Source organism: Micromonospora phaseoli (assembly GCF_900109115.1).
GTDB classification, from domain to species: domain Bacteria; phylum Actinomycetota; class Actinomycetes; order Mycobacteriales; family Micromonosporaceae; genus Micromonospora; species Micromonospora phaseoli.
Map to the genome: position 1 here is coordinate 1 of NZ_FNYV01000008.1, position 57,167 is coordinate 57,167.

At 71.1% G+C, this 57,167-nt stretch carries 57 protein-coding genes (1 of these 57 running past the window's edge); 19 read left to right on the forward strand and 38 right to left on the reverse strand.

The annotated features are described in order from the left end of the window. From BMY89_RS19985 to BMY89_RS20005, 5 genes are all read right to left on the reverse strand, one after another. Positions 1-315, reverse strand: a 315-nt coding sequence (locus BMY89_RS19985) for a helix-turn-helix domain-containing protein (RefSeq protein WP_232521469.1), incomplete at its 3' end; no start/stop codon positions are given. 254 nt (positions 316-569) lie between these two features. After that, positions 570-875 carry a 30S ribosomal protein S14 gene (gene rpsN, locus BMY89_RS19990; protein WP_092381562.1) on the reverse strand — a complete coding sequence of 102 codons (306 nt, stop codon included), beginning with the start codon at positions 873-875 and terminating at the stop codon, positions 570-572. Position 876: 1 nt separating this feature from the next. Further along, positions 877-1,044 (reverse strand): 50S ribosomal protein L33, encoded by a 168-nt coding sequence (gene rpmG / locus BMY89_RS19995; protein ID WP_013287204.1) that lies wholly within the window; start codon positions 1,042-1,044, stop codon positions 877-879. Then, on the reverse strand, positions 1,044-1,280 hold the full coding sequence (gene rpmB, locus BMY89_RS20000) for a 50S ribosomal protein L28 (protein WP_092381563.1): 237 nt from the start codon (positions 1,278-1,280) through the stop codon (positions 1,044-1,046). Before rpmB ends, rpmG begins: the two co-directional genes overlap by 1 nt. A 54-nt stretch (positions 1,281-1,334) precedes the next feature. After that, on the reverse strand, positions 1,335-1,844 hold the full coding sequence (locus BMY89_RS20005) for a winged helix-turn-helix domain-containing protein (RefSeq protein ID WP_092381564.1): 510 nt from the start codon (positions 1,842-1,844) through the stop codon (positions 1,335-1,337). A 45-nt stretch (positions 1,845-1,889) separates the two neighbouring features. Between BMY89_RS20005 and BMY89_RS20010 the strand changes: the two genes are divergently transcribed. Continuing rightward, complete coding sequence (locus BMY89_RS20010) at positions 1,890-3,182, forward strand: CobW family GTP-binding protein (RefSeq protein ID WP_092381565.1); 1,293 nt, start codon at positions 1,890-1,892, stop codon at positions 3,180-3,182. On the opposite strand, the gene BMY89_RS20015 is transcribed toward BMY89_RS20010, so the two are convergent. From BMY89_RS20015 to BMY89_RS20060, 10 genes are all read right to left on the reverse strand, one after another. Further along, the gene (locus BMY89_RS20015) at positions 3,101-4,825 is read right to left on the reverse strand and encodes a TIGR03773 family transporter-associated surface protein (RefSeq protein ID WP_092381566.1); all 1,725 of its coding nucleotides are present in this window, start codon (positions 4,823-4,825) and stop codon (positions 3,101-3,103) included. The genes BMY89_RS20010 and BMY89_RS20015 overlap by 82 nt on opposite strands. A 22-nt stretch (positions 4,826-4,847) precedes the next feature. Continuing rightward, a complete protein-coding gene (locus BMY89_RS20020; protein WP_092381567.1) occupies positions 4,848-5,990 on the reverse strand; it encodes a WxL protein peptidoglycan domain-containing protein in 1,143 nt (380 codons plus the stop codon). Positions 5,991-6,070: 80 nt separating this feature from the next. Continuing rightward, the gene (locus BMY89_RS20025; protein WP_092381568.1) at positions 6,071-7,540 is read right to left on the reverse strand and encodes a choice-of-anchor M domain-containing protein; all 1,470 of its coding nucleotides are present in this window, start codon (positions 7,538-7,540) and stop codon (positions 6,071-6,073) included. Between the two features lie 91 nt (positions 7,541-7,631). Further along, complete coding sequence (locus tag BMY89_RS20030; protein WP_092381569.1) at positions 7,632-8,558, reverse strand: anchored repeat-type ABC transporter permease subunit; 927 nt, start codon at positions 8,556-8,558, stop codon at positions 7,632-7,634. Next, positions 8,558-9,301, reverse strand: coding sequence for an anchored repeat-type ABC transporter ATP-binding subunit (locus BMY89_RS20035; RefSeq protein ID WP_092381570.1), 744 nt, complete (start codon positions 9,299-9,301; stop codon positions 8,558-8,560). The genes BMY89_RS20030 and BMY89_RS20035 overlap by 1 nt, the downstream gene beginning before the upstream one ends. Beyond that, positions 9,298-10,245, reverse strand: a complete 948-nt coding sequence (locus BMY89_RS20040) for a choice-of-anchor M domain-containing protein (protein ID WP_092381799.1) — start codon at positions 10,243-10,245, stop codon at positions 9,298-9,300. The genes BMY89_RS20035 and BMY89_RS20040 overlap by 4 nt, the downstream gene beginning before the upstream one ends. 29 nt (positions 10,246-10,274) lie before the next feature. After that, the gene (locus BMY89_RS20045) at positions 10,275-11,852 is read right to left on the reverse strand and encodes an anchored repeat ABC transporter, substrate-binding protein (RefSeq protein ID WP_372433268.1); all 1,578 of its coding nucleotides are present in this window, start codon (positions 11,850-11,852) and stop codon (positions 10,275-10,277) included. 155 nt (positions 11,853-12,007) lie between these two features. Beyond that, complete coding sequence (locus tag BMY89_RS20050; RefSeq protein ID WP_092381572.1) at positions 12,008-12,664, reverse strand: choice-of-anchor M domain-containing protein; 657 nt, start codon at positions 12,662-12,664, stop codon at positions 12,008-12,010. 29 nt (positions 12,665-12,693) lie between these two features. After that, positions 12,694-13,326 carry a choice-of-anchor M domain-containing protein gene (locus tag BMY89_RS20055; RefSeq protein WP_092381573.1) on the reverse strand — a complete coding sequence of 211 codons (633 nt, stop codon included), beginning with the start codon at positions 13,324-13,326 and terminating at the stop codon, positions 12,694-12,696. A 238-nt stretch (positions 13,327-13,564) separates the two neighbouring features. After that, entirely contained in the window at positions 13,565-14,533 is a 969-nt protein-coding gene (locus tag BMY89_RS20060) for an ATP-binding protein (RefSeq protein WP_092381800.1), read from the reverse strand. A gap of 263 nt (positions 14,534-14,796) precedes the next feature. Between BMY89_RS20060 and BMY89_RS20065 the strand changes: the two genes are divergently transcribed. Further along, entirely contained in the window at positions 14,797-15,156 is a 360-nt protein-coding gene (locus BMY89_RS20065) for a YciI family protein (protein WP_092381574.1), read from the forward strand. A gap of 22 nt (positions 15,157-15,178) precedes the next feature. Here the strand turns inward: BMY89_RS20065 and BMY89_RS20070 are convergent, their stop codons facing one another. Both BMY89_RS20070 and BMY89_RS20075 read right to left on the reverse strand, forming a co-directional pair. Next, positions 15,179-16,387, reverse strand: coding sequence for an RNA polymerase sigma factor (locus BMY89_RS20070; protein WP_269766876.1), 1,209 nt, complete (start codon positions 16,385-16,387; stop codon positions 15,179-15,181). 165 nt (positions 16,388-16,552) lie between these two features. Continuing rightward, positions 16,553-17,116 (reverse strand): AMP-binding enzyme, encoded by a 564-nt coding sequence (locus BMY89_RS20075; protein WP_232521435.1) that lies wholly within the window; start codon positions 17,114-17,116, stop codon positions 16,553-16,555. On the opposite strand from BMY89_RS20075, the gene BMY89_RS20080 reads away from it, so the two are divergent. Then, a complete protein-coding gene (locus tag BMY89_RS20080) occupies positions 17,103-17,378 on the forward strand; it encodes a sensor histidine kinase (RefSeq protein WP_092381577.1) in 276 nt (91 codons plus the stop codon). The two genes, BMY89_RS20075 and BMY89_RS20080, sit on opposite strands and share 14 nt — an antisense overlap. 475 nt (positions 17,379-17,853) lie before the next feature. After that, positions 17,854-18,891, forward strand: coding sequence for a LysR family transcriptional regulator (locus tag BMY89_RS20085; RefSeq protein WP_198414050.1), 1,038 nt, complete (start codon positions 17,854-17,856; stop codon positions 18,889-18,891). On the opposite strand, the gene BMY89_RS20090 is transcribed toward BMY89_RS20085, so the two are convergent. Further along, entirely contained in the window at positions 18,858-20,435 is a 1,578-nt protein-coding gene (locus BMY89_RS20090) for a hypothetical protein (protein WP_092381579.1), read from the reverse strand. The two genes, BMY89_RS20085 and BMY89_RS20090, sit on opposite strands and share 34 nt — an antisense overlap. Positions 20,436-20,448: 13 nt before the next feature. On the opposite strand from BMY89_RS20090, the gene BMY89_RS20095 reads away from it, so the two are divergent. The 3 genes from BMY89_RS20095 (at position 20,449) to BMY89_RS20105 (ending at position 21,921) form a co-directional block, all read left to right on the forward strand. Then, positions 20,449-20,691: an ArsR/SmtB family transcription factor gene (locus BMY89_RS20095; RefSeq protein WP_092381580.1), complete on the forward strand. Its 243-nt coding sequence runs from the start codon at positions 20,449-20,451 to the stop codon at positions 20,689-20,691. After that, positions 20,688-21,170, forward strand: coding sequence for an SRPBCC family protein (locus BMY89_RS20100; protein WP_092381581.1), 483 nt, complete (start codon positions 20,688-20,690; stop codon positions 21,168-21,170). Before BMY89_RS20095 ends, BMY89_RS20100 begins: the two co-directional genes overlap by 4 nt. 148 nt (positions 21,171-21,318) lie before the next feature. Beyond that, entirely contained in the window at positions 21,319-21,921 is a 603-nt protein-coding gene (locus tag BMY89_RS20105) for a DUF998 domain-containing protein (protein WP_092381582.1), read from the forward strand. 28 nt (positions 21,922-21,949) lie between these two features. Here the strand turns inward: BMY89_RS20105 and BMY89_RS20110 are convergent, their stop codons facing one another. Further along, the gene (locus tag BMY89_RS20110; RefSeq protein ID WP_092381583.1) at positions 21,950-22,858 is read right to left on the reverse strand and encodes a hypothetical protein; all 909 of its coding nucleotides are present in this window, start codon (positions 22,856-22,858) and stop codon (positions 21,950-21,952) included. A 167-nt stretch (positions 22,859-23,025) separates the two neighbouring features. Between BMY89_RS20110 and BMY89_RS20115 the strand changes: the two genes are divergently transcribed. The 4 genes from BMY89_RS20115 to BMY89_RS20130 are packed head-to-tail and all read left to right on the forward strand — an operon-like array spanning position 23,026 to position 27,109. After that, complete coding sequence (locus BMY89_RS20115; protein ID WP_232521436.1) at positions 23,026-24,600, forward strand: phenylacetate--CoA ligase family protein; 1,575 nt, start codon at positions 23,026-23,028, stop codon at positions 24,598-24,600. 2 nt (positions 24,601-24,602) lie between these two features. Continuing rightward, positions 24,603-25,043, forward strand: coding sequence for a DUF4188 domain-containing protein (locus BMY89_RS20120; protein ID WP_092381802.1), 441 nt, complete (start codon positions 24,603-24,605; stop codon positions 25,041-25,043). After that, positions 25,040-26,128, forward strand: a complete 1,089-nt coding sequence (locus BMY89_RS20125) for an N-acetyltransferase (protein WP_092381584.1) — start codon at positions 25,040-25,042, stop codon at positions 26,126-26,128. The genes BMY89_RS20120 and BMY89_RS20125 overlap by 4 nt, the downstream gene beginning before the upstream one ends. Then, positions 26,129-27,109 carry a nitroreductase family protein gene (locus BMY89_RS20130; protein ID WP_092381585.1) on the forward strand — a complete coding sequence of 327 codons (981 nt, stop codon included), beginning with the start codon at positions 26,129-26,131 and terminating at the stop codon, positions 27,107-27,109. A gap of 87 nt (positions 27,110-27,196) precedes the next feature. Here BMY89_RS20130 and BMY89_RS20135 read toward each other — a convergent pair whose 3' ends face one another. From BMY89_RS20135 to BMY89_RS20180, 10 genes are all read right to left on the reverse strand, one after another. Then, positions 27,197-27,733: an ATP-binding protein gene (locus tag BMY89_RS20135; RefSeq protein ID WP_198414052.1), complete on the reverse strand. Its 537-nt coding sequence runs from the start codon at positions 27,731-27,733 to the stop codon at positions 27,197-27,199. A gap of 186 nt (positions 27,734-27,919) precedes the next feature. Next, a complete protein-coding gene (locus tag BMY89_RS20140; RefSeq protein WP_232521437.1) occupies positions 27,920-29,254 on the reverse strand; it encodes a cation:proton antiporter in 1,335 nt (444 codons plus the stop codon). Positions 29,255-29,324: 70 nt separating this feature from the next. Beyond that, a complete protein-coding gene (locus BMY89_RS20145; RefSeq protein WP_092381805.1) occupies positions 29,325-30,713 on the reverse strand; it encodes an FAD-dependent oxidoreductase in 1,389 nt (462 codons plus the stop codon). A gap of 168 nt (positions 30,714-30,881) precedes the next feature. Then, positions 30,882-31,424 (reverse strand): copper resistance protein CopC, encoded by a 543-nt coding sequence (locus tag BMY89_RS20150; protein ID WP_092381586.1) that lies wholly within the window; start codon positions 31,422-31,424, stop codon positions 30,882-30,884. 10 nt (positions 31,425-31,434) lie between these two features. Beyond that, a complete protein-coding gene (locus tag BMY89_RS20155) occupies positions 31,435-32,031 on the reverse strand; it encodes a hypothetical protein (RefSeq protein WP_092381587.1) in 597 nt (198 codons plus the stop codon). 100 nt (positions 32,032-32,131) lie between these two features. Further along, positions 32,132-32,923: a YaaA family protein gene (locus BMY89_RS20160; RefSeq protein WP_092381806.1), complete on the reverse strand. Its 792-nt coding sequence runs from the start codon at positions 32,921-32,923 to the stop codon at positions 32,132-32,134. Then, positions 32,923-33,348, reverse strand: a complete 426-nt coding sequence (locus tag BMY89_RS20165; protein WP_232521438.1) for a DUF1801 domain-containing protein — start codon at positions 33,346-33,348, stop codon at positions 32,923-32,925. Before BMY89_RS20165 ends, BMY89_RS20160 begins: the two co-directional genes overlap by 1 nt. 97 nt (positions 33,349-33,445) lie before the next feature. Further along, positions 33,446-34,459 (reverse strand): hypothetical protein, encoded by a 1,014-nt coding sequence (locus BMY89_RS20170; RefSeq protein ID WP_111313859.1) that lies wholly within the window; start codon positions 34,457-34,459, stop codon positions 33,446-33,448. Positions 34,460-34,605: 146 nt separating this feature from the next. Continuing rightward, positions 34,606-36,171, reverse strand: coding sequence for an MFS transporter (locus BMY89_RS20175; protein ID WP_092381590.1), 1,566 nt, complete (start codon positions 36,169-36,171; stop codon positions 34,606-34,608). A 118-nt stretch (positions 36,172-36,289) separates the two neighbouring features. Next, positions 36,290-37,474: an epoxide hydrolase family protein gene (locus tag BMY89_RS20180; protein ID WP_092381591.1), complete on the reverse strand. Its 1,185-nt coding sequence runs from the start codon at positions 37,472-37,474 to the stop codon at positions 36,290-36,292. A gap of 405 nt (positions 37,475-37,879) precedes the next feature. Here BMY89_RS20180 and BMY89_RS20185 point away from each other — a divergent pair, with 405 nt between their 5' ends. The 8 genes from BMY89_RS20185 (at position 37,880) to BMY89_RS20220 (ending at position 47,764) form a co-directional block, all read left to right on the forward strand. After that, positions 37,880-38,995: a pyridoxal phosphate-dependent aminotransferase gene (locus BMY89_RS20185; protein WP_092381592.1), complete on the forward strand. Its 1,116-nt coding sequence runs from the start codon at positions 37,880-37,882 to the stop codon at positions 38,993-38,995. A gap of 3 nt (positions 38,996-38,998) precedes the next feature. Continuing rightward, positions 38,999-40,594, forward strand: coding sequence for a class I adenylate-forming enzyme family protein (locus tag BMY89_RS20190; protein WP_092381593.1), 1,596 nt, complete (start codon positions 38,999-39,001; stop codon positions 40,592-40,594). Beyond that, complete coding sequence (locus BMY89_RS20195) at positions 40,591-41,394, forward strand: SDR family NAD(P)-dependent oxidoreductase (protein WP_092381594.1); 804 nt, start codon at positions 40,591-40,593, stop codon at positions 41,392-41,394. Before BMY89_RS20190 ends, BMY89_RS20195 begins: the two co-directional genes overlap by 4 nt. A 67-nt stretch (positions 41,395-41,461) precedes the next feature. Beyond that, positions 41,462-42,883, forward strand: a complete 1,422-nt coding sequence (locus BMY89_RS20200) for an aldehyde dehydrogenase family protein (RefSeq protein ID WP_092381595.1) — start codon at positions 41,462-41,464, stop codon at positions 42,881-42,883. After that, complete coding sequence (locus tag BMY89_RS20205) at positions 42,880-44,283, forward strand: UbiD family decarboxylase (protein ID WP_092381596.1); 1,404 nt, start codon at positions 42,880-42,882, stop codon at positions 44,281-44,283. The genes BMY89_RS20200 and BMY89_RS20205 overlap by 4 nt, the downstream gene beginning before the upstream one ends. 95 nt (positions 44,284-44,378) lie before the next feature. Continuing rightward, positions 44,379-44,723, forward strand: a complete 345-nt coding sequence (locus tag BMY89_RS20210) for an ArsR/SmtB family transcription factor (RefSeq protein WP_372433269.1) — start codon at positions 44,379-44,381, stop codon at positions 44,721-44,723. A 340-nt stretch (positions 44,724-45,063) separates the two neighbouring features. Further along, positions 45,064-46,395 (forward strand): FAD-dependent oxidoreductase, encoded by a 1,332-nt coding sequence (locus BMY89_RS20215; RefSeq protein ID WP_092381597.1) that lies wholly within the window; start codon positions 45,064-45,066, stop codon positions 46,393-46,395. A 139-nt stretch (positions 46,396-46,534) separates the two neighbouring features. Beyond that, positions 46,535-47,764, forward strand: a complete 1,230-nt coding sequence (locus BMY89_RS20220) for an acyltransferase family protein (protein ID WP_111313858.1) — start codon at positions 46,535-46,537, stop codon at positions 47,762-47,764. A gap of 67 nt (positions 47,765-47,831) precedes the next feature. On the opposite strand, the gene BMY89_RS20225 is transcribed toward BMY89_RS20220, so the two are convergent. The 9 genes from BMY89_RS20225 to BMY89_RS20265 form a co-directional block, all read right to left on the reverse strand. Next, positions 47,832-48,896 (reverse strand): glucose-1-phosphate thymidylyltransferase, encoded by a 1,065-nt coding sequence (locus BMY89_RS20225; RefSeq protein WP_092381599.1) that lies wholly within the window; start codon positions 48,894-48,896, stop codon positions 47,832-47,834. Positions 48,897-49,021: 125 nt separating this feature from the next. Then, positions 49,022-50,032, reverse strand: coding sequence for a quinone oxidoreductase family protein (locus tag BMY89_RS20230; protein ID WP_092381600.1), 1,011 nt, complete (start codon positions 50,030-50,032; stop codon positions 49,022-49,024). Further along, positions 50,032-50,298, reverse strand: coding sequence for a ubiquitin family protein (locus BMY89_RS20235; RefSeq protein WP_092381601.1), 267 nt, complete (start codon positions 50,296-50,298; stop codon positions 50,032-50,034). The genes BMY89_RS20230 and BMY89_RS20235 overlap by 1 nt, the downstream gene beginning before the upstream one ends. A 14-nt stretch (positions 50,299-50,312) precedes the next feature. Continuing rightward, positions 50,313-51,179: a formylglycine-generating enzyme family protein gene (locus BMY89_RS20240; protein ID WP_092381602.1), complete on the reverse strand. Its 867-nt coding sequence runs from the start codon at positions 51,177-51,179 to the stop codon at positions 50,313-50,315. Positions 51,180-51,620: 441 nt separating this feature from the next. After that, positions 51,621-52,040 (reverse strand): SgcJ/EcaC family oxidoreductase, encoded by a 420-nt coding sequence (locus BMY89_RS20245; protein WP_092381603.1) that lies wholly within the window; start codon positions 52,038-52,040, stop codon positions 51,621-51,623. Between the two features lie 34 nt (positions 52,041-52,074). Then, complete coding sequence (locus BMY89_RS20250; RefSeq protein WP_092381604.1) at positions 52,075-53,253, reverse strand: acyl-CoA dehydrogenase family protein; 1,179 nt, start codon at positions 53,251-53,253, stop codon at positions 52,075-52,077. Between the two features lie 141 nt (positions 53,254-53,394). Then, complete coding sequence (locus BMY89_RS20255; RefSeq protein WP_092381605.1) at positions 53,395-54,180, reverse strand: helix-turn-helix domain-containing protein; 786 nt, start codon at positions 54,178-54,180, stop codon at positions 53,395-53,397. A gap of 848 nt (positions 54,181-55,028) precedes the next feature. Continuing rightward, positions 55,029-56,072, reverse strand: coding sequence for an enediyne biosynthesis protein (locus tag BMY89_RS20260; protein WP_092381606.1), 1,044 nt, complete (start codon positions 56,070-56,072; stop codon positions 55,029-55,031). Next, a protein-coding gene (locus tag BMY89_RS20265; RefSeq protein ID WP_232521440.1) for a CRTAC1 family protein crosses the window boundary here: on the reverse strand, positions 56,021-57,167 show its 3' portion. The gene runs 764 nt beyond the window's last position; 1,147 of the gene's 1,911 nt are visible here — the last part of the coding sequence; the start codon falls outside the window, past its right edge — the gene reads right to left on this strand; it ends in the stop codon at positions 56,021-56,023. Before BMY89_RS20265 ends, BMY89_RS20260 begins: the two co-directional genes overlap by 52 nt.

Genomic DNA, 57,167 nt, shown 5'->3' on the forward strand with positions numbered 1-57,167 from the left:
CCGCCGTACCGGAGCCAAGGCGAGGAGCGGCCCGAGGGTGTCGATGACCCGATGCGCGGCGGAGTGCGACACCCCGAACAGGGGACCGATCTGCCTCATCGTCAGGTTCGTCCGCCAGTACGCCGCGACCAGCAGCACCCGATCGGCAAGGTCGAGTGACCACTGCCGGCCCGGTCGACCATCGGCGATCGCGTCACCGCCGCGTTCGGCGACCAGCCTGACCAGCCGGCGGAACTGGACGGGCTGCAGCCCGGTGAACGGGAAGATCCATTCCGGGCGGGCTGCCGAGATCACCTGCACCCCGAAATGATCCATCATGGACGTCCGACGGAGTTACGAGACGTCCCTTAGGCCGCATGACACGCCGACCGGACCGACCCGCGCCGATCGCTCAGGCGGCTTTCCTCAGTCTCCGAAGACCCTCGGTGATGGCCGTCCGGAACTGCTCGCCGTACGCGTCCGCCGGCAGTGCGACGGGTGGAACCATCATCACTCCCGCTGATCGCGAACTGGCTGGCCCGACGATCCTGAGGGCTCGACCAGGGCGAGGGTCAAGCACCCGATTCCGGCTACCGGGACGCCTTGCGGACGCCGGGCAACTCGCCGCGTAGCGCCATCGCCCGGAAGCGCACCCGGGACAGTCCGAACCGGGTGAGCATGCCACGGGGCCTCCCGTCGACCATGTCGCGGTTGCGTAGTCGTACCGGGCTGGAGTCGCGGGGAAGTGCGGACAGCTGCCGCACCGCGTCGTCCCGGTCGACGGGATCGGTGGCCGGGTGCGCGATGGTCCGCTTCAACTCGGCGCGGCGCTGCCCGTGCCGAGCCACCAGTTGCGCCCGGCGGGCCTGCCGATTGCCCAGGCTCTTACGCGCCATCTCAGCGCGCCTCGCGGAACTCGACGTGCCGACGCACGACCGGGTCGTACTTGCGTAGCACCAACCGATCCGGATCGTTGCGGCGGTTCTTCCGGGTCACGTACGTGTAGCCGGTGCCAGCGGTGCTGCGCAGCCGGACGATCGGACGAACGTCGGTCTGCCGGGCCATCAGAATCTCACTCCCTTGGTACGCAGGTCGGCGACGACCTTCTCGATGCCCTTGCGGTCCACGGTCTTCAACGCCTTGGCCGTCAAGGTCAGGCGGATCCACCGGCGCTCCGCGGGCAGCCAGTAACGGTGACTCTGCAGGTTCGGGTTCCACCGGCGGCGGGTGCGCCGGTGGGAGTGCGACACGGCGTTGCCGAAACTCGGCTTCGCGCCGGTCACGTCACAACGTCGGGACATGGCTGCTCCTTGGAGGACGAACTGAATGCTAATGACAATCGTTTCCTTTATACCTCAGTGATTCCGTCGGCCGCCGGGCGGGTCATCCACGATCCGCACCGGCACGTCGGCCCCGAGCGAGTACCCGACTCCATGCACGGTCCGGATCAGCGGCAGGTCGGTGCCGATCTTGACCCGCACCCTCCGCACCTGCACGTCGACGTTCCGAGCGCTGGTGAAGGTGTGGCCCCAGACGCATTCGAGCAACTGCGTTCGGCTGAACACCTGGCGTGGATGCGCCACCAGATGCCACAGCAGGTCGAACTCACGCCGGGTCAGCACGACCTCCCGGCCACCCCGGTAGACCACCCGCGCCCGCGGCGACACCCGCAGGGCGTCCGGGCCACCGGCACCGTCCACGTCACCCGCCGCCAGGCGATCGACCAGACGTAGCAGGCGCTCCAGATCGCCATGGCCGCCGTCCGGACCCAGCCGCACCCGAACACTCACCACGAGCCCGTCGTCGTCGACGGTCACCACGTCGGCGGATGCCCGGGGCCCTCGCTCCACCTCGTCAAGGATCACCTGCCTATAATGACAATCGTTTTCAGTAGAGTCGAGAGGACTGTGATGTCGACGTCATCTGTCGCTTCGGCCGGCCAGGCCGCCGCGGATCAGGTCGCTCGCCCGTCGTTGACCGTGCTCAGCGGCTTCTGGCCCGCGGCGACGTACGCCGTCGCCCGCGCCCTGCTCGCCGCGGACCCGGCGCTGTTGCTGGTCCGGCATGATCTCGCCGAGCTGCGCAACGGCGCCGTGCACCGGGTGGTCCGCGACGGTGCGGGCGTGCTGGAGGACGAACGGGTCTGCCTCGCCCACGGCTGCGTCTCCTGCACCCTGCGCGAGGACGTCCTGCCCACCCTCGCCCGACTGGTCCGCACCCAACCCGGCCGCGACATCGTGCTGATGTTGCCCGAGGTGGTCGAACCGGAGGCGGTCGCCGCGGCCTGCGCCCACTGCCTCGTCGACGGCGCGCCGATCACCGAGCTGCTGCACATCGACTCGTACGCCACCGTGGTCGACGCCGAGCATCTCCTCGACGGCCTGGCCAGCACCGACGACCTGAGGGCCCTCGGCATCCACGCCGCCGACGACGACGACCGGTCACTCGCCGACGTCATCGTCCGACAGATCGAGTACGCCGACACCCTCGTCCTGTGGGGACACTCCCCCGACGGCAGCTACGACACCGACCGGCTGGCGGTGCTCCTCGCCCGCATGACGCCATGGGCGACCCAGATCCACATCGCTGACGATGTCGTCGACGCGTACGCACTGGCCCAGCAACTCCGCGACACACGGCGGTACCGCCCGGAGACCCCGGGCGTACTCGTCCGAGGTCTCGAAGGGCATCTGCTCGGCGTGCACGAGCCGCAGCCGGACTGCGGGATCGTCTCGGCGGTCTTCCGGGCCCGCCGCCCCTTACACCCGCAACGGCTACATGCCGCGCTCGAGGAGGTGAACGCCGAGGTGATCCGCTCCCGCGGCCACCTCTGGCTGGCCAGCCAGCCGGAGACCGTCATCGCCTGGGACTTCGCCGGCGGCGGTCTGGCCATGGGATCACTCGGGCGCTGGCTCGCCGCGTTGCCCGACCGCTACTGGGACGAGGTCTCCGACCACCGCCGGCTGGCCGCCGCGATGGACTGGGACCCCTACTACGGCGACCGCCACCAGCACCTGGTCTTCATCGGCCTGGACCTCGATCCGGTCGACCTGCACCGCGCCCTCGCCGCCTGCCTGCTCACCGACGCCGAACTCGCCGACGGCGAGGACGTCTGGCGCACCTACGACGACCCGTTCGGCGGCTGCTTCCCGCTCGCCGCGACCCACCAAGACCCTGAGGCAACTGAAGGAGACCCCGCATGAAGCCCGACATCCACCCCGCCTACCTGCCGGCGGGCCCGCAGCAGCACCAGCACCAGGGCCCCGACGAGGACGAACCCGACGCCCAGGGCAGGTACCCGCCAGGACGAGCCGGTACGCGGCAGATTTCCGTTACCCGAGCCGTTGCCACCACTGCCCGATCCGTTGCCACCGCTGCCCGACCCGGGGCCGAAGCCGGTGCTCGGATCGGTGGCCTCGCCGACCGCGAACGTCACGGTTCTGGTGTCCGTCACCTCGGCGCCCGCCGTGGTGGTGGCGCTCATCTCGAACGACAGCCGGTAGAGGCCGGGCGCGCTGAACGCCCAGTTGCCGTGGGCATGCGTGTTCGCCGGGATGTCCAGCCGCTGCGGCGTGTCCTTGGTGGAGTCGAAGAGGACCTCGGCGGCACCGAACGATCCGGTGAGGAAAAGGGTGAAGCGGCCCGGCCCCTCGGCGCCGGCGAACGTCCATCTCACCGAACCACGGATACCTGAGACGACGGACGGATGCTGGGTGTTCCAACCCGGCCACACGATGCCGGACTGCTGCGCCTGTGCCAGCAGCCACACCGGATCACCGGGCGATCCCAGGAAGTCGGCTCCGTCTGGCACGGTGGTCTTGGCGTTGTCCATGACGTGCAGCACCACGTCAGCGAGATTCCGCCAGACCGCTGGCGTCACCGTGTCGTCCTTGAGGCGGATCGTCCAGTCGGAGCCGTCCAGCTGCGGGCCCATGTCGACATGCCCGTCATCGATCACCACGCGTCCCGAGCTGGCCGCGGTGTTCAGCTTCTCGGCCGGCGCGGCGAGCAGTGGTTGCGCCGCCGACGGTGTCAGCGACGCGCCAGCGGATTGCCGCGCGGCCGTGGCGGGTCGCTCCACCTCCCGCATCGGTGCCGGCTGCGGCGCCGGAGCAGGGACATCCGCGTCCACCGGCGTGCCGAACTCCGGCACCCGTACGCGATAGACGGCATCGCTGCTCGCCCGCGTACCGTCGGCAAGCGTCGCCGTGGCGGTCAGTGGCACCGAGTAGTCGCCCGCCGCGCCGAACAACCAGACCAGGGCACCGGTGCGGGTCGACGCCGGCAGCTCGGCGCGGCGCGGTGATCCGTCCACGGTGCCGAACAGCGGGGTGGGCGCACCCAGGCCGGCGAGCGTGTACGCGACGAAGTCACCCGGCCCGTCCACCGTACCGAGGGACAACTCGACCACCCCGGCGCGCACCTCGGCCCGACGTACCCCCGTCGTGTCCAGCGAGGTGAATTCCGTGTCGCCGGCGGTGAGCGCCCACATCGGGCGTCCTGGCGTGCCGAGGAACTCGAACGCGGGGTGGTCGGGCACCCGGACGGCCGCCCCGCCGTCCGGCCCCAACAGCCTCCCGGCGGGTTCCACCCGGTCGACCGGCTGGCCGTCGGCCGCCGCCTCGCGGGCCCGCAGGTAAAGCTTCCCGTCCCGAAGCGTGATGGACACGAGGTCGGCACCGGCCGCGTCGAACCGGGCCCCCGCACCGCCGTCTGGCGGCGGTGCGGCCACCGCGGGCACCGCGGCGGCCACCAGCCCGGCCAGCGCCGACGCGGCGACGGTCACGGCGATCCGACGCCCGGCCACCGTGGCTCTTGCGGTTACTGCCTGACGCAGCGTGATCATTCGCTCCTCTTCCTTGGCGGGTTCAGTCGGTGGCGTGGATGGTGTTGCCGCCGGCGTCGGCGGGGTCCCGAGGGGCGGGCGGGGGCAGTGGCTTTCCGTCCTCGGCGGCCTCGGCGCGGCCCTGCTCTCGCGCGGCGGCCACGGCGCGTTCGAGTTGCTGTGCCGCGCGTCGCCGTCGGCGACGGCGACGGGCGACGGTCAACCAGCTGGCGGCCGCGACGAGCAGCAGGATGGCCAGTTGAGACCAGGGCAGCGCCCAGAGCCCGACCCGCTGGGTCACCGTCTGCGGGGGCGGGTCGAGCACCTCGTCCGTCACCGGTCCCGGCTCGACGACGAGCGTGGCCTGCAGCCGGAACAGCGGCGGTACGCCGTCGATGCGAACGCTGGTCCGGTAGCTGCTGCCGGGCAGGATCTCCGGCAGGGGCTCGCCGACTCCGAGCCGTCGGGCCACCCCGAAGGGACCGGTGACGGTGAGTTCCGGTCGACCGGTCAGCCGGAGGTTGCCGGTGTTGCGCACGGTGAGCTCGGCGGTGACGGTGCCACCGCGCAGCGGATGCCAGGTGCCGTCGTGCGTCACGGTCAGGTTCTCGACGTCGAGGGCCGGTTGCAGCTCACCGGTGACCCGCAGGTACACCCGCGCGCCCACCCGATGGTCGACAGCGACCTGGTTTCCCTCGTCATCCGTGCCGGTCGCGGCCAGCGACGCCACGATGCCGCCCGGATGGTCGCCGGGGGTGGCGTTGCGCGGTACCGCCAGGGTGAACGGCACGTCCAGTCGGGACGTCGACGGCACGGTGAAGGTCCGCGTCTTGAAGGTGACCCAGGCGCCGACGTCGACCGGCTTCTTGGCGGCGGCCAGCAGGTCGAATCCGCCCTGCGCGGTGGTGAACGCGTCGCTGGCGTACAGGTCGAGGGTGATCGGACGGTCGGAGTGGTTGGTGACCGCCACGTAGTCGGTCAGGGTGGCACCCGGGCCGAGCTTGTACTCGAAGGCGGGCCGTCCGTCCGGGCCTTTGCGGCTCGACGGAGCGACTCCCCAGGTGAGCGGGGCCGCGTCGGCGGGAGCCGTGGGGGCCGGCGCCGGGGCTGCCAGGGCGGGAGCCGCGGGAGGGACTGATCCGGCCGCGAGGGCGAGCACGACGGCGAGAGCGGCGGGCGTACGCATTCGAGTGTTCCGTTCGAAGGTGGTGGGACAGGCTGGGCGATCGAGGCGGAGCCTGCGCCCAGCCTGTCCGTGTCTCATCGTCAGATTGCGGTCAGGGTGAGCGTCGCGGTGTAGGTGCCAGGTGCGGTCTCGGTCGGCAGGTGCAGCTTCAGGCCGGCCGAGAGGGTCGCGGTGCCTCGGCCGACACCATCCGGTGCGGACCCCAGCACCACACTGTTGACCAGGCCACCGCCGGCGCCAGCGGCGGACGGTTCGACCGGCGAACCGGCGACCACGCCCTGGCCGGCGGACTGGTTCACGACCTGCGGCGTCCAGCCCAGGTACCCGGCGCTGAAGGTCGCGCCGGCGGCGCTGGTGAAGTCCTCCGGCACCTGGCCGGAGGCGCTCCAGCCGGGAGATCCGGCGCGGGTGTCGGTGACGGTGACCGGGCGCAGGGAGCCGCTGCTCTCCCACCGGTCACCCGCGCCGGCCAGCTGAGCCGCCGGCAGGACGACGGCACGATCGTCCGGGTCGACACTGATCACCAAGGAGCCCTGGGTCGGGTCGATGGAGGCGGTGATGGTCTGCGAGGTCCCCGGGTCCGTCGGCGGGAAGGCGACCCAGAGCCACGCTCCCTCGCTGGTAGCGACCGTGTTGTGGTCCTCGTCGTAGAGCCGCACCTGGTACTCGCAGGCGTTGAGCTCGCGGGTGGCGGTGAAGGTGTAGGTGGCTCCGGCCTCCCCCGGGATGATCGCGAACGTGTCGGAGCCGGCGCACCGGCTGAACCAGTGGTAGTGGTCCAGTTCGGTCTGCGGTGTCTGCACCGCGTGCAGCGTGACGGTGTCGCCCGCCTGGTACTCCTCGGCCATGCCGCCGATCGTCAGGGTGGTCTGCGGCCCGGTGCCGGCGAGTTCGCCGACGACGAAGGAGTACGCCACCGGTCCGGTGCTGACCGTGGTGCCGTCGGTACGCGTGGCGTCGACCTGGAAGGTCAGCGTGTAGGCGCCTTCGGCACTGAACGCCCAGTTGGCGTGGGCGTGGGTACGCACCGGTACGTCGATGGCATCCGGCAGGCCGTCGTCGCTGCGGAACTTGATCAGCGGACTGCCGAAGGTGTCCTGGGTGAACACCGACACCGCACCCGGGCCGGTGGCGTCGACGAGGCTGAGCTTGACGCGATCACCGGTGAACACGCCGGAGCCGAGGGTGGTGGTGTTCCATCCCGGCCAGAGCAGGTTCTGGTTCTGGGTGAGCGGCAGCAGCCAGACCTGGGATCCGGCTGGCCCGAGGAAGGCGAAGCGCGGATCATCGGGAACCGGCATGGCCGCCTCGGGCAGCACCTGGAAGATCACGTCCGCCGGGTCCCGGGTCACGGACGGGCTGACCGTGTCGTCGTGCACCTTCAGGGACAACTGCCCGTCCGCGTAGTGAACGTCGACGGCGTCGGTGTGTCCCTTGCTCAACACCACCTTCTCGGCAGCGGCGGCGGCGGGCGGCGCCCCGAGCACTCCGGCGGCGATCACCGCCCCGCCGATCAGGGCCGCAAGGCCGCGGACACCTGGTGTTCTCATCGTTCCTCCCCTACCGCGCCGAACTGGTGCCCGGCGCGGAGTCGGTAGACGTGGCATTGATTCCGCCACACGGTAACGGAAGTCGTTTTCATTAACCCATCACCCGTTCGGGCACCTCTACCGGTGCCGGTGTGACCTGCGACGCTTCGGCGCCGACCCGCGCCCGCGATTCGCGCCAGCGGCGCAGCACCTGGCCGTGTCGGGGCGCGAAGAGCCAGGCCAGCAGGAACACCGCGGTGGCCACCAGCACGATGGTGCCGCCGACCGGCAGGTCGTAGCTCCACGACAGGTAGAGGCCCACCAACGCGGATCCGCCACCGATCACCGGCGCGAGCAGCATCATCACCGCCAGCCGGTCGGTCAGCAGCCGCGCGGCGGCGGCAGGGGTGATCAGCAACGCGAGCACCAGGATGTTCCCGATCGTCTGCAGCGAGATCACCACGGCGAGCGTGACCAGCACGTAGAGCGCAATGTCCAGCCAGAACACCCGCAGCCCGATCGAGCGGGCCATCTCCCGGTCCAGGCAGACCGCCACCAACTCCTTGTGCAGCAGGAACACCACCGCCAGGATCGTCAGTCCGGTGAATCCGACGGTGTAGAGATCCCGATCCGGGATGCCGGTGATCGAGCCGAAGAGGAACTGTTGCAACGATCCGGCATAGCCGGGCGCCCGCGAGATGATCACGATGCCGAGTGCGAACGCGGCCACGAAGAACACCCCGATGAGCGAGTCCTCCTTGACCCGGCGGTGCTGGGCGAACACGGCGATCAACAACGCCGTCGCGATGCCGGCGACCGCGCCGCCCAGCACCAGACTGCCCTGTAGAACGAAGGCGACCGCCAGGCCCGGGAAGACCGCGTGGGCGACCGCGTCGCCGATGAACGCCATCCCGCGCAGCACCACGTAGCAGCCGACCACCCCGCAGACCACACTGGACATCACGGCGATCGCCAGCGCCTTGGGCAGGAAGGCCAGATCGGGGTTGAGCAGGTCGGCGAGGAAATCGGTGATCGACATCAGCCGGCCTGGACGATCCGTAGCAACGGAGAACGCTCGCTGACCCCGAAGGTGCGGATCCACACCTGGGGGTCACGCAGCTCCGCGGGCGTACCCTCGGCGACCACCCGCTGGTTGAGCAGGATCAGTCGGGTGCAGGAGGACATCGCACCGATCAGGTCATGGGTGGTCATCAGCAGCGCCTTTCCCTCTGCCGCGAGCCCGGTGAACAGGTCACCGAGCAACTCCTGGGTGGGCAGGTCCAGCCCGGTGAACGGCTCGTCGAGCAACAGCAACTCCGGCTCCAGCGCGAGCGCCCGGGCTACCAGCACCCGTTGCCGCTGCCCGCCGGAGAGTTCACCGACCGGCCGGCCGCGCAGGTCACCGAGGCGCACGCGATCGATCGCCTCGGCTGCCGCACGCCAGTCGGCCACCCCCGGACGGCGCAGCAACCCGATCCGCCCGGTACGGCCGCTGAGCACGGCCTGCTCCACCGAGACGGGGAACTCCCAGGCGAACTCGTGCCGCTGCGGCACGTACCCGACCGCCGACCGGCCGGGTCGGCTCGGCACTCCGGCGACCAGCACCCGTCCGGAGCGCGACCGGATCAGGGCAAGTACCGAGCGCAGCAGGGTCGTCTTCCCGGCACCGTTCGGCCCGACCAGCCCCACCAGCTCGCCATGATCGACCCGAAGCCGCACGTCGCGGAGCACCGGGCGGCCACCGAGATCGACGTCGAGGCCCTCCACCACCAGTGCGCTCATCTCGCCGCTCCCGTGCTGCGCTCCTGCTCGGCACGGCGACGGGCGGCACGCCCGCGCAGCAGCACCACGACCAGCGCGACAGCCAGACCGGTCGCGGCCACCGCCAGCCCCGCCACCAGCCACCCGCTGGGGCCGCCTGCGGACCCAGCGTCGTCGCCAGTCTCCGCCGCCGCCGACGTCGCCTCCACCGGCCGTGGCTGCGCGGCCAACGCCGCGTCGGTGGTGGCCGCGCCGCCGACCGCGAACCGCAGGTGCCGGACCGCCGACACCTGCTCGCCGCTGATCAGGTCGGCGCTCGCCCGGACCGCGACCAGGTAGACACCCGGCTCGGTGAACACCCAGTTGGCGTGCGTGTGGGTGTTGACCTCCACCCACATCGACTGGCCCGGTGGCTCCGTGGAACGCCACAACACCTGCGGGGCGCTGAAGGTGCCGGCCTGGACGTACATGGTCACCGTGCCCGGCCCTTCGACCCCGGCCAGTTCGAGGGTCACCCCACGATCGATGGTCTGCATCACCTGCGGGTCCTGCGTGTTCCAGCCCACCCACACCACGTCGGCCTGTTGGACCTGCGGCACCACGTACACCGGTGCGCCGGCGGAGACACCGAGGAATCCGTACGCCGGGTCGTCGGGAACCGTCTGGACCGCCGCCTCGGTGACCCGCAGCACGGTCCGGTCGGGATCACGCCACACCGGCTCGGCCGCGTCGTCGTGGATGAGCAGCGTCCACTGCCCGTCCACGTACCGTGGCCCGATGTCGACGTGACCTGCGGAGAGCTCCGCAGGGCCGGCCGCGACCGGCTGGTCGGGGGCGATCGACTGGCTCAGAGCCGGGTCCGGCGACGCCGGCTGACCGGCCTGCGCGACACCGACCCGCGCGACACCGGCCTGCGCAGCGGCGCCAGCTGGCCCGAGCAGCACCAGCATCGGGATCACCGTCATCAGCCGGAGAACTCTCACCTGTACCTCCTTCATATCGCCAGGCAGTTCCGCAGCGAATCGGCGTTGAAGCGCATCATCTGGACGTAGGTGGCGGCCCGGTCGTCGAGGGTGTCGCCGTAGATCTCGCAGACCCGCACATCGAGGGACCTGGCCACCTCGGTCAGGGTCGACGACCGGGCCCGGAGGTTGGGCTCCAGGAAGACCGCCGGCACCTGGAGGTTGCGGATCGTGTCGGTGAGCCGACGACGGTCGGCGAGGCTCGGTTCGGCGGCCGGGTGCGGCGTGACGAAGCCGGAGATCTGCACGTCGTACGCGGCACCGAGGTAACCGAACGCATCGTGGGTGGTGATCAGGTGCCGGCGGCTGGGCGGGATCTGCGCGACGGTGTCCCGCACGTACCCGTCGAGAGCCTCCAGCTCCGCGACGTACCCGGTCGCGTTGGCCCGGTACTGCCTGGCGCCGGCCGGGTCCACGCGGATCAGGGTGTCCCTGATCAGCTCCACGTAGGAGATGGCGTTCCGGACGTTCTGCCACAGGTGCGGGTCGATCTCGCCGTGCACGTGCTTGCCGAGCACCGCCTGCGGAAGTTGGTGGATCTGGGTTCCGGGCCGACCGAGAAAGCGGAACGCGCGGTCGGTCGGCACCTCGGCGAGCGCCTTGTTCGGCACCTCGATCACGGTGCGGGACGGGTCGTGGATCCGCTGGTGTCCGTCGCCATCGCCGTGCGGATCGTCCAGCAGGTAGATGGCGGGCTCGTCGCGTACGACAGCGTCCAGGTCGACGGTCAGATCGGCGTGGCCGGAGCGCAGGACCGTGGCACCAGGCATGTCGGGCACGCTGTGCGGATCCACCCCGACGGCGAAGGTGAAGGTCTGCTCCCCCAGGGGTACGGGCCGGGTGTCAGGGGTGACCGCAAGGTGCGCCACCATGCTCAGCCGGTACACGCCGGGCTCGGCGAACGCCCAACTCATGTGCGTGTGCGCGTCGGGCGGCAGGGTGGCGGTGTCGTCCCGGTAGCCGTTGGCCGCCTCGAAGCCGTCGGCCGAGTTGAGATAGAAGGTCGGTCTGCCGAATGACTCGGTCAGGTAGGCCGCCATGGCACCGGGCCCGGTCACCGCTGTCCCGCTGAGCAGGACATCCGAGGCACGGCTGGCGCCGTAGTCGGCACCGGTGCCGCGTACCCGCATGCCGAGCCAGATGGCGTCCAGCGCGACGTTCTCCACCAGCGGGATGATCTCGGCCGCGTACTTGACCGCGCCTTCGGCGAGCGAGACGTTCGGCACGCCGTCACGCAGGTTGGCGTCCAGCGCCTTGATGACGGCGTGCTCCTCCAGCAGCATGTAGTTGCTGAAGGCGACATCGGCGTACACCACGTTGCGCACGTCGCGCAGGGACGGCTCGTACGCGTGCGGGTCAGCACCGTCGGGCACCAGCGAGCTGGTCACGACCCGGTCGCCGCCCACGTTTCGCACCAGGTCCCGCAGGATCCCCGTCGTCGTCACGACCTGGATGCGTCCGTCACGATCGCTGAGCACGTCGGGGCGGGCACACCCGGCCAGCCCGACGCCGAGCACGAGCAGTACGACCAGCCAACGCGCGTGACGCACGGTTCTGCCCCCTCCGAGGATCGCGGAAGCAGCAGGCTACCACGTTATCGGTAATGGTTATCATGTGGTTTACGTGTCGGCCGGGCGACGAAACGGCCGCGCCCGGCCCGCGGGCGATGCGGGCCGGGCGCGGCACGGACGGGGCGTACGACGAATCAACCGACCTGGAAGGTGAACTGCCCGGTGGTGCTCACGGTCTGCCCGTTGGCGGCCCGCACTCCGCTCACCTGGAAGGTCGCCACGTAGGTGCCCGCCACGTCGAAGCCCCAGTTGACGTGGGCGTGCACGTTGCGGTTGACGTTCAGGCTGTCCGGCAGCCCGTCACCGCTGTCGAAGAGCACGGTCGGAGTGCCACCCGAGGCGGTGAAGATGCTGAACCCGCCGGGCCCCTGCACGTTGGTCAGCCGGAACACCACCCGGTTGTTCTGTAGGGCACCGCTGGCCACCTCGGTGGTGTTCCAGCCGGCCCAGAGCAGCCCGGCGGTGCTGGTCTGCGGCAGGACGTACGCGTGACCGCCGCTGCCGAGGAACGACCAGGCCGAACCCGACGGCACCGCCGTGTACGCCGTGGACCCGACCCTGAACACCACGGTGGACGGATCGCGCTCCACCGGCGTGGCACCGGTGTCGTCGCGGACACTGACCACGATCGGACCACCGGCGGCGTGGTTGACGTCGATGACGTCGACATGCCCGCTGGTCAGCTCGATGACAGCAGCCGTTGCCGGCGTGGCAGCCGTGAGCGACAGCGCTCCCGCCAACAGCGCCGACGTGGCACCGGCGAGCCAGCCACGGGTACGGGTGCTCCGCATCGCCGATCCTCCTATCTGTCGCCCGGCCATCAGGGCAGGACGACGAAGCGCAGCTGGACCGAGTCGGACTCGACGACGGTGGCGGTGCCGGCCAGGGTCGCGCTGGCCTTGACCTTCAGCAGATAGACACCGGCCTTGCTGAAGGCCCAGTTGGCGTGCAGGTGGTCGCCGACCGGCAGGTCCACGACGTCCGGCAGGCCGTCACGGCTGTTGGCCAGCACCGTCGGCAGGCCGAACAGGTTCTCGGTGTAGATGGCCACCCGCCCCGAACTGGGGGCGCTGATCAACTGCTGCACCGTCAGGTCGACCGAGTCACCCTCGAAGACGCCCTCCTCCAGTTCTTCGGTGGCGATGCCGGCCCAGATCAGGTCCTCGTTCTGCACCTGCGGCAGAACCCACACCGGGGAGCCGGCACTGCCCAGGAAGCTGAAAGCGGGATCGCTGGGCACCGTGGTCCTGGCCTCCGGCTTGACGACGAAGATGACGTCGGAGTGGTGCCGGTGTGCGCCGGGATCGACGGTGTCGTCGTGCACGGCGAGTTCGAGTTCGCCGTCCTCGTACTCCACTTCGATCACGTCGACGTGGCCGGCAGAGATAACCACCGGCACGGTCACGCCGTGGGCCTGCGCGGGCGCGGCAGGAACAACGAGTGCCGCGATCATCGCGGCACCGGCCGCCAGCGCACCTGTGGCACGACGGCGGGTTGCGGTCAACACGAGACAGACTCCTCTCCCAGTGACCCCTGGCGGGCCACTTAGGCGTAATGGTATTCGTTTTCATCTACCGTGGATAGAGCGCACCGCCTCCGGTTCGATCAGGCAGCCCACAAACGAGGGACCATGGCCGGATTCAGCCATGGTCCCTCGCTTGGTGCCTGCGGACGCCCCGCTCCGGGTGCGGTCAGACGGTGGCCGTGACGGCCGCCGCGGCCTCCATCCGGAACTCCGGGTCGATCTGCGCGGTGAGGTCGACACCGGCCCGGTCGTTGGCCCACGCCTCGGCGTTGCGCCGGTGGAACTCGTGGGCCAGCCGGGTGAACGCCGCCCAATCCTGCGCAGTGTCGTCGACGGCGTCGGTCAACCGTCCGAGCACGGCCCGGTTGACCTCCTCCAACTCTTCGAGCGGCCCGACCGTGCCGCGTTCGGCCCGCCGCACGTACGCCGAACGGCCCAGCCAACCCAGCAGATCCGCGCCGACGTGCTCGCGAAGGAACTCCACGTCGGTGGCGTCCTCCACCTTGTTGCCGATAACCGACAGCGCGACCCCGTAGTCGCGGGCGTAGCCGGCGTACTGGCGATAGACGCTGAGGCTGCGCACGGTCGGCTCGCACACCAGGAAGGTGCGGTCGAAGCGGGTGAACAACCCCGACGCGAACGAATCGGCGCCCGCGGTCATGTCCACCACCACATACTCACCCGGACCGTCGAGCAGGTGATTGAGCAGCAGCTCGACGGCCCCGACCTTCGAGTGGTAGCAGGAGACGCCAAGATCCTCGGCAGCGAACTCGCCGGTCACCGCCATCCGCACCCCGCCCACGTCCCGCACGCAGGCCGCGTAGATCGGGTTCTCCTCCACCACCCGCAACAACCGGGAGCCCCGACCGGGCGGGGTGGTCTTCACCATCTCGGCCGCCGACCCGATGCGGGGATTGTCGCCGCGCAGGTATTCCTTGATCGCCGGCAGGTGCTCACCCAGCGACGTCGCCGTCGTCGCGGCGTGCGCCGGTCCACCGAGGGCCACCGCGAGGTGCTGGTTGATGTCGGCGTCGACAGCCAGCACCGGCCGGGCCTCGCCGGCGAGGTGACGGGCGAACAACGCGGCGAGGGTGGTCTTCCCGCTGCCGCCCTTGCCGACGAATGCGACCTTCATCGCCGCCACCCCAAGCCGTCGCTAATGGTAACCGTTTCCATAGTCGGCATGGTAACGGACCGTTCCGCCCGGCCGCCGCCGAACCCGCCGATCGGCCGTCTCCAGTTTGCCCAGCACGTGGTCGAGCACACGCCGCCACGTCGCGTCACGCTGGAGCCGCTAGCCGTCGACACTTGAGCAAGGAATCTGGTGGAACCTGTCGAAGACCGGTACCGGCCGTTCGTCACCCGGACGACGCACGCTGCCAACCATGAGGAGCAACGATGAGGTACGCGATGTTGATCTGCGGCGACGACCGCGAGTGGACCGCGCTGTCGCCGGCCGACGAGCAGGACGTGATGAAGCAGGTCTACGAGTGGTACGAGCGGTGGCAGCCGACCGGCAAGATCGCCGACGGCGGCGCCGAACTGCAGCCGCAGGAGACGGCAAAGACGGTACGTGCCGGCGCGGACGGCCAGCCGGTGATCACTGACGGGCCGTACCTGGAGCTCAAGGAGGTCATCGGCGCGATCGTCATGCTGGAGTGCGACGACATCGACGAGGCCGCGCGGATCGCGGCCACCTGGCCACTCGCCGCCGGGATGAGCGCACTGGAGGTCCGTCCCGTGATGAGCCGCGAATAGCGGTGAGGCAGGGGCGCCGGTCTCACAGCCGGCGCCTCAGCTCGCCCACCCGACGCGACATCAGCTCCCGTTCGGCCGGGTTCGTCGCCAGCTCCAGGGCCCGCTCCGCCGCCGTCAGCGCCTCGGCCACACGGTCGAGGGTGGCCAACAGTTCAGCCCGGGCAGCATGCCACAGGTGGTAATTGGCAAGCCGGTCGGAGAGCCCGTCGACCTCGTCCAGCGCCGAGGTAGGGCCCACCGCGAACCGCGTGGCCACTGACCGGTTCAGCAGCACAACCGGCGACGGGTCCAACGCGTACAGCCGGTCGTACAGCGCCCGCACCTCGTCCCAGTTGGTGGCCTCGTACGTGGCGGCCAGGGCGTGCAGCGCGGCGATGCCGGCCTGCAGCTGGTACGGCCCGGTCCGGCCCTGGCGCACCGCAGCCCGCAGCCGCAGCGCCGCCCGCTCGATCGCCGCCCTGTCCCACAGCCGCCGGTCCTGTTGGTCGAGCAGCACGATGCGGCCCCACGAGTCGAACCGCGCGTCGGCGCGGGCGTGGTGCAGCTCCAGCAACGCTGCCAGGCCGGCGGCCTCCGGCTCACGGGGCAGCAGCTCGGCGAGCTGGCGCGCCAACTCGACCCCCTCGCGGGCCAGCTCGCGCCGCTGGCCGGACCGGCCGCTGGACAGATACCCCTCGTTGAACACCAGGTAGATCACCGCGAGCACGGCGGGTAGCCGGTCGGCGTACTCATGCGGTTGTGGCACCTCGAACCGGATGCCGCGTTCCCGCAGCTGCCGCTTGGCCCGGGAGAGCCGCTGCGCCATCGTCGGCAGCGGCACCAGAAACGCGGCGGCGATCTCGGCGGTGCTCAGGCCGCTGGCGGCGTAGAGCGTCAGTGCCACCCGGGCCGGCTCGGCCAGGTCCGGGTGGCAGCACGCGAACACCAGGGCCAGCCGATCGTCCACGCCCGGCTCCGGCGGCGGTTGCGCGGCCACCCGGGCCACCTTCTCCCGGCCGACGGCGTCCCGGCGCAGCCGGTCCAGCGCCTTGCGCCAGCCCGTGGTGACCAGCCACCCGGTGGGGCTCTCCGGCACACCCTCGTCGGGCCAGCGCTTGAGCGCCTCGGCCAGCGCCTCCGACAACGCCTCTTCGGCCAGGTCGAAGTCGCCGAGCCGACGGCTGAGCGCGCCGAGCATGCCCGCCGCGTCCGTCCGCCAGATCCCGTCCAACAGCTCCGCCACGTCACCCACCGCACCAGGGTGCAACACGGCGGGACCGAGGCGTCCCGTCCCCCCCTGCGCGAGCTGCCAGACGAGTCGGTCGGGATGCTCGGCCGGGCCACACGCGCTCGCCCCGGTGGCGCCACTGGGGCGGCCGGTGGCGCGTGTCCCACGCAGACCAGCAAGTTCTTGCCGTCAGACTGCCAGGGCGCGCTTGTCCGGCTTACCGCTCGGCCCCACCGGGACCCGATCGATCTGCTGGATCGTCTTCGGGGCAGCGGCCTCCCCCAGCGCCGCCACCACCCGCGCCCGCAGCCGTACGGCATCCGGCGAGTGGCCGTCAGCCGGCACCAGATACGCGTGCACCGCCTCTCCGGTGACGTCATCGGGCCGGCCGACCACGTACGCCTCGGCGACTGCGGGGTCGGCGGCGAGGGCGCGTTCGATCGGGCCGGCGTACACCAGGTTGGCGTTGACGATGATGACGTCCCGTACCCGGCCGATCAGGTGCAGGTAGCCGTCGGCGTCCAGCCGGGCCAGGTCACGGGTGCGAACCCAGCCGTCGACGAAGACATCGGCGGTCTCGGCCGGGTCCGCCCAGTAGGCGCCGGCCTGCGGCGGCGTCGATTGTGGACACCTACGTCCACTACCTGCGACGCGAGCTGCTCGCGAACGCGCTGACCCATACTCCCGCCGGAGGCCGGATCGAGGTGACCCTACGGCCGGCGACGGCTGCGCCGAACTCGTGATCGCGGACACCGGGGAAGGCTTCGACCAGGCGGACGCCGAGCGCATCTTCGACCGGTTCCATCGCGGCAAGGGTGCCGGAGACCGCCGCTTCGGACTGGGGCTGGCCCTGCTGCGGGAGGTCGTCACGAGTCACCACGGCACGATAGCGGCGACCGGCCATCCGGACCGTGGAGCGCGCTTCACGGTGCGCCTTCCGACGACGCGATCGAGCACCGGCCCGGGTGACGCCTCGCTGGTCAAGCGCCTGCTGGGTCGGTCGGCGGCCCGCTGATCCACCGCGGCTCGCCTCGTCCGTCCGCTCGATCGCCTGGTCGAAGGCGGGCGGATGCCGGTGCCCGCCACTGCGCCGGCCGACTGCCGCTGCCGATCGCCTCGTCGCGGCCAGCAGGAAAGGCACGGGTGTCCGGGCAGTGGCGGGTTTCCGGCGTGGATGGAGTGGTGTTACGGCAGACCGCGGCAACATCGGGTCGTCGACGTACGGCCCGTGAGTCCCTGCATTCAGCCCCGCCCGTTGTCGACCGGGCGGCGATCCCCCGATCGGCAGGAACTCGCGCTCATCCGCTCGATTCCCCTGACCAGCACCATCCTTTCCATACATATGATGGAATATCCGCTGCTCAATCCTGCCGGGAGACAGCCGGAGAGATCAACGAACAAACGATTTGCTTTTGCCGCGATTTGATAGTCTTTTGGCTATGGTTCGATCCGTTCCTGAGCGACGGCGCCTGGAGCCAAGCCTGCGTCAAATGCGGCTTTTTCTGATACTTGCGGAGGAACTCCACTTCGGCCGCGCCGCCCAGCGCGCCTTCCTGACGCAGCCCACACTCAGCCAGCAGATCCGGGCGCTGGAGGATCGGCTGGGAGTCGACCTGGTGCAACGCTCCTCCCGTCAGATCGACCTCACCGAGGCGGGACGCGCGCTGGTGCCCCAGGCCCGTCGCCTGGTCACGGCGATGGCCGACCTACAGGCAGTCGCCGATGTTCACGCCCGACGACTGCACGGCTGCCTGAGAGTCGGCGCCATCGGTGGCGAGGCGTTCATGCCCTACGTCATCGACATCCTTGCCGAACTGTCTGCCCGGCATCCCGGCGTTGACGTCGAGATCCGTTCGGTCAACCTCGTCGAGCAGGTCCACGCGCTGCCACGTGGAGAGATCGACGCCGCGTTCCTACGTCCACCGCTGCCTGCTGGTTTCCGGGGCCTCCATCTGTCAACTGAGCCTCGCGTCGCCTGTCTCCCCGCCGATGATCCGCTGGTGGACCGGGCGCCACTGACCCTGGCCGACCTCTCCGACCACCTGGTGGTCGACGTTCCGATCCCCGAGTTGCGGGCGTGGTGGGACTTCTGGACGGTCAACCCCCGCCCGGACGGCAGCCCTGTCCGCTACGGGCCCGTGGCTGGTGACATGGACGCGTTGCTGTCGGCCGTCGCCCGTGGCCAGGCCATCGCCTTCCTGCCTGCCGAGGCTCGCCGGGACTACTCGCGCCGTGGCGTCGCCTACGTTGACGTCATCGACCTTCCACACTCCACCGCAGCCCTGGCCTGGCTCCCCAATTCTGATAATCCGCTGCTCACCGCCCTACTGCATGCGGCACGTTCGGTGCTGCAGCGCAAGACCTACGGGCTCGACCGACCGAGTAATCCAGAGCAGCCCGAAGAGGGCTCTGCGCCTGAGGCCGACCGTCACCGGACCGCGTCCTCACCTACGAGGTCGAGCGCGGACAGCGTCACCACGCGCGGGGCGACCGGTCAGATGTGGACGGAGAAGCCGCCGCCGCTGTGACCGCCTGCGTCGGTGTACCCGCCAGACCCTGATATGCCGGAGCCGTACGACGGTCCGGTGGCCCAGTACGGCAGGGCCGGTTCGCAGGGCGCCGGCCGGCCGCCGGCAGCGGCCGCCTCGCGGAGACGGTCGCGCTCGTGGCTCTCCGGCGGGAGCCTGTCGGCGTACGCGCGCAGGCGCCGGCCGTCCGGATCGATCGCGTCGTACCGGTCCCACTGCCGGGTCAGGAACAGGAACACGGGTGTCCAGCGTTCGTCCGCGGGGACGAGCCCGGTCTCCACCACCACCTCGACGGCGGTCCGGCTCCCGTTCGCCGCCTCCCGGCACACCGTCTGCGCCTGCCGCCCGGCAGCGATGTCACGCAGGGTCGGTCGGCACGCCGCCCGCACGTCGTCCGGCACCCCCACCTCGTCCAAGACCCGCAGCAGGTTGTCGGTGCGCCAGGCCAGTTCGGCCTCGTCACCGGCGCCGAGGCCGTACTCGCGCAGCCGTCGCCCGTCGGGATCGACGGCGCGCACCCGCTCCCACTGGCGGGTCAGCACCAGGAACAGCGGCTCCTTGGCCGGATCGGCGGGCAGGTAGCCGGCGCAGGCGGCGATCCGAGTCGCTTCGGCGAGGACACCGATCGCCGTCGAGACCGTGTCGATGCCCATGGCCAGGCGGCAGATCTCCTCCCGGGCCGGACCCGGCCCCACGCCGTGCAGCAGGTTCCACGCGATCTGGCGGGCGCGTGCGTTCCGGTGGTCATGCCCGATCAGGTGGTACAGCAGTCCTTTGACCAGGTTCCGCTGGTCGAACCGGTTCACCAGATCGGGCCGCCCGCGCAGCACCATGAGGATCGCCAGGAGCGCGGGGGTATCGGGATCGGGTGGACGGGGCAGATGCCGATTGCCGAGCAGAAGCGTCAGCAGGGCCGTCGGGGTGTGGCCGTCGTCCTCCCACAGCGGCCGCACCCCGATGTTGGCCAGCCTGCCACCGGAGAACGTCGACCGAGCGCCCGTCAGCGCGGCGACGAACGCGCGCTCAAGCGCGGTCAGCAGGTGCGGCTCGTCGGTGCGGGCCAGCAGGTCGGTGATGCGGGCCCGGACCCGCGGGTCGCTGGCCGACTGCGTCAGGGCCACGACCTGCTCCGCGACGTACTCCCCCTCGGGCGAGGACATGTTGGCCACCAGGCGGACTGGTGGCACGTGCCGGGTGTCCGGATCGGGGCCGAGGAGAAACCGCGCGAGAGCGGGCGACATGTCGATCCGGGGGTCGTCCGACGCCTGATCGTGGTACCTGTCCCACACGTACTGCCAGATCCGCTCCCGGTGCTCGGGGCTCCTCCGCCACAGCCGCCCGAGCTTGCGCCCGGCCTGCCAGCGGGCGGCCGGGTCACGGCCCTCAAACAGCGTGTCAACCAGCGTGCCGAGGTGGATCCGGGCCGCCGGGCCGGACAGCGGGCCGCCGGCACCCCGCCCCGCCCATGCGGTCGCGAGCCAGCCCACCGGCCACCAGGCATGGCTGGCCAGCCACCCGATGTCGTCGGCCGCCATCGCACCCATCCATCCATGATGCCTGCCACGGGCCGTCGGCGAACTGGCAGCGGAACTGCCGATCAGTCGGCCCGCGGTGTCCCAGCATCTGAAGGTGCTCAAAGACGCGGGTCTGGTCACCGACCGGACAGCCGGCACCCGCCGGGTCTACCGGCTCAACCCCGCAGGCGTAGCCGCCCTACGCGACCAACTGGACGCGTTCTGGAACCGCGCACTGGACGGCTACCAGGACGTCATCGAGCAGCAGAACGAGGAGCAACCATGACTCAGCCAGCGGATGCGGTGGTACGTCGACACGTCGTCGTGAATGCGCCGCTTGAACGGGCCTTCACGGCGTTCACCGAGCGGTTCGGCGACTTCAAGCCACCGGAGCACAACCTGCTCGGCTCACCGATCGCCGAGACCGTTCTCGAGCCGAAGATGGGCGGCCACATCTACGACCGCGGCGTCGACGGCACCGAATGCTGCTGGGCGCGGGTCCTCGCCTACGACCCGCCAGACCGGATCATCTTCAGCTGGGACATCAGCCCCCAGTGGCGCATCGAGACCGAACCGGGAAACACCAGCGAGGTCGAGATCCGGTTCGTCGCCGAGACCCCGCAACGCACCAGGGTGGAGCTGGAACACCGGCACCTCGACCGGCACGGCCCCGGGTGGGAATCCGTCCGCGACGGCGTCGCCCACGACGAAGGATGGCCGCTCTACCTCAACCGCTACGCCGCCCTGTTCATCGCGGAGGGCTGACCATCGCCACGCCGTGCGCCACCCGGCATCCGCGCCGGAGCAGTCGTACTGGCCGGACCCATGACGATCGGCACTGTGCTGGCCGGCGACTCAGGCGATGTACTGAGCTCGCCGGAGCGTTCCGGTACCCGGCAGGAAGAAGGTTCGCGTGGTTTTCTGGGCGGGCGCCGTCGGGGCCGCGCTGTTCGTGCTGGTGTTCCTCGTCGACGGCTGGCGCCGGCCGAACTACTCGCCCGTACGCCATCCGGTCAGTGCCTTGGCGCTCGGCCGGCGGGGCTGGGTCCAGACAGCGAACTTCCTCGTCTCTGGCTCCGCGATTACGGCCGGGGCTCTCGCAATGGTCTTCGTGGGGCCGAGCGCCCTGACCGGTGTGGTCCTGACCGCGTTCGGGCTCGGCCTCGTCGCCTCCGGGGTGTTCCGGATGGACCCGATGCTCGGATATCCGCAGGGTGCTCCAGCAGGGATACCCGAGCGGCACAGCACCCCGCACCGACTCCACGACCTCGCCGGTGCGGTCGTCTTCCTGGCCTTGCCCCTCGCCGCGGCAATCGGTGCGTTCACGCTGCCGGGGACGGCCTGGAAGATCATCTCGGGCTGTGCCGCGGTCGCCCTTTTCGTCGGCTTAGGCCGGTTCAGCAGGGCGTGGGAGGAGGTGTCACCGCGGCTCGGCCTCATCCAGCGCGCCGTCATCATCCTCGGATGGGGCTGGCTCGCCGCGCTCTTCAGCGCGCTGGCACTCGGGCTCAGCTAGTACGCCGACAGCACCAGCGCCTGCGGCCTCAGGGCCGGGTGCCGCCCGGCCGGCCGCGGCCCGCACCGGAGGCCCGGTGACCGACGCGCGGAGCCCGTACCACCGAGGAGTTGCCCGACCCGGGGCGGAAGTCCCGCGCCGCGCTGGCAACCATCTCGTCGGGATCGCGACCCAGCGCCTGCCGGATGTGCGGCGGGACCACCTCCGACCTCGCCATCGCCATCCGTACCTGCACCGAACGGTCGTCAACCAGGCGTAGTAGATCCGCCTCGTCCAACTCGACCGCCAGCACCAGCGCGGCGCGGACGTCCACCACAGGATCCTGGGCGAGTGCGCTGCGCTGGGCGGCGGTGGTACGGGAGTTGCGGGCGAGACCCTTGCGCACCCGCGCGGTGCGATCGGCCATCAAGGCGGTGATCACGTCGGGGTTGTGGGTGTGCGTGGCGAGTCGTTCCCGTACCTCGGGTGAGACGTCGTCGACCAGCCGCGCGGCCAGCTCGGGCTCCAGTTCGCGCGTCTCCGCGAGGAGACCGCGAAGCTCCTTGTCGGGGGCCTCCACCATCACCCGGCGAATCGACTCGTCGCAGGCCGGGTTGCCGGCGACCGCCCAACGGACCCACCGGTCGGCGTCGGCGACGAGTAGCCGGAGATTGGCGATCGAGGTCGAGGGGTTTCTCGCCACGGCCTCCCGGACGTCACGATCAGCGTCCCGGGTCAGCGGTCGCAGCGCCTGCGCGGGGGCGTCGGTGCGGGTCGCGACCGTCTTACGGACCACGGCCGACGAGTCGGACGCCAGGTCGATGAGGGTCATCTGTGACGTCGTCGGGTCCTGCGCCAGGGCGAGCCGCGCATCCACGCCGCCACCCGTCGCACCGTCCGCGGCGGCACCTGACCCACCGTGACCGTTGGACCCGCCGACGTCCTGTTGTTTCCCCATGGGCGCCATCATGTCACGAGCCGACCGGCGCAACCGCGAGCCCTGACCAGCGCTCCGACGGTGGTCGAAGCGTCACGCATCCGTCGCCGCCGTTGAGTAGAGGTACTCAGCGCGGGCACCGTCCCCGGCCTCAGGTGTGGGCGCGTCGGCGTCGACAGGATGTCGTCATGGCCGAGTTGCCGCACCCACACATCGTTCTGCGTCCCGCCCCGCCGTTGCCGGCCGTGGCCGCGCGCGGCCGGCAGGCCGCGCTGGCGGCCCTCGGCCGCATCGTCGCCGCGCTGATCCGGCTCGCCGGTCGACACCCCGCCGGATGGCGGTGGATGGCACGGCGGCACCACCCCGTTCTGGACAGGCTGGCCGCGGCGAACGCCCAGGCGGTCTGCGTGCGGGCCGCCCGGCAGGTCCCCGCCTACCGAGCCTTCCTACGGGCCCGCCCGACCGGTGCCCGCCACCGGTTGGCTGACTTCCCGGAGACCGACAAGCACGGCTACGTGATGGCCTACGACGCCGCCGCTCGCTGCTGGCAGGGGCGGTTGCCCACCCGCGGGGTGGTGGTCGACGAGTCGGCCGGTTCGTCCGGGCGACCGTTCAACTGGCCCCGCGGGAACCGGGAACTGCGCGCGGTGCACCGGGACATCGCCGGCTACGCCGGGCTGGTCTTTCCGATGCGCCGGCCGTTCGTCATCAACGCCTACTCGATGGGTGCCTGGGCGACCGGGACGACGACCGGCGCGGCGATGGCCCGGATCGCGGTGGTGAAGAACACCGGCCCGGACCTCGGAAAGATCGTCGACACGCTCCGCGAGTTCGGCCCCGACTTCGACTACCTGGTCACCGCCTACCCGCCGTTCCTGAAGCACCTGCGGGACCGGCTCGACGCCGGAGGCTTCGAGTGGGGGCGGTACCGCATCTTCGCCAACTGCGGCGGCGAGGGGATGACCGAGGCGCTACGCGACTACCTGGAGCAGCGTTTCGCGCTGGTCCGCTCCGCCTACGGGGCCTCGGACCTGACCATCGGCATCGGCGCGGAAACTCGGTTCACGGTGTGGCTGCGGCGGCGGTTGCAGACCGACCGCGCGCTGCGGGCCGAGCTGCTCGGCGCCGACGAGCAGCGGCTGCCGATGGTGTTCCAGTACAACCCGTTCGCCACCTACCTGGAGACCAACGAGCAGCGGGAGTTGATCTGCACAGTCACCGGTGACGTCCTTCAGCCCCGGCTGCGCTACAACATCGGGGACGAGGCGCTCCTCGTGCCGTACCGGCGGATCGTCGAGCTGGCGCACACCGACCCGGTAGGCCGGGCCGAACTCCGCACCGCCGTCTCCGTCGAGCGGATGACCCTGCCGGTACTGCTGCTGTTCGGCCGAAGCGACGCCACGGTCTCCTACCTGGGGGCCAACATCTACCCACCGGACGTCGAGTACGGCCTCTACGCCGGAAATCCGCACGCCGCCGAGATCAACCGCTTCTGCCTGGCCCTGGTCGAGGACGCGGCGCTGGAGACCCGGCCGGTGATCCACCTCGAACTGCGCCGCCCGCTGGCCGGCCCGCAGCGCGAGGCGCTTGCCGCCGCGTGCCGCGGCGGGGTGCTCCGGCACCTCACCTCAGTCTCGCGGGACTTCGCCCAGTCCCTCGTGGAGGATCCGACCGCCGGTGACCTTCGGGTGGAGCTGCACGAACCCGGCAGCGGCCCGTTCGCCGGCGAACAGAAGATCAAAAACACTTATCTGGTGAGGTGACGATGCGTACCCATGACTTCTCCCGCGCTCCCGCGCAGGCCCGCGCCGGCGCCATGTTCATCGGCGGAACCCGCTACACCAACCCCCTGGTGCTGCTGCGGTTGGCTCCATCCTGGTTCCGCATGGTCCGGGACATGCGCCGGATGTCCGGCTACTGCTGGCACACCGTCTACTGGCAGTTCCCGTTGACGCTCGGCACGATCGCGTTCTTCACCGACCGCGACGCGATGCTGCGCTTTGCCCGTACCCGCCATCACCGCCGGTTGATGATCTGGCTGACCGACGGCACCCGCAACGCGACCGCCGGTTTCATCCGGCTCTACAGCGCCGCACCGGACGGGTACTCCAACGGCGCGTGGCGGGCCGAGAGCCCTGAGATGGGACACATCACCACCTTCACCCCGCTCGGTGCGGAGACGACCGGGCCGGCGGTCCGTCGGTGAGCACCGGCCCACACCGGTTCGAGCGGGTCACCGGCCGCCGCGACCTGCGGGAGTTCCTCGCATTCGGCAACCGGTTGTACGCCGACGAACCGCGTCACGTGCCCACACCGAGGCAGCAGATCCGGCGGTGGTGGCGGGACGGCACGCCGCTGTACCTGCTGCGCGACGCCACCGGCACGGTGGTCGGACGCACCACGCTGCACACCGACGCGGCCTTCGACGCCAAGCTCGGCCGCCGGTACCAGCTCTTCGGGCTCACCGAATTCACCGCGCCGGCCGCCCGACCGCTGTTCGACGCGATCTCCGCGCACGCCGACGCCGACCGGGAACTGCTCTTCGGCCCGGTGGCGCTGCTGCCCAACCAGGCCGGCGGGGTGATCACCTCCGGGTACGCCGAGCGGGGCTTCGTCGACAGCGCCTGGAACCCGCCGCGATACGTGGCCGCCTACGAGGCGTACGGATTCCACCGCCGGTTCGAGTCCGACACCTGGATCTGCCCGGTGCCCGCCCCGGCGCAGCCGGTACCGCCGGGGCGCACCGAGCCCGACGGCGCGCGGATCGAGCTGCACCGGGGCGATGTCCGGCGGCTCGACGACCAACTCGACCTGCTGCGCGCAATGCTGAACGCCTCCTTCGCCCAACTCGGCTACTACACCCCGATCTCCGCCGGGCAGCTGCGGCGGCAGACCGACGGGCTGGCGTACCTGCTCGACGAGTCGCTGCTGCTCTACCTGACCCGGGACGGCCGGCCGGTGGCGTTCGTGCTCTGCGTACCCGACATCAGCGAATTCCTGGTCGCGGTCCGCGGCGACCTGCACCCGGTCAACCAGATGCGGCTGCTGGCCACCCGCCGCCGCTACCGGCGGGAAGCGGTGCTGATCGTCAAGGGCGTGCTCCCGCAGTACCAGGGACGCGGCTACCAACGGCTGCTCGCCGCGCATCTGCACCGCAACCTGCACGCCGCCGGCTACACCACACTGCGCAGCACCTACGTCGGGCGGGACAACCCGGCCTCGGCCGCCCAGTACCGGCGGCTCGGCGGTCAGCCGCTGCACGGGTACACCTTCTACGCGAAGGAGCGATAGGTGGACATCGCCGCGTTCCGCGCGCTTGAGCCGTTGTGCTGGCGGGCCCCGAGCGCGCACAACACCCAGCCGTGGCGGCTGCGCTACGAGCCCGGGGCGATCCGTGTCGGGTGGGACGCGGACCACGCGCTGCCGGCCGCCGACCCCACCGGCCGGGACCTGCGACTGTCCCTCGGCGCGTTCGTCGAGACCTGCCTGATCGTCGCGGCCGACGCCGGCCTGCGGCTGGAGTACGTCGCCGACTACGACGACCAGCACCGGTGGGTGGGTCGGCTGCGACCCGCCCGGCACCGCTACCCGACGCCCTTCCGCACCAGCGAGGTGTGGGAGCGCCGTACCGACCGGGGCAGCTTCGCCGACGCTCCGGAGGCCGACGCGCTCGCGGCGGTGGACGCGGTCGCCCGGCAGGCCGGCGGCCTCGTCCGGGCCGTGCCGGACGCCGGCCGCGTCGGTGCCCTGCTGCGCGCCGCCGACCGGCGACTGTACGCGGACCCGACGATCGTCGCCGAGCTGCGCCACTGGCTGCGGCTGGATCCGGCGCATCCGGACTACCACGCCGACGGGCTCAACGACCGCTGTCTCGCGCTGTCGCGGCCCGCCGCAGCCGCGCTGCGCGCGGCGCTGGCCGCGTACCCGGTGCTGCGGCCGCTGGGGTTGCCGAGGCTGCTCGCCGCCGCCGACGACCCCCTCGCGCGCGGCGGCACCGTGCTGGTCCTCGTCGCACCGGCAGGCCTCGACCGGCCCGGACAGGTCGAGTTCGGGCGGGTGCTGATGCGGGGCTGGTTGACCTTGCACACGGCCGGGCTGGCGGCGCATCCGCTGAGCCAGCTCATCGACGTCGCCGCCACCCGGACGGCGCTCGGCGCGCTGCTCGACGTGGCACCGGACCGGCTGTTGCACGTCGCCCGGGTGGGCCGCCCCACCCGGCCGGCGCCTCACTCGGCGCGCCGGTCACCGCGACGGGATCGGCTGTCCGAATGAGCGATCTCGCGGTGGAGAGGTTCGAGCGGTAAGCGGCACGAGGAATGTTCGCCGTCGCAGGCCGGCTGGGGACATCGACACACCGCACTAGACGTCGAGACGGATGATCGCGGCGGCCTCGGCCGGGCTGACGCCCTCGGCCTCACCGGGCACGTCGATGACGACGTCCGTGCCCTCGTCGAACAGTTGAGCGTCGGCCGTGTGCTGCGCCGCGACCGCCGCGTACCTCAAGACATCGTCAGTGGGCACACGTGCGTCACCGGTGCGTCCCGCGTTGCGGCGGACCAGGACCTCGTCGACCACCCGGAACCGCAGCACCGTCACCGGGCGACCGTGCTGGCGGGCCCAGGCGATCATCCTGGCCCGCGCGGGTGGCATCACGTTGGTGGCATCGACCACCACGGCAAGGGCCGCCGCCAACCGCGCCGCGACGCGCAGGTCCATCTCGCCGAACACCGCAGGGTCATCGCCGACGTCGACGCGCGCCCCGAACAGTTCGTTGCGGATGCTGTCACAGGAGACGACACCGTCAGCGTCAATCCGGCCGCGCTCCACCCAGGCCCGGGCAAAAGTGGACTTGCCTGCGGCCGGCGGCCCGACCAGCAGGATCAGGCCGGCCGGCACGCCGATGTCACCTCGCCGGCCGCCCGGATCGGAAGCGTCAACCATGGTCGACTCCTACCTCCCGACGGCATGGTCCGTCAACGGGCAACATCCGCTCGTCGGCTTTCCTGGGCAGGCGGGGCCGACCCCGTGGCGCCCGGTAAGCCGGACGGCCGCTCCTCGCCGCGCGGCACGACGGCGCACGGCCTAACCGGACCTGGCTGCAAGATCGACTTCCCGCTGCGACTCGGACTCCGTCTGCTCGACCCGGGACATCGCCCAGCGCAGGATCGGCGGACCCACCACCGACGTCACCACCGCGATCAGCACGATGACGGTGTAAGTGGCGATGGACAGCACACCGAGCCTCAGGCCGGCGGTGGCGATCACCACCTCGACCACGCCACGGGCGTTCATGCCGGCGCCCAACGCGATGCCCTCCCAGTGCGACAGCCTGCTGGCGCGTGCCCCAAGATAGGCCCCGACGAACTTGCTCACGATCGCCACCAGCAGCAGGGCAACTGCGGTGACCAGCACCTTCGGGTCGGCCAGCGCGGTCAGATCCATCCGCAGCCCGGCGGTGGCCAGGAACAGCGGAGCCAGGACGCTGAGCACCACCGTGCGCAGTGGGACCAAATCCTTGAGCAGCGACCGGCCGGGCCGCGGGTCCGCCGGCTCCGCCGCCCGGGCCTGGCCGACCAGGATGCCGCCGATGAACGCGCCGAACATCGCCTCCATCTGCATCGCCTGGGTGGTAGCGGCACCGAGCAGAATGACGATCACGGCGACCGTGCACCGCGGACCGCCGTCGCCCGCCCGGCCGGCCAGCGCGAGTGCCCAGCGCACCAGCGGCCGGCCGATCAGCAGCGCGGCCACCAGCAGGGCGACGACGTGGAGCAGCGACAGCGAGACGGCGTCGGCGCGTACACCCGTGGTCGCCGCGGCTGAGACCACCGAGAGCAGGAACCAGCCCGCCGCGTCGTCCACCATCCCGGCGACCAGCGTGAGCTGGCCCACGTCCCGGTGCAACAGACCCATGTCGGCCAGCGTCTTGGCGATCACGGGGATCGCCGTCACGCACATGGCCACGCCGAGGAAGAGGGCGAAGACCGCACGCTCGGTGTTCTCGGTAAGCAGTGCGGTGGGCACCAGAAAACCGGCCCCGATACCCATTGCGAGCGGCAGCAACAGGCCCCCGAGACTGATCTTCACCCCGGCCGCGCCACGTCGGCGGAGCATTGTGAGGTCGAGTTGCACACCGGTCACACCGACCAGCAGCAGCACGCCGAGTTGGCCGACCGCGTCGAGCAGGTGGAGCTGCCCGGCATCCGCGGGCAGCACCCAGGAGAGCAGGCCGGGCGCGAGCTCGCCCAGCAGCGACGGGCCGAGCAGCACGCCGGTCAGCAACTCCCCGACGAGCGCGGGCATACCGATCCTGACGGCCAGCCGTCCCAAGCCGAGCGCGACGAACAGCAGCAGGGACACCTGCAGAAGGAAGACCAGCAAGGTATGCGGGTCGAGGCTGGGCAGCGGGCTGGCCATCGTCATCATCCTGTTGGTCGGGCCCCGCGACGCCCTCGTCCGGCGGCCGGCGTAGGTGCCTGGCGCAAGCTCAGCGCCCCCGTTCGACGCCCGAGCCGGGCGGGGTCGCGTCACGCCACGACGGCCCGGGCCCGGGTCGGCGGATCGCGTGGCGCAGCACCCGGCGTACCATCGCGGGCCGCATGAGGGCCTGCGGAGGGTCCATCAGGCCGGCCACCCGCATGAAGCCGTTGGTCACCTCGGGATCCTTGGTGGCGGCGTACTGGAGGCGTGCCATGTAGGCGTTCCCGATCCGCACCTTGAGGTTGCGCCGGCCTTCGACGCCGGGAAAATCGAGATCGCCACCGGCGGAGATGTCCCACGGCGTGTCGACGACCCGGGACAGGTCGGCGAAGAACCGGTGCGGCTCCGGCGGCCGGCCCAGGCGCAGGTGCGATCGCAGGGTCATCGCCTGGATGGCCGCCACGCTCATGCCCTGGCCGTAGACCGGGTTGAAGCTGCAGAAGGCGTCTCCGACGACGAGCAGCCGGGCAGGGAAGCGCAGCAGCCGGTCGTAGCGGCGACGGACGCTGGCGGGAAAGCGGAAGGAGACCGCCTCGTCGAGCGCCTCGGCGTCGCGTACCGCCTCGTACACGTCTGCGACCGGCAGGGAGCGGACGAACTCCAGGAACGCATCCGGGTCCGTGGGCGGGTAGTCGCCGAGCACTCCGGTCAGTGACAGGATGCAGACGTCCGGCGCGACCTGTCCGAAGAACGCCCCACGCGGGTGGGCCGGGGAAGCCACCGGGTTGATCGACTGCACCCCGTCGAACATGTCCGGCCGGATGCGGTAGTGCCGGGTGGTGTAGGCCAGCCCCACCTTGACCCGCTCCTCCTCCGGCCGCTGGAACCCGAGCTCGTCGAGCCACGCCGGGGTACGGGAGCCGCGCCCGGTGGCGTCGACGACCAGGTCGGCGTCGAGCACCTCCGTCTCGGCCTGGTCGGTACGCCGCCGCACCCGTACGCCGACGACCTGCTCGTGGTCGCCGGTGGTGACCAGGCCGAGCACGTCGCACTCCTCGACGAGGGTCACGTTCGCTGTCGCGGCGACCCGGTTGCGAACGTGGTTCTCCAGGACGGGACGCGGGGCGGTGACCGAGACGAGGCCGGTGCGGGCCGGCTGGATCCTGCGGCCGTTGAAGAACCAGCGCATCTCGCCCAGGTCACCGGTGGGCACCCCGGCATCGCGCAGCTCCTGCGTGAGACCGGGGAAGAGCTCCTCGAGGATGAGGTGTCCCCGGGCGTGCAGCCCGTGGGCGTGGACGGTGTGTGGCGCTCCCCGGCGCGGGGTGCTCACGCCCAGCACCCTGTCGCGTTCCACGACGACGACCTCTGCGTACGATTCGGCCAGGACCCGGGCGGCGAGGACGCCACCCATGCTGCCGCCGAGCACGACGGCGCGGGCTCCGAGTTGAGTCATCGACACGTACCTTCCTGATGGGTGGGCCTCGCCGGTCTGCCGGACGACGACGGCCGGCCGGTGCGCCGTGGCGGGTCTGCCGGCACGGGCGTCGTCCACGGGGCTACCGCCAGCGTCGTCAGCGCCGCCGGCCGAGGCATCTCCGTACGTGCGGCCCCGGCCGGCGGTTCAGGAAGGGTCCGGCACGGGCGGGCGCCGAAACAGGAGCAGCACGACGACGAGCAGCGCGATGCCGTCGATGACCAGCAGCGCCGCCCCGAACGGATCGACGCCGTGGGCGTGGGCGGTGGGCGGCGGCGCGGCCGGCCCGTCGGTGACGCCGACGGTGAACCGGGCGATGCCGGAGACGACGCGCCCGTCGACGGAGACGACGTGGTAGGCGACGGCGATCTCGGCCGGGCGGTCGAGGACGATCGCCTGGCTCAGGCCGTCGTCGCCGTCCGGGCTCACCGCCCCGGTGTCCAGGCGCGACGACCCGTCGTCGTACACGGCGATGTGGGAGCGGGCAAGGTCCGGCCGTCCCGAGACGCGGATCTGGACCGCCGCCGGTGCCGCGGTCACCACCGCGCCGTCGGCGGGGACGACCGAGACCACCTTCAGCGGCGAGTCGGCCGACGACGCGGAGTCGACGTGGGCGGCGAAGGCGAGGAGCGCCACCAGCGCCGCCACGGCGACAGCGGCGACGGCGTAGATACGGGCCGGGGTGGACATCACCGGGCGGCTAGTCACCCAGGGCCGCGACCGGCCGCAACGTCCGGGCCCGCCCGCTGCCGGGAGCACAGGTGCAGGCCATCGAGGCACGCTCGGCGTCGCTGGGCCGAAGGTGCAGGTATGCGGCGATGAGCATGGGGATGAACACGACCGAGTTGTAGAACAGGTGCAGCTCCACCCGGGGAACGACGAGTTGCAGCACGCTGGTCGCGACGGTGGTGCCGGGGAACCGGAAGGAGCTGTGCGCCTGGACGAGCAGCAGCGCGTGCTCGATGTGGTGCCAGAACTGGAGGGCGAGCGCCACCGTCCACCACGCCTTGGCCCGGCCGGTGAAGCCGGGGCGCAGCAGGAAGAGGCCGACCAGCATCACGATCGCGTAGCCGTAGTGCAGCCACTCCGAACTCACCAGCCAGGGGAACGGCATCCCCAGCACGCCGCGGGCCTCGGGCCGTTGCCAGCCGAGCACCCAGATCTGGTACGCCTGGACGAGGTGCTCGGCCCAGTGGGCGACCACGATGAGCATGTAGACGGTCAGGGCGGTCCGGTGGAAGCGGCCGTTGAGGGAGGACAGCAAGCCGGTCCAGGTCCCAGTCGGCGTGATGGTCATGGATCCTCCAGAGCGATGACGATCGACTCTTTTGGGCCACAGTAGACAGTTTGGTTCCCGAGGGTAACTCCCAGGTTGCCGAAAGTGATCGCGGGTGCTGTTACTCCCGCTCGCGCAGACGGACGCTGAGCCCCTTGCCCTCGAACTCCTTGCAGACGAACGCCGGTTGGCGGGGCCGGCTCAGCGTCGGCTCGTAGCGGTAACCGATCTCGGCGAAATCCGTGACCGCCTCGGGCTGGTCGATCCGGTTGGTCAGCATCCAGCGGGCGAACGCCCCACGCGCGATCTTCGCGTGCACCACCACGAACCGCGGCTCGCCCGTCTTCGGATGCACGGTCAGGAAGCGCGGGCTGACGAACCGGTCCCGGTCCAGGAACCGCGTGACGGTCCGGTGGTACTCCGCCGCCGCCAGGTTGACCACGGTCCCCCGCTGCGGCAGGCAGCCGGCGATCCGGTCACCCCAGAAGTCGTACAGGTCGGCGTAGCGCGGATCGGGCAGTCGATAGCCCATTTCCAGCCGGTACGGCCGCACCGCGTCGTGCGGGCGCAGGATCCCGTAGAGCCCGGAGAGGATCCGCAACCGCTGGTCGGCGTAGGCCCGGTCAGCCTCGGAGAGGTCGCACGCGCGTAGGCCGCTGTAGATGTCGCCGGCGAAGCTGTCCATCGCGGGCGACTGCCGATCCGGCTCGACGCCCCAGTCGGCGAGCAGCGTGCGGGTCTTGGCGGCCAACGCCGGCGAGATCTCCATGACGGCCGCGAGTTGCTCGACCGACAGCGTCTTCAAGTAGCCCGCCAACTCCTCGGCAGGGCCGCGCAGCGCCGGCTCGGTCAACGCGCGACCACCGGCCGGGGCCGGCCGCATCACCTTCGAGGTGTGGATGAGGACGATCATCACTTTTCGATCAACTTGAGCAGCTGTTTGAGGATCCGCTTGAGCTCGGCCTTCTTCGCCTTGGCGTCCTTCATGTCGTAGAAGTACGCCATCCGACGGCCGTCGGCGTAGTCGCCTTCGAGCAGTTCGCTGTCGATGTTCACCACCAGCGGGTTGTGGAACACCAGGTGGACACGCTCCTTCGACCACAGGTTGAACGTCACCAGGTACTCACCCTGGTAGGCGAAGGACGGTGCCTTCCACTTGACCTGCTCGACGATCTTGGGGTTCACCGACTTGATGCCCTCGCGGAGCAGCTCGACCTCGGCCTTGAACGGGTGATCGAGCTTCTCCATGAACGCATCGACCTCGTCGGTCCGGTTAACGGTGTTGTCGACCTTGCCCACGTTCGCCTCCGCATCGACGTCGATACCCGCGGTGAGCATACCGAAGTCGGAGCGCGACGATCGCGACGCCAAACCGACCACGCCGGGCCGGTGGTGCGACGACCGCGCTGTCGCCGCACCACCGGCGGTCACCGGATCAACCTGCCGCGCGGTGGACGAAGTCCTCCAGGGTGGTGACGACCTCCGACCGGTTCTCCCGGTGCCGCACGCAGTACCGCGTGGGGTACCAGCCGCCGGTCTGCCACGCCTGCGGCTGCTTGATCGGGAAACATCCGCCGGCGCTCTCACCCGAGACCACGCTGCGGAACCAGTCGTGGGTCACCATCGGCTCGTAGAACGTCAGGCGGCCACCGTAGGAGCCGTAGATGAAGGTGTGGGTGAAGGGCTCACCGTTGATCTCGGGCCCCGTCAGGTCGATCAGGTGGTTGCCCATGCCGGGCTCGACGGCGCTGAAGTCGCTGTAGTCGGCCGGCAGATACTGCGCGGGCAGCGGGAGGCGACCCACCTCGAAGTCCTCGCAGTCGACCAGCATCCCGCACGGACCCGGCCGGATGGCCATCCGCTCCTCGTTGGAGGTGAGGTAGAAGTGCACGTCGAAGTGGGGGCGGTCGTAGATGTGCTCGGGCAGGTGCCCCGCCGGGTTCCAGTTCGTCAACACGTACTGGAAGGGGGTGTCCACCTCGTCGCGGAACTCCTTGCTGAGCTGCAACGGGAATTCGTACCCGCCGGTGCACTCGGTGTGCGGATCGGTCTCGCCGTCCTGGTTGACATCGTGGCACCAGCGGCCCTCGGTCGCCGGGTGGCTCGGCAGCCCGTCCAGCGCGTCCTCGGTCATGGACAGGCCGATCGTGTGCGGCACCCCGTCGCGGGACTGGGTGAACGCCCGGATGGTGCCGTTCCCCAGCTTCGTCGACTCCCCGTACGAGGCGCAGACGCCGGGGTAGGAGGAGGTGCGACGGAGCAGCGAGTTCGCCACCGACCTCGGCACCTTGGCGGTGACCTCGAAACCGCCGCTCGCGGACGGCGCGACACAGACGTCGACCTGCCGCCAGCGGGCCGAGACGGGGTTCGGGGTGATCACGATGACGAGGGCGAGCGCGAGCACGGCCACCGTCGCCGCGGCGGCGGTGCGGATTCTTCGACGCGGCATGGCAACTTCCTCAGTTCGTCGGGCCGACGGGCCCGGGGTGGTCCTGCGTCACCCCACACGCGGGGTGACGGCTGGGCGGGTCCTGGCGGTGCCCCCCGGGGCGACGCCCGGGCGGGTGCGAGCCGGGACGGCTCGCGGGAACGGCGTCAGGGAGTCGGTGGGGCCTCGCCCGGCGACGGCATACCGGGATGACCTGCGCCGGTCGGCGGCAGGCCCCTGAGTCGGATGGCGAGCATGAGCGCCACCGCCAGGAAGAGCACGAAATTGATCAGGCTGGCGCCGTGCAACGCCTCGGTGAACGCCTCCCGGGCAGAGTCGAGCAACTCGGCCGCCACCGGCTCCGGCAGGGTCTCCGCCACCGCCACGGCGCCGACGATGCTCTCCCCCGCCGGCACCGCGGCCGGCGCGGACACCTCGGCCGGCACCTGCACCGCGGAGCCGTAGACGGCACCGGCGACGCTGCCGAGGATGGCCACCCCCAGCGCGACGCCGAGTTCCCCGCCGGTCGACGAGAGCGATCCGGCCGCGCCGGCCTTCTCCGGCGGGGCCGACGACATCAGCACCGCGTTGGCCAGGGTCGCGCTGGGGCTGCCGCCGACGTACATGACGACCAGGCCCACGAGCAGGGTGGCCAGGCCACCGCTGACGCTGACCTGCGTGACGATCAGCGCGCCGACCGCCGCGAGGAGCATGCCGGCGGAGAGGACGTAGGCGGGTCGTACCGTCCGGGCGACGGCCGGCCCGACGTTGCCCCCGATGATCATCGCGGCTGCCGGGATGAGCATCCACAGGGCCACCTTGAGCGGGCTCAGTCCCGCCACGAGCTGCATGTAGAGGGTCGCCACCAGACCTGTTCCCGCGGTGATGAAACCGAACGCCAGGCCCAGCATGATGATGGTGTTCACCATCGGGTTGCGGAACAGCGCCAGGTCCAGCATCGGCTGTTCGAGATGCCGCTGGCGATGCACGAACATCAAACCGAAGGCGAGTCCGACGAGGATCGTGCCCCCGGCGCCGGCGTCCCAGCCGGCGCGCGCGACCTCCTTGAGGCCGTAGACCACCGGCAGTAGCGCGGCCAGCGAGAGCAGCGCGCTGAGCAGGTCGAGCCGGCCGGGCTGGGGATGCCGCGACGCCGGCAGCAGCCCGGGCCCGACCAGCAGCAGCAGGGCCATGACCGGAACGCCCAGCAGGAAGATCGAACCCCACCAGAAGTAGTCGAGCAACAGACCGCCGACCACCGGGCCGAGGATCACCCCGAGCATGATGGCGGTGCCCCAGATCCCCATGGCGGCGCCCATCTGGGCCGGGTTGGGGAAGAGCTGGCTGATCAGGGCGAGCACACACGGCATGACCGTCGCCGCCGAGATGCCCAGGAGGGTGCGCGAGACGAGCAACATCTCGATCGAGGTCGAGTACGCCGCCAGCAGCGACGCGACCAGAAAGCCGACGGCACCGCCGAGCAGCACGTTCCGGTGCCCGATCCGGTCGCCGAGAGTGCCCATGAGCACCAGGAAACCGGCGATCACGAAGCCGTAGATGTCGGTCACCCACAACTGCTGGGTGGCGCTGGCCCCCAGGTCGGTGGCGAGCGTCGGGAGCGCGAGGATCAGGACGCTGATGTCCACCGTGGTGAGCAGGGTGGGTAGGCACAACACGGCGAGCGCGAGCCACTCCCGACGGCCCGCCCGGGCTCCCATGTCAACTGTCGTCACGTTGCGGTCCTTCTGTCGAGGGGGATGACCTGTACGAGGTCGCGGATGGCGTGCGGTCGCGGCCCGGGCGGTTCCGGTCGGTCAGCCGTGCCTGACCGGGCCTGCCATGACGCCGGGCTCAGGAGGCGTCGGCCAACGACCGGAAGAAGGCCCGCACGTCACCGACGAACAGCTCCGGCACCTCCATGGCGGGAAAGTGCCCGCCCCGGTCGAACTCCGTCCAGCGGGTGACGGTCGGGAAGTCACGGTCGGCGAACCGGCGGATCGGGACGATGCAGTCCTGCGGGAACACCGCCACGCCGAGCGGCACGCTCAACGGCTGCTCCCGGTACCCGGTCAGCATCTCCCCGTTGGGGTCCTCGGTCGCCGCGCGCTGCTCCTCGGTGACCTCGCGGTACATCTGGGCCGACGAGCCGGCGGTGGCGGTCAGCCAGTAGATCATCACATTGGTGAGCAGCAGGTCCCGGTCGATGACCTGGTCGGGCAGGTCGGCGTCGGTCCACTCCTTGAAGCGCTCGACGATCCACGCCAACTGCCCGGCGGGCGAGTCGTTGAGCGCGTACGAGACCGTCTGGGGGCGCGTCGACAGGAGCTTGCGGTAACCGGAGCCGTCGGCGTCGAAGCTGGCCAGGCGACCCAACCGACCCAGGTCCTGCTCGCTGAGGCCGTCCAACTCGGCGGGATCGCCGGACGGGAAGACGGTCAGCATGTTGCTGTGTACGCCGACGACGTGCTCGGGGGCGAGGCGGCCCACCGCGAGGGAGATCGGTGATCCGAAGTCGCCACCCTGGGCGCCGTAGCGCTCGTAGCCGAGGCGACGCATCAGCTCCACCCACGCGGCCGCGACCCGGTTGACCGTCCAGCCGGCGGCGGGCAGCGGACCGGAGAAGCCGAAGCCCGGAATCGACGGCAGCACCAGGTGGAACGCGTCCTTGGCGGAGCCGCCGTAGGCGACCGGGTTGGTCAGCGGACCCACCACGTCGAGGAACTCCGCCACCGAACCGGGCCAGCCGTGCGTCATGATCAGCGGCAGCGCGTCCGGCTCGGGCGAACGGACGTGCGCGAAGTGCACATTGGCCCCGTCGATGGTCGTGGTGAACTGCGGCAGCCCGTTGAGCCGGGACTCGGCCAGCCGCCAGTCGTAGCTGGTCAGCCAGTGGGCGACCAGCTCCTTGAGGTAGGCCAGGGGTACCCCGCGCGACCAGCCCGTCTCGGGCAGATCCGGGGACCAGCGGGTCTGCGCCAACCGACGCCGCAGATCGTCGAGCTCGGACTGTCGGATGTTGATCGTGAATGGCTGCACGTCTCTTCTCCTCAGAATTGCCATCCGGGTGCGGCTCCGCCCGCCCGGTCGCCCCGCGATCTGCCGCGGGCGGGGCCCGTCATCGCACCGGCCATGACGTCGCCCATGACCGTGGCACCGGGCGTCGGGCCGCCGCACCTTCCGGATTGCGGCGAGGGTCAGCCGCACCTGCGGCTTTCGGTGACACCGACGGCGACGACGAACGCACGCACGGAGATGCCCGCCCGCGACGGCAGTTGGAATCGTGAGCGGCACGTCGCCGGCCGAGGCCAGGGCGGCGCCGCACGCCGGTCCGACCAAGGAGAGTGATCACGGGTGACCACCCCGTACCCCCCACCGCCGACCACGCGGAGCCCCTTGTCGAGCAGGACGAGCCACTTCGTCCTGCCGAGACAGTGGGCGTCCATGCGCCGGGCCGAGCAGCTCGAACGGGAGACCGGCACCCAGGTCATCCACCTCGAGAAGGGTGACTTTCAGGGCGAGGAGTTCCGGCCCGCACCGCACATCCTCGACGCGTGCGCCAAGGCGGTGCACGACGGGCACGTGCGTTACGTACCCGGGCCCGGCCTACCCGAGCTGCGGGACGCCATCGCGGCGGAGGCGACGCGTCGCGGCCGACCCACCGCGCGCGAGGAGGTGCTGGTGACGATGGGCGCCAAGCACGCGCTGACGCAGAGCCTGCTCACGCTCGTCGACACCGGCGACGAGGTGATCTTCCCCAACCCGGGCTACCCGCCGGACGAATTCTGGATCACCTACGCCGGCGGGCGGGTGGTGTACGCGCCACTGGTCGAGCCGGACTTCCACTTCGACATCGACCACCTGGCGCGGCTGATGATCGACCGCACCAAGCTCCTGATCATCAACTCTCCGCAGCGGCCCAACGGCATGACGGTCGACCGGCTCGAGGCGATCGGCGAGCTGTGCCGGCGGCACGACGTGATGGTGATCTCCGACGAGATCTTCAGCCACCTGGTGTACCCGCCCGCCCAGCACCACACCATCGCCGCCGTGGACGGCATGGCCGACCGGACGCTGCTGGTCGACACGTTCAGCAAGAGCTACATCATGACCGGGTTCCGGATCGGCTGGTGCGTGGCGAACCGCGACCTGATCACCGCGATGGACATCTTCCAGCAGAACTCCGTGACCAACGTGCCGGCCTTCGTGCAGCTGGCCGCCCTCGCCGCGCTGACCGGCCCACAGGACCACGTTGTGGCCACCCGGGACCGGCTGCGCGCGAAGCGCGACCGGGTGGTCGCCGCGCTGAACGCCCTGCCCGGCGTCACCTGCCCCTCCCCGGACGGCTCGTTCTACGTCTTCCCGGACATCCGTGGCACCGGCCTGACCGCGCAGCAGTTCACCGACCACCTCATCGACCACCACTCGGTGGGAGTGGTGGCCGGCACGGCGTTCGGTGACCGGGGCGAGGGACACGTACGCATCACCTATGCCGCGCCGGACGACGTCCTCGACGAGGGGCTGAGCCGCATCCGCCAGGCCGTCGAGAACCTCGGCTGACCGATGGACATCGGACGGATGTTGGCGTGGGCGGCGGAACGCCACCCGCACCGGCGGGCGGTCGCTGGCCCTGCGCCGATGACCTTCCGCCAGTGGGACGCCCACACCAACCAGGTGGCGCGCGCCTTGGCCGCCCTCGGGGTCAGCCGCGGCGACCGGGTGGTGCTGCACATGGCCAACGGGGCCGGCCTGGCCGGCGGCTATCTGGCGGTGCAGAAGCTCGGCGCGGTCGCGGTCCCGCTGTCCACCCGGTACGGTCTGGCCGACGTCGAGCACTGCCTGCGCGACAGCGCACCCGCGCTGGCCGTCACCGACGCCAGCACGTCCGATGTCTGCGCGCGGGCACGCGAGGGGCTGCCCGACCCGCCGGCGTGGATCGCCGCCGGCGGCCCCGACGACGCGGCGTCCGGCGGTGTCACGCTGGCGTCGCTCGCCGCCGGCCAGTCCGACGGTCCGTTGCGGGTCGCCGTCGCCGGCCACGAACTCAGCGTGCTGCTGTACACCTCCGGCACGACCGGCCAACCCAAGGGGGTGCCCCGGACCCACGCCGTCGAACACACCGCCACCGTGGCACACGTGCTGCAATCGGGGTTCCGCGCCGGGGACGTCACGCTCGGCGTGATGCCGCTGTTCCACACCATGGGCGTACGCACGTTGCTGGCCAGCCTTCTGGTCGGCGGCACCTGGGTGCCCCAGCGCAGGTTCGACGCGGACGAGTCGACGGAACTCGTCAGCCGGGAGGGCATCACCGCGCTGTATCTGGTGCCGACCATCTACTGGTCGCTGCTGCGCACCGGTCGGCTGCCCGAGCTGGCGTCGCTGCGCCGACTCGGGTACGCCGGAGCGCCGATGGCCCCGGACCTCGCCGGCCAGCTCATCGACGCGGTGCGCCCGGACTCCTTCGTGAACCACTACGGCAGCACCGAGATCTTCACCTTCACCGTGGAGCCGGACGTGGCGGCCCGACCCGGCAGTGCCGGACGCGCCGGCCTCTTCTCCCGGGTACGAGTCGTCGTCAACGAGCCCGACGCCGGCCCCGACGACCTCGTGGGTCCGGGTGAACCGGGACAGGTGATCGCGTCGATGGGCTCACCGGAGGCGTTCTCCGGCTACTGGAGACGGCCGGACGCCGACCGGACGGCGATCCGTGGCGGCTGGTACCACACCGGCGACCTCGCCATCCGCGACGAGCACGGCAACCTGTGGTACCAGGGACGGGTCGACGACATGATCCTCTCGGGTGGCGAGAACATCTACCCGGCGGACATCGAGGCGGCCCTGGCAACCGCCCCCGCCGTCGCCGACAACGTCGTGGTCGGGCTGCCCGACGAGCGCTGGGGGCAGTCCGTCACCGCGTTCGTCGTCGTGCGCCCCGGCATCGACCCCGCGCAGGCCGTCCGGGAGGTCCAGCGCTACGTCCGCACCGCCGCCGGGCTGCCGTCACTGAAACGCCCCAAGCGGATCATCGCCGTGGAGCGGATCCCCCGCTCCCCGGTTGGCAAGATCCTTCGTCGGCGGCTCGCCGACGGTGACTACCACGCCCTTGCCGACACCGCCGTCGGCCGCGGCAACCCGGACCCGACGGAGGCGATCCGATGAGAGAAGTGCCGCCCAGCGCGGGACCGCCCCCGGCCGGGCTGTCCGGGCGTACGGTCGTCGTCACCGGCGCCGGAGCGCCGATCGGCGACTCGTACGTGCGGGCCTTCGCGGCCGCCGGCGCCGACGTCGTCGCCGTCGACCTGCTGAGCACCGCCCGGCAGGCGTTGAAGACGGCCCGCACGGCGACCCGGACCGGACCCGGCCGCGCGGTCTTCGCGCCCGCCGACGTCACCTCGCCATCGGACTGGCAGCTCGTCGTGGAGCGGACCATCGCAGAGTTCGGCCGCCTCGACGTGCTGGTCAACAACGCGGCCGTCTACCGGTCGCTCGCCCGGAAACGCCCGCTGGGCGAGCTGTGCGTCGAGGAGTGGGACGCCGTGTTCGCGGTCAACGTCCAGGGCACCTGGCTGGGCATCAGGGCGGTCACTCCACCGATGGTGGACTGCGGCGGCGGGAGCATTGTCAACATCTCCTCGGTGGTGGGGCGGACCGGCGCGGTCGGCTTCGCTCACTACGTCGCCTCCAAGGCGGCGGTGGAGGGGCTCACCCGGGCCGCCGCGCGGGAACTCGGCGCACACAACATCCGGGTCAACGCGGTCGCTCCAGGGCTGGTGGACAACGACGCCAGCCGGACGTTGAACACCGAGGAGTACCTCACGGCGGCAGCCCGGGCCCGCGCCCTGCCCCGGCCGATGCACGCCCACGACCTGATCGGACCGCTGCTCTGGCTGGCCTCACCGGCGTCGGCGTTCGTCACCGGGCAGACCGTCATCGTCGACGGCGGGCAGGTGTTCGCGTGAGTGCGGCAGCCGTCCGGCCGGCCAACGCGGCGGCTGACCACGGCAGCGAGCGCGCCGGGGCGGCGGCATGAACCACCCGGCGCCACTGCTGTCGGACAGCCACGTCCGGCCGATCGACCCGACGACCCTCACCCCGCTGCCCCCGGTCGAGGTCACCACGCCGGCCCAGCTCGACGAGGCAGCGCATCGGGCCGATGCGGCGCTACGGGGCGGCTGGCCGGTCGACGGCCGCCGCCGGGCCGCCGTCCTGCACGGCTGGGCCGAGGCGCTGGCCGCACATTCGAACGAGTTGGTCGACGCGCTCGTGACCGAGACCGGCAAGCCGCTGGCCGAGGCGGCACAGGAGGTCCGGGCCGCGGTGGACGCACTCACCTACAACGCCGGCCTGGCCCGGCACCTCGGAGGCGTCGCCGGCACCCTGCCCGACGGCACGGTGGCGCACATCGTCCGGCAGCCGGTCGGCGTCACCACCTTCGTCGTCCCGTGGAACTGGCCGATGCTGCTGCTGATCCGGGACCTCGCACCCGCGCTGGCAGCCGGAGTGACGGCGCTGGTCAAACCCGCCCCGCAGGCCAGCATGGTCACCGCTCGGCTACTGGCCCTCGGTCGCGCGGCCGGGCTGCCCGACGACGTCGCCCACCTGGTCGTGGGTGGACCCGAGGTGGGCCGCGCCGCCGTCGCACATCCGCTGGTGCGGGCGGTCGCGTTCACCGGGTCGACCGGGGTCGGCGCGGAGATCATGCGGACGGCCGGCAACGGCATGAAACGCACCCTGCTCGAACTGGGCGGCAAGGGGACAATCGTCGTCTGCGCCGACGCCGACGTGGACGCCGCGGTCCTCGCGGCGGTACGGGCAGCGGTGGTGACCAGCGGCCAGATGTGTCTGGCCTGCACCCGCGTGCTGGTGGCCCGGTCGGCCTACCGGGACGTGCTCGACCGGCTCACCGAAGGGCTCGACCGGATCCGGGTCGGCCACCCCGGTGATCCCGACACGCAGATGGGGCCACTGGTGTCGCCGGCCGCCGGGGAGCGGTTGACCCGTACGCTGACCGCCGCCGCCGCCCGGCACCGCGTGCACGGCGGCCACCGCGTCCACCCGGTCGGCCTGGCCGGGTACTTCGTGCGACCCGCCGTGGTGACGGAGGTCGGTCCGGACGCACCGGTCGTCCAGCAGGAGCTGTTCGCCCCGGTGGTGACCGTGGAGCCGTTCGACGACGAGGGCGACGCGGTGCGGCTGGCCAACGCGACACCGTACGGCCTGGCGGCAGGCGTGTGGACGCGCGACATCGGCCGGGCGTGGCGCCTCGCCCACGCGATCGAGGCAGGCACGGTCTGGATCAACGGCTACCACCATTCCTATCCGGAGACACCCAGCGGAGGCGTCAAGTCCTCCGGTGTCGGCCGTTCCCGGGGGGTCGCCGGGGTCGAGCAGTTCACCGAGCTGAAGCACATCCACTTCGCCGTCCCAGCACCAGGAGAGCGGACGTGAACCTGCCCGCCGTACCGGCCGGTCGACCCGCGGCGTGGCCGGTCGAGCAGAACCTGCGTTCCTGGCTGTCTCATCTGATCGGCCGGGGCCGGCTCGGCCAGGTGCGATCCCAGGTGGAACCCGACCAGGAGGTGTCGACGGTCCTCGAGCGTCTCGACGGGCAGCGGGCGGTCCTGTTCCGCGACATCGCCGGGGCAGAGTTCCCGCTCGCCGGGAACCTCGTCCGCGACCGCGCCGACCTCGCCGAGGCGATGGGCTGCCTGCCCCACGAGACCGCCCACCGCTATCTGGCCGCGCTCGACCGGCCCCGGCCCTGGACGCCGGTGCCCGACGCCGGCGCGCCGGTGCTCGCCCGACGCCTGGACGGCGAGGAGCTGCTGTCTCGGCTCCCTCTGACGGTGCAGCACGAGCACGACGCCGGCCGCTACCTGACCTCGGCGCTGCTCGTGGTCCGGGATCCGCAGACCGGCGCGACGAACCTCTCGATCAACCGGATGCTGGCCGTCGGCGAACGGAGCCTGCGTACGCTCGTGCTGCCCGGACGGCTGCGCCGGATCCTGGCCGCGACGGAGCGGCGCGGGCTCGACCTCGACGTGGCCATCGTGCTGGGCGTCGATCCGCTGCTCGGCCTGGCCAGCCAGGCGCCGGCGGCTGACCGGACCCTGGACGACCTTGAGGTGGCCAGCGCGTTGCGGACCGGCCCGCTGCCGGTGGTCCGCTGCCCGGTCAACGGCCTGCCGGTGCCCGCCGACGCGGAGTTCGTCCTCGCGGGGCGTTTCCGGGCGGACGTCCGGGAGCCGGAGGGGCCGTTCGGCGAGTTCCCCCGCACGTACGGACCGAGCGCGCCGGCACCCGTGATCGAGCTGGTCACCGGCTGGCACCGCGACGGCGCGGTGTGCCAGACGATCCTGTCGGGCGGACGCGAGCACTTCCTGCTCGGCGGTATCCCACGGGAGGCCGCGCTGCTGCGGACGCTGCGCTGGGCGCACCCGCAGGTGACGGCCGTACGACTGCCGGAGGCCGGCTCGTGCCGCCTGCACGCCGTCGTCGCCGTACGCGGGGAGACCGCCGGATCGTCGATGAACGTACTGCTCTCCACGCTCGGCGCGGCGGGCACGGTCAAGCACGCGATCGTCGTCGACGACGACGTGGACATCCACGACGACGAGCAGGTCGGCTGGGCGGTGGCCACCAGGGTCCAGGCGGACCGGGACGTACTCGTGCTGCCCCGGGCCGCCGGCAGCGGGCTCGACCCGTCCGCGGCCGGCGGGATGACCGCGAAGCTGGGCATCGACGCCACCGTCGCGGGCGACGTACGCCATCGGCACGCCCGGATGCGCACCCGGCCGACCAGACCCGAGTGGATCGAACGGTTCCTGGCGGAGGCCGCCTCCTCGTGACCACCCGCCCGCCGGCCGGGTCACGGCGGCGTGACCCCGCTGTCGGTGGCCGGGTGCCCCCGGCCATCCCGCCTGAGAACGGAAGGTCAGCAGCTGTGGCAAGCGACGAACTCAGCCGGATCATGGCGGCGCTGGCCGACCCGACCCGGCGGGCGATCCTCTCCCGGCTGGCCCGTGGCGAGGCCAGCGTGACCGAACTCGCCGCCCCGTTCGCGATGACGATGCCCGCGGTGAGCCGCCACCTGCGGGTCCTGGAACGCGCCGGGCTCGTCCGCCGGCGACAGGACGCCCAGCGGCGGCCCTGCCGGCTGGACACCGCACCCCTGTGGACGGCGGTGACCTGGCTGCGGGAGTTGGTCACCGAATCCGGCGACGGTGCCGGCGGCCCCGGCGACGGCCCGGCCCGGCCGGCCGAGGCGACACCCGACGTCGCTTTGTAGACCTTCTCTGTCTCCTCGTCCAGCGGTGCGGGTCGGGTGCGGACGGCACCCGCGCCCTGGCGACACCTGCCATCGAAAGGGCAGTCGGCCGGAGGCTCGCGGTCGCATTCCCCGGCTTTTCGGCGCGCTTTTCCGCCGCCCGTCCCCCGCCCTGCCGTCCCGGCCGTGACCAGCGGGTCTCCCCGCCGGCAAGGGCAGTCAGGGAGATGCCCGGCGACCACACCGGCTGACACGATCCCACACAGAGCAAGCCTGGATGTCGAGCCGATCCCGCCCAGGCACCGAAACGATTTTCGTGACGTCACCGAAATCGTTCATCACGCAAGGGAGACGACCGTTCATGAACAGATTCGTCGGAGAACGCGCGGTCGTGCTGGGTGGCAGCATAACCGCACTGTTCGCCACCAGCGCGCTGTCCGAGAGCTACCGCGAGGTCATCATCGTCGACCGCGACGAGCTGCTCGGGGTACGTGAGGCGCGCCGTGGGGCGCCGCAGGCGCGCCACATCAACGGGCTGCTCGCCCGAGGCGCCCGCGCCATGGAGGAGCTCTTTCCCGAGATCACCGCACAGATGATCAGCGCCGGGTGCCCGCAGACCGACCTGTCTGGCACGGTGCGCTGGTACTTCAACGGCAAGCCGCTCAAGCAGGTGCGGGCCGGCCTGACCAACGTGGGCGCCCGTCGACCGATCATGGAGGCGCACGTCCGGGAGCGGGTGCAGGCGCTCGGCAACGTCACCTTCATGGAGCGGTACGACATCACCGGGCTGGCCACGTCGCCGGACCGGTCCCGGGTGACCGGGGCACGGGTGCAGCGGCGAGACGGTGGCGCGGAGGAGACGCTGGAGGCGGACCTGATCGTCGACGCCACCGGCCGCGGTTCCCGTACGCCGCTCTGGTTGGAGGCGATGGGCTACCCGCGCGTCGAGGAGGAGGGCACCAAGATCGGGCTCGGCTACGTGACCCGGCACTACCGGTTGCGTACCGATCCGTTCGGCACCGACCACTCGATCATCGCGGTGGCGAACCCCGGGCTGCCGCGCGGCGCCATCTTCACCAAGACCGACAGCGGCCTGGTCGAGTTGACCGCCTACGGTCTGCTCGGTGACCATCCGCCCACCGATCCCGACGGCTTCAACGCCTTCGTCAGGACGCTGGCCGCCAAGGAGATCCACGAGGCGATCGTCGAGGCCGAGCCGCTCAACGACCCGGTGCTGTTCCGGTTCCCGACCACGCTGCGGCGCCGCTACGACCGGATGGCGCGGTTCCCCGAGCGGCTGATCGTGCTCGGCGACGCCGTCTGCACCCCGAACCCGGTCTTCGCCCAGGCGCAGAGCCTCGCCGCGCTGCAGGCCCTGGCGCTGCGCGACACGCTACGACGCGGCCAGGCGCCGGACTCGCTCGAGTTCATGCGGGAGGTCGGGCGAATCATCGACCCGGCCTGGGACATGACCGAGGGCATCAACCTCAGCTTCCCCGGCGTCGAGGGTCAGCGGACCCCGATGCTCAAGCTGATCCAGGCCTACATGTACCGCGTCCAGGTGGCGGCCACCCGGGACGCCACGGTGACCGAGCAGTTCATGCGCTCGGCCGGCCTGGTCGACCCGATCGAGGCGCTGATGCGGCCGAGCATGGTGCTGCGCGTACTACGCAACTCGCGTACCGCGGCCTGAGCAACGCCGGCCGAGCGACCACCGCGACGGCCCGCGACGTTCGCCGGGCCGTCGAGAACCGCCCGGCGAACGTCGCCCCTGCCCCCACATACCGACCGTCGGCGGTACCGGCGGACGTTCCCACCCGGAGGTGCACTCCATGACGATCACCCAACCCGGAGCACGGCCGGAGAGCCCTCCGGGAATCGGCGGTACCCGCCTGCCGTCGCTCACGGGACTTCGGGCCCTCGCCGGCCTGTCGGTGTTCATCACCCACGGGCTCGCCCTGGGCCTGTTCACCGACCCCCAGGTGATGCTCGACTACATTCAGTACGGTGCCAACGCCGGGATGTTCGGTCTCGCCTTCTTCTTCGTCCTCACCGGTTTCGTGGTGACCTGGACGGCGTCGTCGACCGACAACGCCCGGTCGTTCTGGCGTCGTCGCTTCTTCAAGCTCTTCCCCAACCACGTGGTGGTGTACGCCATCCTGCTGGCCCTGCTGATCCCGACCGGTACGCCCGTCAAGGCGGTCGAGGCGCTGGCCGGGCTGTTCCTGATCAGCTCCTGGTTCCCGACCGAGTCGTTCCTGTTCGGCAATCTCAACGGTCCCATGTGGTCGGCCAACATCGACGTGCTCGCGTACGCGGCGTTCCCGCTGCTCTACGTCCTGGTCAAGAAGATCTCGCCGAGCCGGCTGTGGGCCTGGGCGATCGGCGTGACCGCCCTGGCGGCGCTCGTCCCGGTGATCGCCGACGCCTTCCTGCCGGACCACCCGCCGTCGATGGTCGCCCCCGAGGTCTCCTGGCCCCAGCACTGGTTCGGTTTCTACTTCCCGTTGACCCGGGCCCTGGAGTTCGTGGTCGGCATCATCATGGCGCGCATCGTGCTCACCGGCCGGTGGATCGGCCTGCGCGCCCTGCCCGCCGCACTGCTCACCCTCGGCGCGTACCTGGTCACGCTCGAGGTGCCGATCTTCTACGGGTACACCTTCGTCCCGCTCATCCCGATGGCGCTGCTGATCCCCGCCTTCGCGATGGCCGACGTGCACGGGCGGCGGACGCTGATGAACAGCAGTCTGATGGTGTGGCTGGGTGATCGGATGTACGCCTTCTTCGTCATCCACATCACCGTGATGTTCATGGTCCACGCGGCGTTCAGCGGCGAGAACGGTGTGTCCGGCATGTACAGCCGCGTGACGTTCGACCTGGGCACCGGCATCGCGGTGCTGATCGCGACGTACCTGCTCTGCCTGGTCCTGGCGTCGATCCTCTACGCGCTGGTCGAGCAGCCGGCGATGCGCCGCTGGTCGCGGCCCCGCCGGGGCGGCGACCGACCGGATCGTCCGGCGCAGCCGCTGTCCGGGGCCACCGGTGGCGGCCGGTCGAGCTGACCGCCAGCCGGACCACGGCCGCGCCCGGTGACCGGGCGCGGCCGTTCGCCGAGCGGGGTCGACCGGCTTACCCGGGTATCTCGACGCGGCCGTGGTCGCCGCAGACGACCCGGCAGCCGGTACGCGGATCGCCACGCTCGATCGTCGCGGCCCGCCCGACGACCGAGTCGACCAGCCGGCGCACCCCCGATATCCGGGCCTCGTCCATGACCACCGAGCCGGACAGCTCGCTGTCGCGGATGACGCAGCCCCGGCCGACCGAGGTGTAGGGCCCCAGGTGACTGCCGTCGATGACCGATCCGGCACCGACGATCGCCGGACCGTCGACGCGGCTGCGGATCACCCGGGCACCGGGCTCCACGCGTACCCGGGGGCCGAGGACGCTGAACGGGTCGACAACTCCGCCTCGCTCGGGCTCGACCGTGGCCAGCAGGTGCCGGTTGCCGGCGAGCACGTCACCGCTGTCGGCGATGTCCCGCCAGTAGCCGGCGTACTCGCTGGCGCGGACGATGACCCCCTGGTCCACCAGCCACTGCACGGCGTCGGTCAGCTCCAGCTCGCCGCGCGGCCCGGGACGGATCGCCTCGACCGCCTGGTGCACGACCGGCGTGAGGAAGCAGGCTCCGACGAGGGCGAGGTCGCTGCGCGGGTGTCGGGGCTTCTCCACCAGGCGGACCACCCGGCCGGCGAGGTCCAGCTCCACCACGCCGTACGGCCGCGGGTCGGCGACCTTCTGCACGAGCAGGTGGGCGCCGGCCCGTCGACGGCGGAACTTCACCGCCGGTTCGCCGAGCCCGTCAGGCAGCAGGTTGTCGCCGAGGTGGAGGAGGAAGTCCGCGTCGCCGAGGTACTGCCGGGCGACCCGCACCGCGTGGGCGAGCCCGCGCGGCGCGTCCTGCGGCAGATACGTGATCGTGACGCCGTACCCGGAGCCATCGCCGAGCGCCTGTCTGATCTGCTCCGCCCCGGCACCGACGACCATGCCGACCTCGGTGATCCCGATGTCACGGACGCCACGCAGCACGTGGGCGAGCAACGGCTGGTTGGCCAGCGGGACCAGCTGCTTGGGCAGCGAGTGGCTGAGCGGTCGGAGGCGGGTGCCCGATCCTCCGGACAACACCAGGGCCTTCACGAGTTCTCCCATCGGTTCGGGCGACGCCCGTGGCGGGCCGTGGCGGACCGGCGGACCGGGTGCCGTCGCGGCCTCCCCGGGACGTCGGCCGTCGAACCGGCCGCGTCGGCCGGCCCGGCGGCCGGTCAGGGCAGTAGCAGGATCTTGCCGGTCGTGCGACGCGACGCCAGCGCCTCGTGGGCCGCCGGGGCGGCCGAGAGCGGGAACGTGGCGTGCGTACGGATCCGCAGCCGGCCGGCCAGCACCTCGTCGAAGACGGCGGCGGCGCGCCGGCGGGTCTGGTCGGGGGTGCGGTCGTAGTGACTCAACGACGCCTTGGTCAGAAACAGCGAGCCGAGCGAGTTCAGCAGCGCCGGGTCCACCGGGTCGACCGCCCCGCTGACCTGGCCGTAGAGGACCATGGCGCCGCCGGGTCGCAGGCTGGCCAGGCCGTCGCTGAAGGTGTCGCGGCCGACCGCGTCGTACACCACGTCCGCACCCCGGCCGCCGGTGATTTCCCGTACCCGGGCGGCGAACGAGGTGGTGCGGTAGTTGACGACGTGGTGCGCGCCGGCGGCCGACGCGGCGGTTACCTTGTCGTCCCGGGAGACCGTTCCGATCACGGTCGCACCCCGCCGGGCGGCCAGCTGGCAGAGCAGACCCCCGACCCCACCTGCGGCCGAGTGCACCACGCAGACGACACCGCCGCCCAACGGGTACACCTCCGTGGCGAGCAGGTGTGCGGTCATGCCGTGGATGAGGACTGCGGCCGCCGCCGCCAGGCTCAGCCCGTCGGGCACCGGCACCAGGCGGGCCGCCGGCACCAGACAGTGCGTGGCGTACCCCCCGGGTTGTCCCATCCAACCGACCCGGTCCCCCGGGACGAGACCGGTCACGTCGGCACCGACCCGCAGCACCGTGCCGCTGCCCTCGATGCCCGGGGTGAACGGCAGGGCCACCTGGTACGTGCCGCTGCGCTGGTAGAGGTCGACGACGTTGACGCCGGCCGCCGCGACCCGGACGAGTACCTCACCGGCCGCGACCGGGGGCAGACGCGCCTCGCGGAGGGTGAGGACGTCGGGCGGCCCGTACGCGTCCATCACCACCCGCCATGCCGCGTCGTCGGACTCCGCCGGTGGTCGTTCGCCGGCCCCCATCAGCCGCCGGCCATCGGCGAGAGGATGGTGACGACCGCGTCGGGGCCGACGGTCGCGGCGGTCCGCAGGTGGCGCGGGATCAGGTCGTCGTCGATGCAGATGTTGACGTATCGCAACGGCGCTCCGTCGGCGTCGAGCAGCCGCCGGCCGAACTCCGGATGGCGGGCGACGAAGTCCCGGACGACCTCGTCCAACGGCCCTGGCGAGCCCTCGAAGTCGGTCCTGCCCTGGGGCGTCCAGACGGTGGGCACCACAATCCTGACCATGTCTCTCCTCAGCGCTAGAGGTCGGCCGCGCAGCGGAACCCGTGCGCGAAGCTGGACCAACCACCGGGGTCGCCATGCATGCGTTCGCTGCATCGGACCTGGTAACGGAAGTTCATCCACGAGCCGCCCCGGATGACGCGGTAGCGGCCCATCGCCATCGCGACCGTGGGGTCGCACCGGACGGTGTCCGCGTAGAGCCGGGACGACGTCGAGGTCCACTCGTAGACGTTGCCGGCCATGTCGGCGCAGCCGAAGGGGCTGTCGCCCCGCTCGGAGAAGGCACCCACCGGTGAGGTCCGGGGCACCGGGCCGCGCCGCGCGCACTCGACGCGCCACCACTGCTGCCAGGCGGCCAGTGAGGTCAGCGGGCCGGCGTGCAGTTCCGCCGTGTTGGCGGCACCGGCGTCCCACTCGTCGCCCCAGGGCCAGATCCGGAAGTCGGGCCCGCGCGCGGCGAACTCCCACTCCGCCTCGGTGGGCAGCCGCTTGTCGCACCAGGCGGCGAACTCCCGGGCATCGGTGAAGGAGACGTGGACGACCGGATGGTCGGCGAACTCGGTGCCGCCGGTGCCCGGACCGCCGGGCGCGTACCAGGTGACACCGTCGCGCTCCACCCAGCCGTGCTCCGTGTAGACCAGGCCGAAGCCACGCCGCTCCGCCTCCGTGCGGTAACCGGTGTCGCGCACGAACCGGGCGTACTCGCCGACGGTGACCGGGAACCGGTCGATGCGGAACGGCGCCACCACGGCGGTGAACTGGGGTGTCTCGTCGGCGAACCAGAGACGGGGCAACGGCTGGTCGGCGTCGTCGAGCCAGTCGAGCACCCACTCGGGGGTGCCCTGCTGGAAGACCCCGCCGGGTACCCGCCGCATCTCGCCCATCGCGTCCCGCCTTCTGCCGCCGGTCGGGCCGTTCGCCCCTGGTCCGCGTCGTGGAGCAATCATTCATTCGGGCGCCGACGGCCGGCACCTCTCGCTGTGCCCTGCGGGGGCCGCCCGCCCAGCCGGGATGCGCATCGTCGAAGATGAATGTCATGGATCGATGTACTGCAATTGGATTACGCCCTGCTGGTAGTAGATGACTGGTGCTGGCAGGTGCACGAGGGGGCGGGCGGGATGGCCGCCCCCTTGCTCTTTGCCCGAGAGCGGGCACGCCGACCGCGGGTGCTGGTGTGGCCGAGGCAGACCCCAGCGAGAACGAGCCCGGTACGCCGGCACCTGGCCGAGATCGCGCCACGGAGCCGGAGAGGCGGTCCGGAAACGACGTGCGGCCACCGCGCGGTCCCGGAGGAGGGATCGCGCGGTGGCCGCGGTGGCCGGCCCTCAGGCGGCGCCGGGGCTGTTCTGGTACGCGGCGAGGTGCCAGCCGCCGTCGCCCTTGACCATCAGCCAGCAGGCTCGGATCGCCCGCTCCGGCGCGACCGTGTTCTCGCCGGGCAGCAGCACACCGCCCTCGGTGAGCACGACGGCGACCTCACCGTTGAGGAAGCGGATGTCGATGGGCTGGCCGGTGACGGTCGTGCCCCGGTACGGCCCGGCGAAGGCGTCACGCATGAAGGCGACGATGGCGTCGCGGCCCTTGAGGTACAGGTCCGGCAGGATCATGGTGCCGTCCTCGACGAAGACCGCGCCGAAGGCGTCGGCGTCGTGCTTGGCCCACGCCGAGACGATGCGGCCGGGAAGCGCGGCCACCCCGGCCTGGTCGACGGGGCTGGGCCGGAAGCCCGCACTGGTTGTGGACACGATGGTGCTCCTCTGGATCGGGACCGGGGACCGGTCAGACGTACAGGCTGTTCGGCCCGAGTCCGCTGAGCAGACGGCCGTACAGCTCGGCGTTGGTGTCGGGATGCATCAGCGCGTGCAGGCTCATCGCCTGGATGTCCCGCTGGATGCGCTGGATGGGCACATCGAGGTAGATCGACGATCCGCCGCTGGCGTCGGCGAGGAGGTCGACGGCCTCGCGGGCGCGCTGGACGGCCGCGCCCATGTCGGCGCGGGCGAGCACTCGTTCGTGCATCGTCCACGCGGCCTGTTCGGCGGCCTTACGGTCGACGGTCGCGGCCAGACGGTGGGCGTGGAACTCGGCCTCGTCGATCCGGGTGGCCGCGTCGGCCAGTCGCAGGTGCGTGATCGGCGCCTCGCGCTGGCTGGCGTAGTCGGTATAGGTGATCTTGCGATCATCGAGCCGCTGGACGAACGCGTCCAACGCCGCCTTCGCCAGGCCGAGCGCGACGCCGACCGAGGAGGCCGCGGCCACCGGCAGCAGCGGCGCCTGGTAGATCCTGCTGGACTTGTTGGCGTGCGAGGCGCCCTGTCCCTGCAGTACCGCGCCGAGCGGCAGGAACCGCTCCTGGGGCACGAAGAGGTCCCGGGCGACGGTGCTGACGCTGCCGGTGCCCTTCAGGCCCGCGGTGTGCCAGTCGTCGACGACCTCCAGTTCGCTGGTGGGCACCAACGCGATGACCGGCATCGGCTCGGCCTCCGGGGCGAGCAGGACGGCGATGATGGCCTGCCAGCCGCTGTGCAGGGCGCCGGTGATGAAGCCCCACTTGCCGTTCACCACGATGCCGCCCTCGGCGGGTGACGCCATGGCGCTGGGGCTCAGCGTGCCGCAGATCAGCGAGTCGGGGCTGGTGAACACCGAGTCCTGGACGTGGTCCGGGAAGTGGGACGCCATCCAGGTCGGGATCCAGTAGACCGAGGCGGTCCAGGCGGCCGACCCGTCCCCCCGGGCCAGTTCGGCGGCGACGTCGACGAGCGTACGGGTGTCGCACTCGTAGCCGCCGTAGGTCAGGGGCGTCCGCAGGCGGAACACGCCCGCCTGCGCCAGCGCGGCGACGGCCTCGTCGTGGATCCGCCGGTTCTCCTCGTGCCACGCCGAGAACGTCCGCAACGTCGGCACGAGGTCGGACGCGCGACGTACCAACTCGGCGCGTCCGGGTAGATCGTTGCTCAAAGATGCCTCCCTGGGAGATCCGGCTCGGCTGAGCCGGGACGGCGGTGCCCGCGGTCGCGAAACGTGATCGCAACATCGACAGCGAGCGATATTTGGGATCCTCCGAGATGGAGGCTTGGGCCGTGCCGGCCGGGCCTACGCTCAGGCGGCCCGGGCGACACCGCTCCAGCGGGCCCGGCGGACGGTGACGACGGCACGGACGTCGGGCAGCGCCACCAGCATCGGTGGATCGCACAGACGCGCGGGCCTGAGCCGCACGACAAGATCGAGAGTCTGCTCCGGACCGATCCGGAACGGGCCGTGGCAGCCGAACATGGCGGCCGGTTCCGGCCCGACCCCACCGTCCTCGCCCGGCACCGTACCGAGGGCGTGGCAGAGCAGGTACCACGTGCCGTCCGGCACCCCGTCGAGCGCGAAGCGCCCAGGGCCGGTCAGGGTTGTGCAACTCACCGGGCGCCCCTCCGGGATCCGGCTCTTGAACAACCCCAGGAACACCGTGTCGAGCGGCGTCGACGAGCAGCCCGACACGACGCCCGAGACGACGCCGGTGGCTGGCGTGACACCGTCCGGTTCGGCCCGGACGATCGACCGCAGTACACCCTCGCGCCGGCGGTACTCGGTGGGCGACAGGCCGACGCTGCGGGTGAAACGCGAACTGAACGTGCCAACGCTGTTGTATCCCACGTGCACGCTGATATCGGCGACGTTCATCGACGTCGAGAGCAGCAGCGACTTCGCGCGTTGCAGACGCAGCGCCGACAGGAACCGACCGGGCGAGACCCCGGTCACGCGTTGGAAGACCCGTGTGTAGTGGAACTTGCTGAACATGGCGGCACGCGCCATGTCGTCCACGGTCAACTGCTCACCGAGGTTGTCCCGCATCAACACGATCGACCGCTCTACTGCATCAACAAAATGGCTGCTCACTACGCCTCCCCTGCCGACGGCGCACCATTGGCGACGGCTCACGGAGCGAGAGAACAATTACGCCCCGGCACGCGGCACCGCCGGCGATTCGCCGGGCGCACATTCGAAACGCTCCGCATCGGCCACGAATCCTGGCACCCTGCGGCACAATTAGAGCCGAACCGTCTTCTGTCTTTCCGTCACGGACCACAGATGGTGTCGCTGCAAGAGCTGCCACCTGTTGGACCGGCCACCGACCTAGGCGGGGTGACTCGACCGAGGAAAACGCGTGTCGGATGTCGGATGCACGCATTGGCGACTGGCAACTTCCGCTCCCCCTTGGACTCCGCACGCCTTTGGCATGCGATTGCGGTAATCCTCGCGTTTCGGAGAAGAGCCCAGCATCTTGAAAAGTGCGGTCAATCCCGCACGCTCGAAGAAAAGCACGGTGCCGCACATCACGCGGCGGCTCGCCCGCCAACAAAGGGACGAGCCGCTGCGGTCACAACGCGTCATGGACGCGCCCGCGTTTCCCCGGATTCTCGACGTTAAGTCCGGTGCGAAACGTGACGGCCATGTTAAGGAAATACACGGCAGATCGGCCGTGACTCCGCCGGGAGGTGACTCACCGTACCGTCAGGGGCGGTCGGCGCCGGCGCGCTCGGCGCGACCGGAGCACCACGGTCGGTCACCGGCGCCGCCGGCAGTGCGCCTGGAGGCGAACGTCCCATTAGACAGCACATCGACGTCGATCGCCATAGTTGGCCTCCGCGACGCTCCGGCCCGCCCGCCCGACCGTGACACCCGTCCCGGCCGCGGCCCCGCTGTCGCCGGCCGGGACGACGGTCGCCGTCCCGGCCGGCACCAGCTCACCTCGACGCGGGCTCCGGGCCGCCGAGCCGGGTCTCCCGCGCCGGTCGGCGCAGCCAGGCGATCCACCACATGAGTCCGCGGATGAGGCAGACGAGGGTCAGCGCGAAGAAGGTCGTGTAGACGACGTTGAGGGCGATCAGGATTCCGTAGACGGCGGCCACGCCGGAACCGAAGGCGAACTGGTTCCAGCCCTTGGTCGGCGTGGTCCCCGGGTCAGTGATCATGTAATTCGTGAACAGGACGAACGCCACCCCGGTGATCGGCACCAGCGCACCCCACAGCGCCACGTCGAGCGTCCAGTGCCGGACCAACGCCTGGATCACGAAACCGCCGACCCAGCCGAGGATGAGCGGTACCTTCTTGGTCAACATCGCATTCAGGACGGTGCCCGAGGTGATGATGAACAACGGCACGATGATGCTGATCGCGTCCGGCACGTGTTCGGTGAAGTGGTACGGCGGCGCGACGTTGACCCAGGGAAACATCAGCAGGGCCACGGTGATGCCGAGATTGGACGGATTCATGAAATGCCGCATCCGTCCGTTGACGGGCGCGCGGAGCACGGCCTTCTGGCCGATGGCGACGACGACCGCGAACGCGATCGGCCAGAACCGGTCATTGGCGTACAGCAGCATGTTCACCGCGAGGGCGGTGATGTGTGTCGGAAGCAGGAACTCGAACATTCCCCGGGCCCCACGCCCGGTGAACTCGGGCGCGCGCCGGTGCGCGGCCGCGGTGACCACTTCGATCAGGATCTCCGCCGCGTAGCCGACCAGCAGCGCGAGGATCGGCCACGCCCACGGCTGCTCGAAGCCGAGCACCGTATAGCCGAGGATGTTGAAGACGGTCATCGAAATGGCGAAGTTCCGCAGCGCGAGGTAGCGCGGATCCTTCGGCGGCGTCGCGGTGTCCGGCCGTACGCCGGGTGGGTCCCCACCGACCCGCTCGGGGGCGGCTGTACGGTCGGTGCGGTGGATGGACGGGGCGCTCACGGCACCTTCACCTCCCTGGCCTGATCGGTGAGCATCAGGCTGTGCCAGCCGCGGGTCATCTGCTGTGTCCGGGTGTGCAGCACGCCGTCGAGGTCACGCCAGGCCAGTTCGACCGAGACCGGCTGTTCGCCAATCTCGCCGAGCCCGAACACCAGGTCGAAGCTGCGCTTGCCGGAGTGGCCGCCCCCGCCGTCGAGCTGGGCGACCCGGGTACGCCCGTCGGGCGTGCGGACCCGCACCTGGGCGCCGTACGCCGGTGTGCCGATCGCGTCCGGCGAGGTCGCCGGCCGGTAGAGGCGCAGACCGAGGAAGTCGCCGGGGCGCGCCGTGGTGTTGCGGTAGAAACTCGGCTGGCCCCACTGGCGGGCGACGGCGAAGTCCTGGCTGCCGTTGCCGTCGACATCGGCGATCGCGACGCCGCGACTCGGCGTGTCGTCCGTCATGCCGAGCGCCGCGCCGAGGTCGGTGTACCGGCCGTTGCCCTCCGCCGCCCAGAACGCGATCGGCTGCGAGCCGGCGACGTCGTCGCCCGGCCGCGAGTTCGGCCACATCTGGGGATTGCGCAGCATGAGGTCGTTCGCCATGGCCAGTTCCTGGAGCCAGGCCCACCGGTTGAGGCTGCCCTTGATGAAGCCGTTGGTCTGGACGACCTCGACCTCGCCGTCGTTGTCGAAGTCCGCCATCTTCGTGTCCCAGCCCCAGCCCGACCAGGCGAGGTTGCGGTCGGCCGCCTCGTTCTCGTACGGCGCCCGGCCGGCGCGCAGCATCTCGCCGGCCGCCTGCGGGCTCGATGCGATGTTGCGCCAGACGAAGGTGCTTTCCTCCAGCCCCCAGGAGGTGGTGATGTTGCTGACGAAGGCGTCGAAGCGGCCGCTGCCGTGCAGGTCGCCGAATTCGATGGACATGCCCTTGAACGAGTCGTGGCCGAGGACCAGCGACTTCGGCGTGAACGCGTCCCGCTCGCCCTCGGCCAGCTCGAAGCGGATCTCACCGGCAACGGAACGGTTGTGGAAGAAGCGGTCGTTGCCGAAGTCGTTGGCGAGGTAGAGCTCCGGCAGCAGATCCCCGTCCAGGTCGGCTGAGGCCGCGCCCAGGGTCCACCCACTGCCCACCGCCGGGTCGATCGCGACCTGCTCGGTGTAC

Bases quoted from the DNA above. Each gene is read 5' to 3' on its own strand.
- rpsN (WP_092381562.1), bottom strand. From the start codon at position 875: ATGGCGCGTAAGAGCCTGGGCAATCGGCAGGCCCGCCGGGCGCAACTG.
- rpmG (WP_013287204.1), bottom strand. From the start codon at position 1,044: ATGGCCCGGCAGACCGACGTTCGTCCGATCGTCCGGCTGCGCAGCACC.
- rpmB (WP_092381563.1), bottom strand. From the start codon at position 1,280: ATGTCCCGACGTTGTGACGTGACCGGCGCGAAGCCGAGTTTCGGCAAC.
- BMY89_RS20010 (WP_092381565.1), top strand. From the start codon at position 1,890: ATGTCGACGTCATCTGTCGCTTCGGCCGGCCAGGCCGCCGCGGATCAG.
- BMY89_RS20015 (WP_092381566.1), bottom strand. From the start codon at position 4,825: ATGATCACGCTGCGTCAGGCAGTAACCGCAAGAGCCACGGTGGCCGGG.
- BMY89_RS20020 (WP_092381567.1), bottom strand. From the start codon at position 5,990: ATGCGTACGCCCGCCGCTCTCGCCGTCGTGCTCGCCCTCGCGGCCGGA.
- BMY89_RS20025 (WP_092381568.1), bottom strand. From the start codon at position 7,540: ATGAGAACACCAGGTGTCCGCGGCCTTGCGGCCCTGATCGGCGGGGCG.
- BMY89_RS20030 (WP_092381569.1), bottom strand. From the start codon at position 8,558: ATGTCGATCACCGATTTCCTCGCCGACCTGCTCAACCCCGATCTGGCC.
- BMY89_RS20035 (WP_092381570.1), bottom strand. From the start codon at position 9,301: ATGAGCGCACTGGTGGTGGAGGGCCTCGACGTCGATCTCGGTGGCCGC.
- BMY89_RS20040 (WP_092381799.1), bottom strand. From the start codon at position 10,245: ATGACGGTGATCCCGATGCTGGTGCTGCTCGGGCCAGCTGGCGCCGCT.
- BMY89_RS20050 (WP_092381572.1), bottom strand. From the start codon at position 12,664: ATGCGGAGCACCCGTACCCGTGGCTGGCTCGCCGGTGCCACGTCGGCG.
- BMY89_RS20055 (WP_092381573.1), bottom strand. From the start codon at position 13,326: ATGATCGCGGCACTCGTTGTTCCTGCCGCGCCCGCGCAGGCCCACGGC.
- BMY89_RS20060 (WP_092381800.1), bottom strand. From the start codon at position 14,533: ATGAAGGTCGCATTCGTCGGCAAGGGCGGCAGCGGGAAGACCACCCTC.
- BMY89_RS20065 (WP_092381574.1), top strand. From the start codon at position 14,797: ATGAGGTACGCGATGTTGATCTGCGGCGACGACCGCGAGTGGACCGCG.
- BMY89_RS20085 (WP_198414050.1), top strand. From the start codon at position 17,854: ATGCGGCTTTTTCTGATACTTGCGGAGGAACTCCACTTCGGCCGCGCC.
- BMY89_RS20090 (WP_092381579.1), bottom strand. From the start codon at position 20,435: ATGGGTGCGATGGCGGCCGACGACATCGGGTGGCTGGCCAGCCATGCC.
- BMY89_RS20100 (WP_092381581.1), top strand. From the start codon at position 20,688: ATGACTCAGCCAGCGGATGCGGTGGTACGTCGACACGTCGTCGTGAAT.
- BMY89_RS20110 (WP_092381583.1), bottom strand. From the start codon at position 22,858: ATGGGGAAACAACAGGACGTCGGCGGGTCCAACGGTCACGGTGGGTCA.
- BMY89_RS20115 (WP_232521436.1), top strand. From the start codon at position 23,026: ATGGCCGAGTTGCCGCACCCACACATCGTTCTGCGTCCCGCCCCGCCG.
- BMY89_RS20120 (WP_092381802.1), top strand. From the start codon at position 24,603: ATGCGTACCCATGACTTCTCCCGCGCTCCCGCGCAGGCCCGCGCCGGC.
- BMY89_RS20140 (WP_232521437.1), bottom strand. From the start codon at position 29,254: ATGGCCAGCCCGCTGCCCAGCCTCGACCCGCATACCTTGCTGGTCTTC.
- BMY89_RS20145 (WP_092381805.1), bottom strand. From the start codon at position 30,713: ATGACTCAACTCGGAGCCCGCGCCGTCGTGCTCGGCGGCAGCATGGGT.
- BMY89_RS20150 (WP_092381586.1), bottom strand. From the start codon at position 31,424: ATGTCCACCCCGGCCCGTATCTACGCCGTCGCCGCTGTCGCCGTGGCG.
- BMY89_RS20155 (WP_092381587.1), bottom strand. From the start codon at position 32,031: ATGACCATCACGCCGACTGGGACCTGGACCGGCTTGCTGTCCTCCCTC.
- BMY89_RS20160 (WP_092381806.1), bottom strand. From the start codon at position 32,923: ATGATCGTCCTCATCCACACCTCGAAGGTGATGCGGCCGGCCCCGGCC.
- BMY89_RS20165 (WP_232521438.1), bottom strand. From the start codon at position 33,348: ATGCTCACCGCGGGTATCGACGTCGATGCGGAGGCGAACGTGGGCAAG.
- BMY89_RS20170 (WP_111313859.1), bottom strand. From the start codon at position 34,459: ATGCCGCGTCGAAGAATCCGCACCGCCGCCGCGGCGACGGTGGCCGTG.
- BMY89_RS20185 (WP_092381592.1), top strand. From the start codon at position 37,880: ATGCGCCGGGCCGAGCAGCTCGAACGGGAGACCGGCACCCAGGTCATC.
- BMY89_RS20190 (WP_092381593.1), top strand. From the start codon at position 38,999: ATGGACATCGGACGGATGTTGGCGTGGGCGGCGGAACGCCACCCGCAC.
- BMY89_RS20195 (WP_092381594.1), top strand. From the start codon at position 40,591: ATGAGAGAAGTGCCGCCCAGCGCGGGACCGCCCCCGGCCGGGCTGTCC.
- BMY89_RS20200 (WP_092381595.1), top strand. From the start codon at position 41,462: ATGAACCACCCGGCGCCACTGCTGTCGGACAGCCACGTCCGGCCGATC.
- BMY89_RS20215 (WP_092381597.1), top strand. From the start codon at position 45,064: ATGAACAGATTCGTCGGAGAACGCGCGGTCGTGCTGGGTGGCAGCATA.
- BMY89_RS20220 (WP_111313858.1), top strand. From the start codon at position 46,535: ATGACGATCACCCAACCCGGAGCACGGCCGGAGAGCCCTCCGGGAATC.
- BMY89_RS20230 (WP_092381600.1), bottom strand. From the start codon at position 50,032: ATGGGGGCCGGCGAACGACCACCGGCGGAGTCCGACGACGCGGCATGG.
- BMY89_RS20235 (WP_092381601.1), bottom strand. From the start codon at position 50,298: ATGGTCAGGATTGTGGTGCCCACCGTCTGGACGCCCCAGGGCAGGACC.
- BMY89_RS20240 (WP_092381602.1), bottom strand. From the start codon at position 51,179: ATGGGCGAGATGCGGCGGGTACCCGGCGGGGTCTTCCAGCAGGGCACC.